A 57671-nucleotide genomic window follows, 5' to 3' on the forward strand; every position below is an offset into this window, starting at 1 on the left:
TCGGGCAGTCGTCACCCGGGAAGTCGTACTGAGACAGCAGCTCACGTACTTCCATTTCAACCAGTTCCAGCAGCTCTTCGTCATCAACCATGTCACATTTGTTCAGGAACACGATGATGTAAGGAACGCCAACCTGACGACCCAGCAGGATGTGCTCACGAGTCTGCGGCATCGGGCCGTCAGTCGCAGCAACAACCAGGATAGCGCCGTCCATCTGAGCAGCACCGGTGATCATGTTTTTAACATAGTCGGCGTGGCCCGGGCAGTCTACGTGAGCGTAGTGACGGGTCGGGGTATCGTATTCAACGTGAGAAGTGTTGATGGTGATACCACGTGCTTTTTCTTCCGGTGCGTTATCGATCTGGTCGAATGCGCGAGCGGAACCACCGTAGGTTTTGGCCAGAACGGTAGTGATTGCAGCAGTCAGGGTTGTTTTACCATGGTCAACGTGACCGATAGTACCGACGTTGACGTGCGGTTTTGTACGTTCAAATTTTTCTTTAGACACGGCTATATTCCTTACTATTGCGCTCCTCCCGCAGAAGGAGCGCTGGACTTTGTGTTAACCCTGAGGCTTATTTACCACGGGCTTCGATTACGGCCTGAGCGACGTTGTTCGGCGCATCATCGTACTTCAGGAACTCCATAGAGTATGAAGCACGACCTTTGGTCAGAGAACGCAGCTGAGTTGCATATCCAAACATTTCAGACAGCGGAACTTCAGCGTGAATGATAACGCCAGTCGCGTTAGATTCCTGACCACGCAGCACACCACGGCGGCGGCTCAAGTCACCGATAACGTCACCAGTGTTCTCTTCAGGCGATTCAACTTCAACCTTCATGATAGGCTCAAGCAGAACAGGTTTTGCTTTCTTAAAGCCATCTTTAAAGGCCAGAGATGCCGCCAGTTTAAACGCCAGCTCGGAGGAGTCAACGTCGTGGTAAGAACCGAAGTGCAGACGCACACCGATATCCACTACCGGGTAACCAGCCAGAGGACCAGACTTCAGCTGTTCCTGAATACCTTTGTCAACGGCAGGGATGTATTCACCAGGAATTACACCACCTTTGATATCGTTGACGAACTCGTAACCTTTCGGGTTAGAGCCTGGTTCCAGCGGGTACAGGTCGATGACAACGTGACCATACTGACCACGACCACCGGACTGTTTGGCGTGTTTACCTTCGATATCTTTAACGGTTTGACGAATCGCTTCACGGTAAGCAACCTGTGGTTTACCCACATTCGCTTCAACGTTGAATTCACGTTTCATACGGTCAACGATGATATCAAGGTGCAACTCACCCATACCAGCAATGATAGTCTGGTTAGATTCTTCATCAGTCCATACGCGGAAAGACGGGTCTTCTTTCGCCAGACGGCCCAGAGCCAGACTCATTTTTTCCTGGTCAGCTTTGGTTTTCGGTTCTACAGCGATAGAAATAACCGGTTCTGGGAACTCCATACGTTCCAGGATAATTGCATTATCCAGGTCACACAGGGTGTCACCAGTAATTACGTCTTTCAGGCCGATTGCCGCAGCAATGTCACCTGCACGTACTTCTTTAATTTCTTCACGTTTGTTGGCGTGCATCTGAACGATACGGCCAAAACGTTCGCGCTGAGATTTAACTGAGTTCAGTACAGTATCACCGGAGTTAACCACACCAGAGTACACGCGGAAGAACGTCAGGTTACCAACAAATGGGTCGGTAGCAATTTTAAATGCCAGAGCAGAGAACGGTTCGTCATCACTTGCGTGACGTTCAGCCGGAGTATCTTTACCGTCGTCCAGCATACCGTTAATAGCCGGTACATCAGTCGGGGAAGGCAGGTAATCAATTACCGCATCCAGCATTGCCTGAACACCTTTGTTCTTAAATGCAGAACCACAGGTAACCAGGATAATTTCGTTGCTCAGAACACGCTGACGAAGAGCACCTTTAATCTCTTCTTCAGTCAGATCTTCACCACCCAGGTATTTTTCCATCAGCTCTTCAGAAGCTTCAGCTGCGGATTCCAGCAGGTTCTGGTGCCATTCGTCAGCCAGGTCCTGCATATCTGCCGGGATATCTTCATAGGTGAAGGTTACGCCCTGGTCTGCGTCATTCCAGTTGATAGCTTTCATTTTCACCAGGTCAACAACACCAGTGAATGCTTCTTCAGCACCAATAGCCAGCTGCAACGGAACAGGGTTAGCACCCAGACGGGTTTTAATCTGATCAACAACTTTCAGATAGTTCGCACCCATACGGTCCATTTTGTTAACGAACGCAATACGCGGAACTTTATATTTGTTAGCCTGACGCCAAACGGTTTCAGACTGCGGCTGAACACCACCAACTGCGCAGTAAACCATTACCGCACCGTCGAGAACACGCATGGAACGTTCTACTTCGATGGTGAAGTCAACGTGCCCTGGGGTATCAATGATGTTGATACGATGCGGTTCATACTGCTTCGCCATACCAGACCAGAACGCGGTAGTAGCAGCGGAAGTGATGGTGATACCACGTTCCTGCTCCTGCGCCATCCAGTCCATAGTAGCGGCGCCGTCGTGAACTTCACCGATTTTGTGGTTTACACCGGTGTAGAACAGAATACGTTCGGTAGTGGTAGTTTTACCGGCGTCGATGTGTGCACTGATACCGATGTTACGGTAGCGTGCAATGGGTGTTGTACGAGCCATTTGATTCCTCTATATCCTGGGACGTTCAAGTTAAGTTACCCAGAGTGGGCGCAACAATTAAGTTATAGCGCCCACCTGGAACTAACACTAACGCGGGATTACCAGCGGTAGTGAGCGAACGCCTTGTTGGCTTCAGCCATGCGATGAACGTCTTCACGTTTTTTCACTGCAGTACCTTTGTTTTCTGCAGCATCAGACAGTTCGTTTGCAAGACGCAAAGCCATGGATTTATCACCGCGTTTACGAGCAGCTTCAACGATCCAACGCATTGCCAGAGCATTACGACGAACCGGGCGAACTTCAACTGGCACCTGATAAGTAGAACCACCAACGCGGCGAGACTTAACTTCGACAGTCGGGCGCACGTTTTCGAGAGCTACTTCGAAAGCTTCCAGTTCAGTTTTACCAGAGCGCTGAGCCAGGGTCTCCAGCGCGCTGTATACGATAGTTTCTGCAGTAGATTTTTTACCATCTACCATCAGGATATTTACAAATTTAGCCAGCAGTTCTGATCCGAACTTCGGATCCGGCAGAATTTTACGCTGACCAATGACGCGACGACGTGGCATGGAAATACTCCGTTGTTAATTCAGGATTGTCCAAAACTCTACGAGTTTAGTTTGACATTAAAATAAAACGTTTGGCCTTACTTAACGGAGATCCATTAAGCCTTAGGACGTTTAACGCCGTATTTGGAACGCGCTTGCTTACGGTCTTTAACGCCGGAGCAGTCGAGCGCACCGCGAACGGTGTGGTAACGAACACCCGGTAGGTCTTTAACACGACCACCACGAATCAGGATCACAGAGTGTTCCTGCAGGTTATGACCTTCACCACCAATGTAGGAAGTCACTTCGAAACCGTTAGTCAGACGAACACGGCATACTTTACGCAGTGCGGAGTTCGGTTTTTTCGGAGTGGTGGTATATACGCGAGTACATACACCACGTTTTTGCGGGCAAGCTTCCAGTGCAGGCACGTTGCTTTTAACAACTTTGCGTGCACGTGGTTTGCGTACCAGCTGGTTAACTGTTGCCATTAAATAGCTCCTGGTTTTAACTTTTGCTTCGTAAACACGTAATAAAACGGCCTCATACAATATGAGGACGCAGAATTTTAGGGCCCGGCAGAAAGGGTGTCAAGAATTATACAGTCACTATGTTATTACCAGGCCATCTGATTCTTATGTTTCACTGCCAGTGTGACAAAATCATTATAGCTAACCCTGCCAATACTGGTTGATATTTGACCAGAAATTCCGCGAGCCTGCACATCATCTTCCAGCACATAAAGTGAGGCAGAGCAAGCTCGTAGCTCAGAGAAAGCTGCGCTGCCTTCTATGGCTGCGTAGACTCCATCCTGCAACAACAGAAGAGCATCGCCCTCCCGAAGGTTGCGTTTTAGCAGTGAAAGGTCAATTTGGCTTGGTGAATGAAAGAGTGTATGCAGCATAATGTCTCAGAAAGTCAGCACAACATCGTACTGTTCAAGGTAGGTGCGTAATACATCAGCAGGCTCAATTGCAACAGGAAGTATAAACTCCGTACTCTGTAGTGTAAGCCCATGGGCCTTTAACGAATCACTGCACACCCAACAAGATGTAATGTCATAGAGCGGTAACACCCTAAATGTTGAAATGTAGTCACGCGAATGAATGGCCTCTGGTTGTTGCCCTACCAGCAATTGCAGAACACCATCTCCGATAAAGAACACGCCCGGGTCATCGCTGACTGCGGAAGTTGCCAAAAGAGCATCAAGCCCTTCTCGTCCGGCCGAAGAACCATGAGGTGGCTGAGTAAACACAAAAGCAATACGCTTCATCAGAATTGCACCACGCGGTCACAGGTTAATGCCGCTTCAGCTAACGCCCCCAGGCCACTCAACTGAAAACCGTCGAGCAAATTATGGCAACTCAGACCAAGACGAGCGGCCTCCGCCTCATCAACCACACCACGCCGTAATGCCGCGGCGACACAAATGTTCAGAGCTACGCCCTGTTGCACTGCCATTTTTTGCCAGGCCCGAACTAAATCAAATTCATCCGATGCAGGGGACACAAGTTGATTGCCATTCAGTACACCTTCCCGATAAAAAAAGACACTGTCCAGCTCATGACCGGAATCCAGTAGCGCATTAGCAAAACGCCAGGCTGTCGTTGCCTGCTGTGTTCCATAAGCAGGTCCAGTAACCATCAAAGCAAAACGCATTACCTGTCCTGAATCTGGAAATCGCCACTTTTAAACTGGCGGATGTATAAATAGACGGTATGTTTAGAAATATTCAGGCGTTCTGCCACCTGATTAATGGCATCTTTGATGTCAAAAATTCCTTTCTCATACAGATTAAGTACAATTTGCCGGTTCTTAGCATTGTTTGAGACAGAGCGATCCGCATTGACTTCTTCAATCGTAAACTCAAGGGTTTGCGTCACCAGGTCCTCAACAGAAGAAGCAAAATTGACCGACGACGATTCTTCTTGTGTCTCTGGCGGGACGAAAGTGCTCATTATCTGGGAAAATGGAACATCCAGATTCATGTTGATGCACAGCAACCCAATAACGCGATGTTCCCGATTACGAATCGCAATCGTGACCGATTTCATCAGCACGCCACTTTTTGCCCGAGTAAAGTAGCAACGCGAGACACTACTGTCTGCCCCCGTCATGTCGTGCAACATGCGTAATGCCAGATCAGTAATTGGCGAGCCGATTTTTCGCCCTGTATGCTCACCATTAGCAATGCGCACCGCCGAACACTTTAGGTCCTGAAGGGAGTGCAGAACTATTTCACAATGGGAACCGATGAGCATTGCCAACCCGTCAACAACAGCCTCATATGACTTAAGGATATCAAGATCTGTCTGCTCAAAAGGACGTTGATCCAGCAAATCGAGTTCACTGGTTTCGTTGGTTAGAAGCGAGTTGGACATGAAGAAATACCACCTTTTCCACGGAGTCTGTCGCGATGATGGTCATTATTATCGTAGGGCAGACTCATTCTTAATACATTGCGCAAGCCCATAAAGTAATACAGCGCAGCACGCCTGTGCCAGTTTTTATTATATCCTGGTTCCAATGAAAAACCGCCGCCGGGATGGCGACGGTTTTAATATTACTTGCTTGCAGCGGCCTTGGAATCGTCTGCTTTCGCATCTGCTGCCTTATCATCATTCTTTGGCGCAGGCTTAATATCCAGCAGTTCTACGTCAAATACCAGCGTAGAGTTTGCCGGGATCCCCGGAACGCCAGCTTTGCCGTATGCCAGGTCCGGCGGAATAACCAGTTTAATTTTACCGCCTTTCTTGATGTGCTTCAGGCCTTCGGTCCAACCCGGAATCACACCATCCAAACGGAAAGACAGCGGCTCACCACGGGTATAGGAGTTATCGAATTCTTTACCATCAATCAACGTACCTTTATAGTTGACCACAACGGTATCGCTATCTTTCGGCGCTTCACCAGTACCTGCTTTCTCAACCAGATACATCAGGCCAGACTTGGTGGTTTTCACCCCTTTTTCTTTTGCGAAAGCAGTACGGTATGCCGTACCTTTGTCTTCATTTTCTTTCGCATCTTTTTCCATTTTTGCCTGAGCGGCAGTTTTCACGCGGGTTTCAAACCCTTTCAGAGTTTCTTCGATTTCCTGATCAGACAGTTTGCTCTTATCTGCGAAAGCATCCTGTACCCCAGCAATCAGTTGCGCTTTATCCAGCTTGATACCCAGTTTTTCCTGCTCTTTAAGGGAGTTATCCATGTAGCGGCCCAGGGATGCGCCCAGCGCATATGCTGCTTGCTGATCGTCATTTTTGAATTTTGCAGCACTCTTGTCTGCTTTCGCCGCAGCTCCTTGTTCCGCAGCAGTCGTTGCAGCAGATACCAGAGGTGCATTCAGTGCCATCGCCATGGTGGTTGCCAGCAGCGTGGCTTTAAACAGTGATTTCATCCATTATCTCCGGGCAGGGCGTCACACCCCAAGGTTAAGAAATTAAACTAGCAGAGCGACGTACTATAACGTTGGGAAAGAAAGCAGCACAATCTCTAACACGGTTATTGCGCCAAATTCTGACTTATTTTTGTGTAAATTCATGTCATGTCTGGCACAGGCGGCATTTGCGCCATAATTCAAGTACAATCCCCCGCATGTTGCCCCATACGGGCTCAAATTCCGGAAAAAGCATATGCATAACACAGAAACAGAAAAGCGCCTGGAGGAGTTAGAAAGCCGGCTGGCATTTCAGGAATTCACTATCGATGCTCTTAACCAGGCGGTTTCCAGCCATGAACTGGAACTTGCCAGGTTGCGTGAACAAATTCGTTTACTGGTAGAAAAACTGAAGGCAAGCCAGCCATCAATGCTGGCATCACAGGCAGAAGAAACACCGCCGCCACACTATTAGCAGAAGTCTCCGAAACCAATATTAAAAAAGGGCGCCATTGCGCCCTTTTTTGCTGTTTAGCGGATTAGTGGCAACCACACCCGCCGTTACCACAACCACCTTTGCCGTGTTCGTGGTCATGGCCATGACCACCGCAGCAACCTTCGTGATCATGGTCATGATGGTGATCATGTGCGCCATGAACGTGACCATGAGCAAGTTCTTCCGCTGTAGCTTCACGTACAGCAACAACTTCCACATTGAATTTCAGGTTCTGGCCAGCCAGCATATGGTTACCGTCAACCACCACGTGGTCATCTTCCACGCCAGTGATTTCAACCGGTACCGGGCCCTGATCGGTTTCAGCCAGGAAACGCATCCCAACTTCAAGCTCATCAACACCCATGAAAACATCTTTAGGTACACGTTGTACCAGGTTTTCATCATACTGACCGTAAGCGTCGTTTGCGCCAACGCTGACATCAAAGCGATCACCCACTTCATGGCCGTCCAGCGCATTTTCCAGGCCAGAGATCAGCGACCCATGACCATGCAGATAGTCAAGCGGCGCGCTTACCGGAGACTCATCAACTAACACACCGTCTTCTGTACGTACCTGATAGGCCAGGCTGACCACCAGGTCTTTTGCTACTTTCATGATATCTCCTGAACGTGGGGAAAAAACTGGCGCGAATTGTAGCTGAAATTCACGCCGGTGTACCCAATAGCTTAAAGAAAGCTGACGCGTATCGCTAGTCCGGATGAAAAATCCCTATGACTTGCTCATGATTGCGTAATTGCTCGCGTACCTGTTTATCTGCTTCACGCATCTGGTGACCACATTTCACACAGGCAACAATATCAACATTATTTTCACGCCACATTGCCAATGAATCCTGTGCCTGGCACTGCGGGCAAATCGCACCCGCGATAAAACGTTTACGTACCACCATCACTCACCTTGTTATTCAAATTCGTCCCAACCATCCAGCTGATGACGTTCTCGTTGTAATTCACGCTGAAAAATTTCTTCCAGTTCCCTACGCGCTTCTTTCACGCGCGAGATTTGCGCAGTATCGGTATGCACTGGCATCAGCTCTCGTAACATACGCATATCCAGGCGACGAAAATGTAATTGCGCTCGCAAAGCCTGGTGGGGATGCATTCCCAGGGAGACCAACGCTTTTCTCCCCAACTCCAGCGCACTGGAAAATGTTTCACGAGAAAATTGCGTGACTCCAGCCTGTAACAGTTCATGGGCCTCAACCCGGCCCCTGGCCCTCGCCAGGATTGCTAAATGTGGGAAATGTTTCTGGCACAGGTGTACGATTTTCATCGTGTCTTCGGGCTCATTACAGGTAATAACTATAGACTGTGCGTTTTCAGCCCCCGCCGCCCGTAACAAGTCAGCATCCGTCGCGTCGCCGTAATACACTTTATAATCATATTTCCGCATGATATTAACAGCGCTGATATCACGTTCCAGAACAGTGATACGCATCTTATTGGCCATCAATAAGCGGCCAATCACCTGCCCAAACCGCCCAAAACCAACAATAATGACCTGGGGATGGTCATCTTCAACCCAGGGGCGTTCATCATTGTCAGTAACGGGTTGGTTAAAACGGTGTACCAACACACTATCAATAACCCGCATGAGCAAAGGTGTTGTCATCATGGAAAGCGTTACAGTCACCAGCAACAAAGCCAACTGATTACCGGCAAAAAGATGCTGTGCCGATGCCGCGGAAAACAACACAAAAGCGAACTCGCCTCCCTGGCTTAAAACCCCTGCAAACTGAGCCCTCTCGGAAGAACGCAATCCTCTCCAGTGAGCCAGCACATACAGCACCGCCATTTTTATACTGACCAGCAGTGCAACACTGACTAATATCCATAACCAGTGGGTATAAAGCACGCCAAGGTTAAGTACCATGCCTACTGAAATGAAAAACAGCCCTAAAAGCAATCCCTTGAAGGGCTCAATAGCGCTTTCGAGTTCATGACGGTATTCACTTTCCGCCAGCAATATTCCGGCAATAAAGGTGCCCAGCGCCATAGAAGCCCCGAGTAAATCCATAAACAACGCAGCACCAAGAACAAGTAACAACGCCGCAGCAGTAAACACTTCGCGAACACCTGATGCCGCAATAATGCGAAAAACGGGGCGGAGTAAATAACGTCCTCCCACCAGCATGCCAGCAAACGCCACCACTTTAATGCCGAACTTGAACCAGTCAGGCGCCTGCCCTTCACCGCCTGCCAGTAAAGGAACCAGCGCCAGAGCCGGAATAACAGCCATATCCTGGAAGAGCAACACCGAAAAACCCAGTTGCCCCCCTTCGCTGCGTTTCATGCCTTTTTCGCGCATCAACTGCAATGCCATTGCTGTTGATGACATAGCGAGCCCTATGCCGCCAATAATCGCGGCAGGCAAAGAAAAGTGGCTCACCATTAACAAACCGCCAAGGATGACTGCGCTAATCACTACCTGCAAAGTTCCGACACCAAAAATGGAGCGCCGTAACCGCCAGAGTTGTGCCGGGTTTAATTCTAGCCCGACTAAAAACATCAGGAAAACCACACCCAGTTCGGAGAAGTGCAATATCTCATCGACATCGCTAATCATCCCCAGCCCCCAAGGGCCAATAGTAATTCCGGCTAATAAATACCCCAGTACAGCACCAATACCTAACCGAGCTGCCAGTAGCACAGCAACAACTGCAGCCAGAAGGAACACAACACCAGCAACAAGGAGATCGGGTTGATGCATCAAATTCCTCCCTGGTGAAATGGCGATGACAGCCACTCAACATACGCCCGAGCATGGCTGGCCAGCTCGTCAGCAGGTAAGCGGCGTGCCCAATAAATGATAAAAGGGTTTAACCAGTGCATTCGGCATAATGCAGCTGTCAGTTCAAAGGGGCGTAATATCTCACTCAAAGGGTAACGGTTCAGTCCATCGTACTGGAACGCCCCTTCAGGCTCACCGGTGGTAATCACACTGCGCCAGTATTTCCCCACCAAAGCATTTCCTCCTTGCCCACTGGCAAACCCCCGGCTTAACACACGGTCCAGCCACTCTTTGAGTAGGGCTGGGCAGCTATAAGTGTACAAAGGATGCTGGAAGACAATGATGTCATGCTCCCGTAAAAGGGCCTGTTCATGCTGGATATCAATAAAAAAATCAGGATAGTGAGCATAAAGATCATGAACAGTAACATTGGGCAGTTGAAAAACACCCTCCAGCAGGACCCGATTAGCCACTGAACTGTTAAATTCAGGGTGGGCATACAACAGCAAAACCTTGGGTGGCTGCGACATCATTACCCTCCGGGGATCGTTTTGAATGCTGTTTTGGGCTAACATGCAGCGCGGTTGGCCAAATACCGGCCCAGGTTACCTGATTATAATGACAAATTAACATAGTCTAAACATACGGCGCGCTATGATTGTTTTCTCTTCACTACAAATTCGTCGCGGCACCCGCGTGCTGCTCGACAATGCTACCGCTACTATCAACCCCGGGCAGAAAGTCGGGCTTGTTGGAAAAAATGGTTGCGGGAAATCCACGCTGTTATCACTGTTGAAAAGTGAAATAAGTGCCGATGCAGGTAGCGTGACCTGGCCTGGTAACTGGGCGATGGCCTGGGTTAATCAGGAAACACCAGCACTCCTGGAACCGGCTATTGAGTATGTGATTGATGGCGACCGTGAGTACCGCCAGCTTGAGGAGGCGTTAAAACACGCCAATGAAGCTGATGATGGGCATGCCATTGCCACTGTACACGGGAAACTGGATGCCATTGATGCCTGGACAATCCGTGCTCGCGCAGCAAGCTTATTGCATGGTCTGGGCTTTACCAATGAACAACTCGAACTGCCAGTCAGCGATTTTTCTGGCGGCTGGCGTATGCGCCTGAACCTGGCTCAGGCACTGATTTGCCGCTCAGATTTACTGCTGCTTGATGAACCTACCAACCACCTGGACCTGGAAGCAGTTGTCTGGCTGGAGCGTTGGCTAAAAAGCTATACCGGCACACTAATTCTTATTTCCCATGACCGGGATTTTCTCGACCCGGTTGTTGATAAAATCCTGCATATTGAACAGCAAGCACTATTTGAATATACCGGTAACTATTCCTCATTTGAGGTGCAGCGCGCCACCCGTCTGGCTCAGCAACAAGCACAATATGAAAGCCAGCAACTGCGCGTAGCACATCTGCAAAGCTACATTGAGCGTTTTCGCGCTAAAGCTACCAAAGCAAAACAGGCCCAAAGCCGAATCAAAATGCTGGAGCGCATGGAATTAATTGCGCCCGCGCATGTTGATAACCCGTTCCATTTTGAGTTCCGTGAACCGGAAAGCCTGCCAACACCATTGCTCAAAATGGAGCATGTGAGCGCAGGTTATGGCGACAAAACAATTCTGCGGTCGATCAAACTCAACCTGGTTCCGGGCTCCCGGATTGGTTTACTGGGCCGTAATGGCGCAGGGAAATCAACACTCATTAAACTGCTTGCTGGCGACCTGGAACCGCAACAAGGTGAAATTGGCCTGGCGAAGGGCATCAAACTCGGTTATTTCGCCCAGCACCAACTTGAATACTTGCGTGCAGACGAATCTCCACTGCAACACCTGGCGCGCATGGCTCCCGGAGTGCTTGAACAACCACTGCGTGATTACCTGGGCGGTTTTGGTTTTCAGGGCGATAAGGTTAATGAGCCAACATTACGTTTTTCTGGCGGAGAAAAAGCGCGGTTAGTGCTCGCGTTGATTGTCTGGCAGCGCCCTAACCTGTTACTGCTTGATGAACCCACCAACCACCTGGATTTGGACATGCGCCAGGCGCTGACTGAGGCCTTGATTGACTTTGAAGGCGCACTGGTTGTTGTCTCCCATGACCGCCACTTATTGCGCACTACCACTGATGACTTGTATCTGGTACACGATGGTAGCGTTGAGCCATTTGATGGGGACCTGGATGATTACCAGCAATGGTCTCTGGATCAACACAAGCAGGAAAGGCAAGAAAACAACCTGAAAGAAACGGTTAAAGATAACCAGAACAGTGCCCAGGCGCGTAAAGATCAGAAACGGCGTGAAGCAGAACTCCGTGCTCAAACCCAACCTTTACGTAAGACACTCGAACGGCTGGAAAAAGAGATGGAAAAACTCAACAGCAAACTGAGTGACCTGGAAACCCGGCTTTCAGATACCGCTATCTATGATATTAGCCGTAAAGCGGACCTCACTGACTGCCTGCAACAACAGGCACAAGCGAAAGCCGCACTGGAAGAGAGTGAAATGGCCTGGCTGGATACGCAGGAACAACTCGAAAATATGTTGTCTGGTAGCCAGGAGTAACCAAAAAAATGTGCACATGAGGGTAACCTCATGTGCACTGTACTCAGGAACGCGCGGGTGATGGCCTTGTATTCACCACTGCCTTATCGCTGAGACGCAAGGCGCTGACGCAGCACTTCAAGGTGTTCAACATTATACTGTTTGCCATCCAGAAAGCGGGTTTTCAGTTCTCCTTCACTTTCCTGCTCTGGGGTTTGCTCATCGAAAAGGCATAACTCACCCTGTTCATTACGCACCACTTTCAACAACCCTCTTGCTGAGCGTTTCAGGCCACTATCGGTTTTCGGCTCTTTAAAGATCATACGGCCCGTTCCATTTACCGCCCCCCAGGTTGCTTTCATTGCAAAGCCGAATGTATCACGCGTGTTGTACTGATAGGTGTAAGACCCAACACCAAAAACGACACAGGAGCTGGCAAAACCTTTTGCCTCAAGGCGGCGTAAAATTTCATTGGCACGCTCTAGGGTGATTGAATCCCCATAAATCAGGCCGACATGGGAATCGAGCACTTTGTAACCTTTGCTGTTCACAGTACCGCCAAAGATCTCCCACAAAACTTCGACCGAGCCCTTTTCCTGAGGAGAACGCGTAGCGCTTTGGTCGTCATCAGCACCAGTACCACATAAAATCTCTACCGGGTCACCACTATCCGGGCGGAAAACCACTCGGCCTTCGCGTGCCATAATGGCAGCTTTAAGTTCACGGGTATAACTTGTCAGTACCTGCCAGTAATCCCAGGTATCCGAGACGATAGATACAAACCCGTGTGGATACAAATCGCAAATCAGGCGACGAAATGTGGCTATTTCATGCTCTTTTTCACCCATGCACATCACACTGTGTTCTGTTGCCGGAATACTGCCTGCAATAAAGTAATCAGCGTCATTGCCAGTATAGTACTGGCGGGCATACACAACCGCCGGAATGCTGTCAGTCCCTTTAAAACTCAATAAGTGCCCGCAGCCTGCCTGAGCAACATCCTGCATTCCCGCCATACCCCGGAAAGAAAAGTCATGGCACTGAAAATCCAGGTGAGCGAAATCATCGCAAGTTTGTTCTGCCCAGGCCGTACATATCTTGTGATAGTGGTGTGCAATAGTCGCGTTTGTTGATGCTTTCCATAATTCAGCAGAGAGCACAGTTTCCAGGTAATTCACTAACCAGAAAAACTCATCACGGGTATTAGTGATAGTCAGCACAGGCACTTTCATCGGAATTTTATCGCCTTCATCCAGCCCTTTAATATGTAAAGGCAAGTAGCCCAGCTGGTGCAATGCCCGAATATGTTCAACATCAACGGCATCTTTACCCAGGTAGCTGTCCATCAGCATTTTATACTCGCCAACCACCTGCTCTTCGGGTTGTGCGAAAAACTGGCTATTAAACATGTCTATCAGGAACCACTTAATGAACCCTTGCAGACCAAAGAAGACCAGTTTGTTATCTGCCATTGGTGAACGGAAAAATCTGTCGCTACGCGGTGTAAAATTCGAGTAAACACGTGTTGTACCTTCAGGGTACTGCTCACGGTGTGAAACTTTATAACCATCAATTGCCAGAATAGGGTTCATCATCATGTCCGTATCTCCTTAAGCCACAAATAACGTGTCAACATCCACAACAGAAAGGCGTGAATCGCCCTGAGTCTGAGCAGAAAATGAAGTGGTGGTATAAATATGTTTAATGCCCTGGCTAAGCAGGTTTTCCACCCCTTTAGAAAAAATGCCGTGTGTCACATACAAACTCACTGAGCGCGCACCAGCCGCTAATAACACCTGGGCTGACCCAATAAAGGTTCCCCCGGCATCACATAAATCATCGGCAATCAGGAGGTCTTTCCCAGCGACATCACCGCTTGCCAGTGCAAACCCGGTTAACCTGCCCGTAGCCACATCCCTGTTTTTGGTCATAATGGCAAATTCCTGCGCCCCTGCAGCGGTGGCCACAGCATGGATCTTTTTCAACGATCCAGCATCAGGGGCCACCAGCATTAATTCACCAGATTTTAATTGGGTACGTAATGGCTCATGGGCCAATAATGCCGCTTCCTGCGGAATAATGACCATATTGCGCACAGCAGCAGCAGCGGCTTCACTGTGCGGGTCAATAACGAAAACTTTATCGAAGTTAAGGCTGTTCAGTGCATCAGCAAAAATACGTAATGCAAAGCTATCCCCTGGCTGCATATAACGGTCCTGCCGGGCACACGCCAGCCAGGCCAGTTGTAAGTGGCTGAAACGAATATCACACTGATGGCGAATAGCATCCACAGACTGAGCCAACAGCATCCAGTCATCCATAGTGGCAAGCCCTGTAGCCCGAACGATCATTTTGTCAGCAAAACCTGGCAATTCAGTACGTGTTTTTGCCCAAACAGCACCATCAGGAAAACGCCCGGTTTCTACCATGATTGCTTGATTATCAAGCCAAATATTCAGTGTCATACCCATAACAGCCTCCAATTAATGTCCTTAAGACACTTATAATATTGTCCCAAAGACACTTTATTGCAAGATAAATATTGTCCCAAGGACACTATTTATAGATAACACACTGATTAAAATGAAGAAAAAAAATTTCGCGCCCTTTACTGCCACCATGTAAAATGTGACCTTGAGACAGTTACTGGAGTGAGTGAAGATGGAAAGCGAAGAACAATACCTGGACAACTATGATGCCAGCCGTTTCCCCTCGCCTATCGTGACAGTAGACAGCGTATTATTTACCCTGCATAACAAGCAATTGTGCGTATTGCTGGTAAAGCGCAACCAGCACCCTTTTCGCGGGCAATGGGGGTTACCTGGTGGTTTTATTGACTTACACAAGGATGATTCCACACAAGCAACTGCAACACGTAAGCTTGTAGAAAAAACAGGGATTACCCCATCCTGGCTTGAACAACTGGAAACTTTTTCCGGGCCAAATAGAGACCCACGAGGTTGGAGTATCACCACAACCTGGTTTGCACTTATAGCCTGGGAAGACTGCCAACCGCATATTGAAACGGTAAGTGATGTCCAATGGGTTCCAGTTGTTAGTCTGGAGAGTGAAATATTGGCATTTGACCATAAAACGATTATCGCGGCAGCCTTGCAACGCTTGCGGCAGAAGGCAATGTACTCCCTTTTACCGGTTTATTGTTTGCCAGACACATTTACCCAAAGCCAGCTACAAGAAGCCACCGAAGCCATTCTCGGGCAACCTGTACAACGCAAAAGCCTGATTCGTCGCTTTGAAGCCTCAGGGATGTTTGAAGACACTGGGATAAGTGTTGCCACTGGCGCAAGAAAAGCCCGGTTATGGCGGCGGAAGCCCCATATTCCGGTTCACTTATTTTCGCGTAATCTGCTGGCCGATGGATAACAGAAATGGTGAATTTTGCATCAATGCCGTGAAATACATAAACGTGATGCATGACTCACGGTATAGTAGCCAGTAATTAGCGCGATAATGAATTGATACCTGTTTTACAACTATGACCCAAATTACCCCCGTTGATGCCAGTGAAGAAAATAACAGCCAGAGGGATTTTCACCCTATGCCTGGGCTTTCTAATCCGCATTTACAAACTATGCTGCCCCGGCTTATTCGCCGCCGCCTGCATTTCAAACCATTTTGGCAACGGCTGGAGCTTCCGGACGATGATTTCATCGACCTCGCATGGAGTGAAGACCCACAACAGGCAATACATAAACCCCGTCTGGTCGTATTTCATGGCCTTGAGGGTAGCCTGTACAGCCCTTACGCGCACGGCATGATAGAAGCGGCAAAAGCACAAGGCTGGCTGGGTGTCGTAATGCATTTCCGTGGTTGTAGTGGGACACCAAATCGCCAGAAACGGATTTATCACTCCGGAGACACGGGTGATGCCAGCTACTTTCTTAACTGGTTGAACCTGCGTTATGGCTCTGCTCCAACTGCAGCTGTTGGTTATTCACTGGGCGGAAATATGCTTGCCTGCTTGTTGGCAGAGCAAGGCCGCCAGTGCTCACTGAATGCCGCGGTCATTGTCTCGGCGCCATTTATGCTGGAACAGTGCTGCTACCATATGGAGCGGGGGTTTTCTCGCATCTATCAACGCTATTTGTTGAACTTACTGAAAGCCAATGCCAGCCGGAAACTGGCCGTATATCCAGGGTCACTACCTATCGATTTACCCCGGTTACGTAAAGTGAAACGAATCAGAGAATTTGATGATTTAATTACTTCCCGCATTCACGGTTTTGACGATGCTCTGGATTACTATCGCCAGTGCAGCGCGATGCCTCATCTGCAGAATATAGCGGTAAATACACTGATTATTCACGCAAAGGATGATCCCTTTATGGATCACCATGTCATACCAGACAGCACACAGCTTCCGTCAAACATTGAATACCAACTCACGGACCATGGCGGCCACGTAGGGTTTATCAGTGGTAGCATTACTCACCCGGAAATGTGGCTCGAAAAGCGCATCCCCAGTTGGTTAACCCGGTATTTAAGTAATTAAAATGATCATTCCCTGGCAACAAATAGACCCAGAAACGTTGGATAACCTGATTGAATCTTTTGTACTACGTGAAGGCACGGATTATGGAGAGCAAGAACGTTCACTTGCTCAAAAAGTTGCCGATGTGAAGCGGCAACTGAAACAGGGTGATGCCGTACTGGTTTGGTCTGAATTGCATGAGACAGTGAATATCATGCCCCGCACCCAATTTAAGGGCTGATTCACAGGCACCACATACAGTATTGGCATCCACCACTATACTGCTTTAACCTGCAGTACTGTGCGTTTTACATTGCCTCTTATTGATGGAGTGGTTGTTTATGTCAGCCAAGCACCCTGTTATTGCGGTTACTGGTTCCAGCGGAGCCGGAACCACGACAACCAGCATTGCCTTTCGTAAAATTTTTAATCAACTTAATTTGCGAGCAGCCGAAGTTGAAGGCGACAGCTTTCATCGCTATACACGGCCAGAAATGGATATGGCGATACGTAAATCCCGCGACCTGGGTCGCCATATCAGCTATTTTGGGCCGGACGCTAATGATTTTGGCTTACTGGAACGAACCTTCAGGCAATACGGCGAGCAAGGCAATGGTCAGTCCCGTAAATACTTGCACACTTATGATGAAGCCGTTCCCTGGAACCAGGTACCTGGCACATTTACACCATGGCAACCGCTGCCTGAACCCACAGATGTATTATTTTATGAAGGGCTGCACGGGGGTGTCGTAACTAATGACCACGATGTTGCTCAACATGTTGATCTTCTGGTTGGCGTGGTGCCTATCGTCAACCTCGAATGGATCCAGAAACTGGTAAGGGATACCAGTGAACGTGGTCATTCCCGGGAAGCTGTGATGGATTCGGTGGTGCGCTCGATGGAAGATTACATCAATTACATCACCCCTCAGTTTTCACGGACCCATCTTAACTTCCAGCGTGTACCAACAGTAGACACATCCAACCCTTTTGCTGCCAAAGCGATTCCTTCACTTGATGAAAGTTTCGTTGTCATTCATTTTCGCGGGCTGGAAAACATCGATTTCCCTTGGCTTCTGGCCATGCTGCAAGGGTCATTTATCTCACATATCAATACACTCGTTGTCCCTGGCGGGAAGATGGGCCTTGCGATGGAGTTGATCATGATGCCGCTGGTGAAACGCCTGGCTGAAGGGAAAAAAATCGTAGAAGCCTGATCCTGAACAAAATAGGCGGGGCGCAGCAAGATGCACCCCCCCCGCCTGTAAACTTAGCCTTCAACCACTTCCCACGAATGCGTGATAGTAGCAGCTTTGCCAAGCATTAAAGCCACAGAGCAATATTTCTCTGCAGACAAATCAACGGCCCGGGCAACAGCGTTATCTTTCAGATCTTTCCCTGTCACGATGAAATGCAAGTTAATAGTGGTAAACAAACGTGGTGCTTCTTCCCGGCGCTCAGAAGTCAGTTTGACCTCACAATCGGTCACATTATGTCGGCCTTTTTGCAATATAGAGACAACATCAATTGCACTACATCCCCCCGCAGCCATAAGGACCATTTCCATCGGACTTGGCGCTTTATCACCGGAGTTACCATCCATCAAAACCTGATGACCTGAAGCGGACTCCCCCAAAAATGTTAAACCTTCAACCCATTTAACTCGCGCCTGCATTCTCATTACTCCAAACATAAGTAGTATTGCAACAGATTACGCGGCATTAACAAAACAGGCAACGGAAGGCGACACAGGTCATGCTGAAACGAGACAATAGAAGACACTTCAGGAAACCTGTGCTAAAACAAACAAGATGTAACAGACTGACAGTGACGTCATACCTGTTACAGAGGAAAAAGCGATTACAGACCAAACGACTTATGGCTCGCTTCAGGTATGAGGCGATTAACGTTGTAACGCCAGCAGGGCCCTACCCTGTCTTTGAGCAAGTTTATAATAGAGGATAACCGCGCATGGTGCTTGGCAAACCCCAAACAGACCCGACTCTCGAATGGTTCTTGTCACATTGCCACATTCATAAGTATCCATCCAAGAGCACCCTGATCCATCAGGGCGAGAAAGCAGAAACGCTGTATTACATCGTAAAAGGCTCTGTGGCCGTGCTTATCAAGGATGAAGAAGGCAAGGAGATGATCCTTTCTTATCTTAATCAAGGCGATTTTATTGGCGAACTGGGGCTGTTTGAAGAAGGCCAGGAGCGTAGCGCCTGGGTTCGTGCAAAAACAGCCTGTGAAGTAGCCGAAATTTCATACAAAAAATTTCGCCAGTTGATCCAGGTAAACCCGGACATTCTGATGCGCCTTTCATCCCAGATGGCACGTCGTTTACAGGTCACTTCTGAAAAAGTAGGGAACCTGGCATTCCTTGATGTAACCGGCCGAATTGCACAGACTTTGCTTAACCTGGCGAAACAACCTGATGCAATGACCCACCCGGATGGCATGCAAATCAAAATTACCCGTCAGGAAATTGGCCAAATTGTTGGCTGTTCCCGTGAAACTGTGGGCCGCATTTTAAAAATGCTGGAAGATCAAAACCTGATTTCTGCTCACGGTAAAACCATTGTGGTATACGGTACTCGTTAATTTTACTGTATTTCATCACACATTGAGGCACGCTCCAGAGCGTGCCTTTTTGTTTTGCTCAACCCAATATCCCTTCGGCTTTACCGAACAAATTCTGAAAATTGTTCACGAATGACACAAAACTGTCACAAATTCGCCTTATTCTTCCCGGGTACTGAAAACACAGCGATTAAAAAATTATTTTTGATCTAACCTTTTCCGGGAGAAATTATGGCAATGCTTAGCTCTTCAGCCCGTCTTGTAATCGCCGCTCTGACTCTGTCCACCACAACTGCATTTGCAGCCACTAACCTGACAGGTGCCGGTGGTACATTCCCAGCGCCGGTTTATGCAAAATGGGCTGCAGAATACCAGCAGAAAACAGGTTCTCAGGTAAACTACCAGGGAATTGGTTCTTCAGGTGGTATCAAACAAATCATTGCAAAAACCGTTGATTTCGGTGCATCCGATGCCCCAATGAGCGATGCCGATCTGGAAAAAAATGGTTTGTTCCAATTCCCCACAGTTATCGGTGGTGTTGTCCTGGCAGTTAATATCCCAGGTATTAAATCTGGTGAACTGACTCTGGATGGCAAAACACTGGGTGATATTTACCTGGGTAAAATCAAAAAATGGAATGACCCGGCTATCACTAAGCTGAACCCAAATGCCAAATTGCCGGATACCAACATCAATGTGGTGCGCCGTGCAGATGGTTCAGGTACTTCTTTCGTCTTCACCAGCTACCTGTCCAAAGTGAGCCCAGACTGGGCAAGCCAGGTTGGTAAAGGCACCACCGTTAAATGGCCGACTGGCCTCGGCGGCAAAGGAAACGATGGCGTAGCTGCATTCGTACAGCGTCTGCCCGGTTCTATTGGTTATGTTGAATATGCCTATGCCAAACAGAACAATCTGACCTGGACTAAACTGTTTGATGCGGACGGCAAAGCCATTTCGCCAACTCAACAAAGCTTCAGTAACAGCGCGAAAGAAGCGGACTGGAGTAAAACCTTTGCTCAGGACCTGACTTATCAGAAAGGCGCAGATGCATGGCCAATCTCTTCTACTACTTTTATCCTGGTCTACAAAAAGCAGGAAAATGCAGAGAAAGGTGCTGAAGTGCTGAAGTTCTTTGACTGGGCTTACAAAAATGGCAACGCTATCGCTGGTAACCTGGATTACGCTCCACTGCCTGCAAGCGTTACTGAACAGATTCGTGCTGCATGGAAAACCAATGTAAAAGACAGTTCAGGTAAAGCCCTGTACTAATCTTGATGAATGGAACACTCTGCTTCAAAAGTAAAAAGCCGGGATTGCCCGGCTTTTTATTGCTGTCATTGAACCCCGGCACCATCAGTTAAGTGCATACAGAGATTGCATGAGTGCAGTTACAGCCCTTTAACCACCGCTTTTATTGCATCGACAAAACGAGCCATACCATCTTCAATATCTTTATAATCAATAACCAAAGACGGAGCCAGACGGACTACATCCGGCCCGGCATTGAGGATCATCAAACCATTCGCTGCGGCCGCATTCAGTACATCACGCGCCCGCCCTTTGTATGCGGCACTCAATTCGGCACCAATCAGTAACCCCATTCCCCGGATATCACTGAAAACAGCATATTGCTCATTTATCTGGTTCAGGTGTTTAACAAACAACTCACGTTTCGCCATAACGCCATCCAGCACTTCTGGCGTATTGATGATATCAAAAGCTGCACCTGCAACGGCACAGGCCAACGGATTACCACCATAAGTTGAGCCATGGGAACCAACATGGAATGCCGATGCAATATCTTCTGTGGTTAGCATCGCACTGATAGGGAAACCACCACCAATCGCTTTGGCGCTTGTCAGGATATCGGGAGTAACATTGTAGTGCATATACGCAAACAGCTTACCCGCACGGCCCATACCACACTGAACTTCATCAAACACTAACAACGCCTTATATTCGTCACACAGCGCACGCAGCCCTTTCAAAAACTCTGGTGTGGCTGCCATCACGCCACCTTCACCCTGAATAGGCTCAACCACTACAGCACATGTGTGGTCATCCATAACGGCTTTAACAGCGTGTAAATCATTAAAAGGGACATGAACGATATCTGCAGGTTTCGGCCCAAAACCATCTGAATATTTAGGCTGGCCCCCTACAGAAACTGTAAATAAAGAACGGCCATGAAAAGCATTATGGAATGCAATGATTTTCGTTTTATAAGGGCTGTGACGTGTAGAAGCATAAAAACGAGCCAGTTTGAATGCGGTTTCATTAGCTTCAGTACCGGAGTTCATAAACAAAACTCGCTCAGCAAATGTTGAAGCTATCAACTTTTGCCCCAATTTCAGTGCCGGTTCGTTAGTAAACACATTGCTGGTATGCCACAGAGTTTCACCCTGTGTTTTCAGCGCTTCAACCAGAGCCGGATGGCAGTGCCCTAACGCTGTAACCGCAATACCACCAGCAAAATCAACATACTCATTACCTTGTTGGTCCCACACTCGGCTCCCTTTACCTTTCACCGGGATAAAGTTAGCGGGTGCAAAAATCGGAACGATAACGTCATCGAATGTTGAGCGGGTTACTGCGGATTGTTCAGTTGCCATTTCATATCCACCTATGTTTAGCAGAAATGCTTAGTGAAATTATAATCACAAAATATGCATAAAAAATCACTTAATGGCAATGAAAAATCAACGTTTCAGGAAATTATTCAGAAGTGCATGGCCTTGTTCGCTAAGAATACTTTCCGGATGAAACTGCACGCCTTCAATATCCAGCAGCCTATGGCGGACCCCCATAATCTCTTGCTGCTCGGTCCAGGCTGTCACTTCAAATACCGCAGGCAGACTCTCACGTTCGAGCAATAAGGAATGGTAGCGGGTAACAGTAAGTGGGTTATTGAGCCCATGGAAAACACCTTGATCATTATGGAGGATCGCGGATGTTTTCCCGTGCATCACCTTCGCAGCGCGAACCACTTTGCCACCGAATACCTGGCCAATTGCCTGATGGCCCAGGCAAACTCCCAGAATAGGGCACCGGCCCGCATAATGCCGAATAGCGGCCAAAGAAATACCCGCTTCATCTGGCGTGCAAGGCCCCGGAGAAATAACCAGCCTTTCCGGAGCAAGATGGTCTATTTCATCAAGGGTTATTTCATCGTTACGCCTGACCAGTACCTGGGCACCCAGTTCACAAAAATACTGGTACAAATTCCAGGTAAAAGAATCATAGTTATCAATCAGCAATAACATAGCAACTCCCGTTCTACAAACGGGCATATTCTAACGGGTTTGCAACTGTGACCGGGGAAAATAACACGATGACGCAGAAAAAAATTGAAGAGGCGAAGCAGGTCATTTCCCCCGCTTCGCACCAAAAAGTTATGGCAGCACTTTAGCTGAGAGGATTACAACAGGCTTAGAAGGAACATTTTGGTAAGGGCCAACATTATGGGTGGGTACCTGAGCGATTTTATCCGCGACATCCATGCCTTTCACCACCTTGCCAAACACAGCATACCCGTAATCACGCTGGCCATGGTTTAAAAATGCATTATCCGCCACATTGATAAAAAACTGGCTGGTTGCGCTGTCTTTATCTGCTGTTCTCGCCATAGCGATAGAACCACGCGTATTACGTAATCCATTGTCTGCTTCGTTCTTGATAGGCGGATTAGTGGGTTTTTGTGTCATATCTACATTAAACCCACCGCCCTGAATCATAAATCCAGGAATAACACGATGGAAAATAGTGTTGTTGTAGAAGCCATTGTTGACATAATCCACAAAATTTTTCACCGTCACCGGCGCTTTTTCGCTATCCAGCACTAGCTCGATATTCCCGGCCGATGTTGTCAGCAGCACATGAGGATCCCCTTTCGCAGCGAGCGCGGAAGAGGAAATCGAAGTCAGGGCAAAAACAGCCGTCACAGCCGCCAGAGTCGATTTCAGCATGAATGGTTTCCTTTACAAGCAATAAAAAATGCAATGGAACGATTCTAAAGAGCCACTTGCCGACAAGCCAGCCATTTACTCTTTTTTACGTAACAGAATACATACCCCAGAGCTAGCCTAAAACAGGGTCTTGCTTGTAAAGTTTGTTCCATCAATAAAAATCAATACATTGATTTTATTTAATAATAAATACAACTGGCTTGCTGGTGACTGCACATTGCGTACACAATAAAAACATCATGCTTTGCCACTCTGAATAAATGAAAACCAGGATTAATCGACAGGCCCGGCTGGCTTACCAACCTGAGAAAAATCAACCAGTTCACCACCGTTATCCACTTGCACCCAAGTTTGAGCAGGTTGTGTTGTGGTAATGATACGGCCGTGGCGAATAGACCAGCGAACCGGCACCTGACGTCGCAGTGCGTCAAAACCGCTTTGAGCAGGAAGTATTATCATGTTCGCAGGGTTGCCTTCAACGATACCGTAATCATCAATACCCATTGTTCGGGCACTGTTCTCCGTAATCAGGCGAATACCTTCATCAATTTGCGGGTACCCCATCAACTGGCAAACATGCAGCCCCATATGCAACACCTGCAACATGTTGCCTGTCCCCAATGGGTACCATGGATCAAACACATCATCATGCCCGAAACAAACATTAATGCCCGCTTCAAGCATCTCTTTCACTCGCGTTATCCCACGGCGACGCGGGTAACTATCGAAACGGCCCTGCAAATGAATATTTACCAGCGGATTTGCCACGAAATTAATTTCGGATAACTTCAGCAATCGGAACAAACGGGAAGTATAAGCGCCATTGTAGCTGTGCATCGCCGTCGTATGGCTTGCAGTAACGCGATCTTTCATCCCCATCTTGAGTGCCAGAGCAGCCACTGTTTCCACAAAACGAGATTGTTCATCATCGATTTCGTCGCAATGAATATCCAGTTTCCTGTCATACTTCTCTGCCAGCGCAAAGGCGATATGTAACGACTCCACGCCGTACTCACGGGTGAATTCAAAATGAGGAATAGCACCAACCACATCAGCCCCCATTACCAGCGCCTCTTCAAGCAAAGATGCACCGTTGGGATAAGAAAGAATACCTTCTTGCGGGAATGCTACTAACTGCAAATCAATCCAGGGCGCAACTTCTTGCTTCACTTCCAACATGGCTTTCAGCGCTACCAGGCCAGGGTCCGAGACATCCACATGGCTGCGAACATACTGGATCCCATTTGCCATCTGCCATTTCAATGTCTTCCACGCACGAGCTTTTACATCCTCGTGGGTCAAGCTCGCTTTGCGCTCGGCCCAGCGCTCAATACCTTCAAATAAGGTTCCAGAAATATTCCAGGAAGGCTCACCTGCAGTTTGCGTTGTATCGAGGTGAATATGTGGCTCCACAAAAGGAGGCAGAGCAAGCCCACCATGGGCGTTCAGCACATCGTAGCTTTCATGCGCACGGGTTTCTACCATGGGGGTGATAGCCCCAAACCGTCCGTTTTCAATAGTGATTTGCCACAAACCGTCTCGCCCGGGTAGTCGAACATCCTGAATGAACCAAAACGTGGCTGGTGCCATATACCCTCCGGATGAATGCATATTGAAAAACAGATAGTAGATATGAAGTTATCATGCCTGGCGATTACAGGCACAACACATATTCGCTATGCCGCACAACCATGGATCCTTATAACTTCATGCGAAACAGGATTATTACTGAAAAGGCCAGCAACAAGTTGCCAAACACCTGGCAAGGCAACCTGCATGCAAGATAACAGGAAGAGCAAGGATCTGTACGCTTTTGTACAGCTATGAGATAGTCTTCGCCTGACTGTCAAAAATGCTTATCGCACTGCCCCGCACAAGCGGAAAGAACGAGGAACTGCTGTGGATTATTTGCCTATTTTTTGTGAGCTGAGAAACCGCTCTTGCCTGCTGGTTGGCGGAGGCGATGTTGCTGAGCGGAAAGCCAGGCTACTGATGGATGCAGGTGCCAATGTCATCGTCAATGCTCGGGAATTTACCCCACAGTTCACCGTCTGGGCAGAGCACCAGCAGTTAACTCTGGTTAAAGGCGATTTTTCCCCCGCCTTAATGGACGACTGTTGGTTAGTCATTGCCGCAACAGATGATGACCAAACAAACCAGCAAGTCAGCCATGAAGCTGAACTGCGTAAGCGTTTTTGTAATGTTGTTGATGCCCCTAAGCGTGCCTCTTTTATTATGCCGTCTATTATTGACCGCTCCCCCATCATGGTGGCCGTCTCTTCCGGCGGTACAGCGCCTGTACTTGCCAGATTACTGCGTGAAAAACTTGAGGCCGTATTACCTCAGCACCTGGGTAAAGTTGCTCACTTTGCCGGTCAGTTGCGCCAGCGAGTCAAAGATACCTTTGCAACAATGGCTGAGCGGCGCCGTTTTTGGGAAAAATTGTTTGCCAATGACCGCCTGGCACAGTCTTTAGCAAATAATGACCATACGGCTATTCATTCACAAACCGAAACGCTGTTCTCCACCCCATTGGATAATCAAGGTGAAGTTGTTCTGGTGGGTGCAGGTCCTGGTGATGCAGGGCTTCTCACACTCAAAGGATTACAACAAATTCAGCAAGCCGATATTGTCGTGTACGACAGGCTGGTTTCTGATGATGTGATGAAACTGGTGCGCCGTGACGCAGACCGAGTGTTTGTAGGCAAACGCGCAGGCTACCACTGCGTTCCACAGGAAGAAATTAACCAAATATTGCTGAGGGAAGCACAGAGTGGCAAACGTGTAGTCAGATTAAAAGGTGGCGACCCGTTTATTTTTGGGCGAGGTGGCGAGGAGCTGGAAACATTATGTGAAGCAGGTATTCCTTTTTCAGTTGTTCCGGGAATTACAGCAGCCTCTGGTTGTTCTGCCTACTCAGGTATTCCACTGACTCACCGTAATTATGCGCAAAGTGTCCGCCTGGTTACCGGGCACCTTAAATCCAGTGGAGAAGAACTGGACTGGGTAAGCCTTGCTGCAGAGAAACAAACACTGGTCTTTTACATGGGTCTGAATCAGGCTCCAGCTATTGAACAAAACTTGCGTGCCTGCGGTATGCCTGCCGAAACCCCATGCGCTCTGGTAGAGAACGGGACAGCAACAACGCAGAAAGTTGTACAAGGCACATTGGATCAACTGGCTGAGCTGGCACAACAGGTACAGAGCCCAAGCCTGATTATTGTTGGGCGTGTCGTTGGGTTACGGGAAAAATTGAACTGGTTCAGCAACCATTAAACAAAGGCCTCGCTATGGGAGCCAGAGGCTGATGACAAACCCCATGGCCACGCAAAGCGAGAGGATGTTACCCAATAAAAACCATTCATTGGTTTTCTGCTGCTAATTAAAAAGCAGGGGAACCACGCTTTTCCTGCTTTTCATCAATTAAAAGCCCCCAAAATGGGGGCTTCAGGCTGATAGCAAACCGCTTAACACCATCGTGATGTAATCAGCCTGCTTTTAACACCAAACCAGCAGAATCAAGGCTTAGCAACGAAACCAATCGCTTCGTATACTTTCTTCAGAGTCTCAGCGGCCTGAGCCTGCGCTTTCTTCGCCCCATCTCTCATAATTTGCTGCAAGAAAGCTTCATCATTGCGATAACGGTGGAAACGCTCCTGAAGCTCGCTCAACATACCTGAAACGGCATCGGCAACTTCACCTTTGAGGTGCCCATACATTTTGCCTTCAAAGTGTTGTTCCAGCTCAGGAATACTTTGGCCGGTGACAGCAGACAAAATATCCAGCAAGTTAGATACACCAGCTTTGTTGGCAACGTCATAACGAACAACAGGCGGCTCGTCAGAGTCAGTTACCGCACGTTTGATCTTCTTAACTACTGATTTAGGATCTTCCAGCAATCCGATCACATTGTTGCGGTTATCATCGGACTTGGACATTTTTTTGCCCGGCTCAAGCAGTGACATAACACGAGCGCCAGATTTAGGAATAAAAGGTTCCGGTACTTTAAACACATCACCATAAATCGCATTAAAGCGCTGCGCGATATCGCGGCTCAATTCGAGATGCTGTTTCTGATCTTCACCAACCGGGACCTGGTTGGTTTGGTAAAGCAAAATATCAGCTGCCATCAGTACCGGATAATCAAACAGACCAGCATTGATGTTTTCAGCATAACGAGCAGATTTATCTTTAAACTGCGTCATACGGCTCAGTTCGCCAAAGTAGGTATAGCAGTTCAATGCCCAACCCAACTGTGCATGTTCCGGCACATGCGACTGAACAAAAATGGTGCTTTTTTCCGGATCAATTCCACAAGCAAGGTACAGAGCCAGGGTATCGAGTGTCGCTTTGCGCAGTTTCTCAGGATCCTGACGAGCCGTAATGGCGTGCAGATCCACAATACAATAGATACAGTGGTAATCATCCTGCATGTTCACCCACTGACGCAGTGCACCCATATAATTACCAATAGTCAATTCACCTGATGGCTGCGCACCACTAAAAACGATGGGCTTACTCATTTTTTCATTCCTGATTGTCATTGTGCGGGAGCCCAATAATGGGCAGGAGATCACTGAAACGATCACAAACAAAGTCCGGCTGACTTAACGTGATCGATTCACCATAGTTGTAACCATATGTCATGCCAGCGACGCTGACATTAGCGGCTTTTGCTGCCTGAATATCATTGCGTGAATCCCCCACAAAAAATAATTCATGAGGGTACAAACCCAGTTTACCCAGAACCAGGTAAAGTGGTGCTGGGTGCGGTTTTTTAGCGGCGACATCATCGCCACCAATCACCAGACTAAAATAATCAGCAATACCCAGCGTTTCCAGAATAGGCCGGACAAATGGCGTAGGTTTATTCGTCACTATCGCCATTTTAATTCCGTTCGCATGCAAGGTTTTCAACGTATCAGCAACAGCCGGGAATAAATAACTTCCTTCCTCTGCATACTGCGCATAATACGAATCAAACAGGCGCCGCAGCATACCTTTCTGCCCATGCTGAGGTACTTTATCTTTCAAAGCCCAGGTAAGCGCACGTTCAACCAGAATATCCGCGCCGTTACCAATCCAGGTTGTCACGCGGTCTTCACCTGCTGCGGGTAACTCAAGCGCATACAATGCGCTATCAATAGCGTCAGTCAGGCCAGGTGCGCTGTCTATCAACGTACCATCAAGGTCAAATGCGATACCTTTAATACCTTCAAGCTTACCCATGGCTAACTTTTCCCAGTTCTTCACGCATTAAGTCAATAACTTGCTTGTAGTCTGGTTGCCCAAATATTGCAGAGCCAGCAACAAACATATCTGCGCCTGCTGCCGCTATCTCACCAATATTATCGACTTTAACGCCACCATCCACTTCCAGGCGAATATCATAACCAGAAGCATCAATACGCTGGCGCACCTCACGCAACTTATCCAGCGTCTGTGGAATAAAGGACTGGCCGCCGAACCCCGGATTCACAGACATCAACAAGATGACATCCAGTTTATCCATTACATAGTCAAGGTAACTGAGCGGTGTGGCTGGATTAAACACCATCCCGGATTTACAACCCTGTTCTTTGATAAGTTGTAAGGTGCGATCGATGTGTTCTGAGGCTTCAGGGTGAAACGTAATAATGCTGGCCCCTGCCGCCGCGAAATCCGGGATTAACCGGTCAACAGGCTTCACCATCAAATGGACATCAATGGGAGCCGTAATTCCGTACTGACGCAGTGACTTCAACACCATCGGCCCAATAGTCAGGTTAGGCACATAGTGATTATCCATCACGTCAAAATGAACCACATCTGCGCCAGCAGACAAGGCTCTTGCGGTGTCTTCGCCAAGACGGGCAAAATCCGCCGACAAAATTGAAGGGGCAATGAGATACTGTGTCATCCGCGTCTCCATTTTTAAAATGCATTATGCGGCAGCGAAATGGCTCAGACGTTATAGAGTGCCAGAAGTTCGTCTACTTTCTTGCGCGTGCCGCCGTTACTGCTGATGCTGCGCCGGACTTTTACAGGCAACAACGTACTTGCCAGCCTGTACCATTCCCGCGTCAATGTTGTGTCATGATTAGAGATCAACACAGGAATGCGTTTTTGCCGCAACTTTTCAGCCAGACAAGCCAAATGCTGTTGTTGTTCCGCATTAAAACTGTTGGTGTGATATGCCGTGAAGTTTGCCGTTTCTGACAAAGGTGCATAAGGCGGATCACAATAGATTACCGCACCTTTTACTGCCTTAGCCATGCTGCAGTCATAAGACTCGCAGACAAACTGAGCCCGCTGGGCTTTTTCCGCAAACAGAAACAATTCCTCTTCGGGAAAATACGGTTTCCGGTAACGACCGAAGGGAACGTTAAATTCACCGCGCAGATTGTATCGACATAAACCATTGTACCCATGGCGGTTCAGATACAAAAAAAGTAATGCCCGCTGGAATGGGTCCGTACTGTTGTTAAACGTATCACGTAGCATGTAATAACGTTCTGCACAGTTATTTTCTGGAACAAAAAAAACTTTTGCCTCAGTGACATACTCCTCTGTACGTGTCTTAACGATGTTGTACAAACTAATCAGATCGCTGTTGATATCGGCGAGGAGATAGCGAGAATACTCTGTGTTCAGGAAGACAGACCCAGCCCCGACAAAGGGCTCAATCAGGTATTCGCCTTCGGGGAGATGACGTTTAATGTCATCGAGCAGGGGGTATTTGCCCCCTGCCCACTTCAAAAAAGCGCGATGTTTTTTCATGCTGTATGACTAAATTACCTTCTCCCGCTGTGGAGAAGCTCCGACAGCATCCTGCGCTTTATACACTATTTCAGATCAGCCTGAACCTGATGAATGGGTTTGGTCCAGGGATTTTTCGCCTGTACATCAGCCGGGAGCGATGATACTGCGCGTTTCGCATCATCACGATTAGCGTAAATACCACTCACCAGGACATACCAGGGTTGGCCATTACGCGTTGTTTTGTACACCACATAATCTTTAAGCTGTTCTTTTTTAGCCCAGTTTGACAAGTTTGTCTCGTTAGACGAACTGCTTAGTTGCAAAGTGTAATGGCTGCCCGGCGCTGACTTCAGGGCATTGATATTGCCAATAGAGCTACCAGAAGACACAACTGGCGCAGGTGTGGTTTTTGCCGTAGCAACCGGTTCCTGTGTAGCTGGTGCAGAGCGAACAGGCTCTGTTTTCTTCACGACCGGAGCAGGTTCACGGGTTTTCACCGGTGCAGGCTCTTCCGTTCTTACTGTTTTTGTTTTAGCCGGATGAGCAGGCGCAATCACCACCTCCCGGCGTGTTTTTGCCGGTTCGTTATGGCGAGAGGCGTGTTCCGGAGCGGTCGCAGTGGAAGATTTACCGTTCACAGGAGCAACAGTTGCAGGCTCTGTCGGCAGGGTTGAACTCTCAACAACATTATTAATTTGCCCTTGTTGTTGAGTCAGAGCGGTATTGAGGTCGCCCGGCACATTCACACGTTGTTCCGCATCATTGGCTGGTTGAGCGGGTTCAATAGCCTGAGAAGGTGTTGATGAAACTGGCGGGACTGAAATTTCTTGCGGCGCATTGTTGCCTTGAGCAACCTGACCATTATTGTCCGCTACAGGAGCAGGCGTATTATTTTCCTGTGAAGCAGAACCGGAAAGATCAATACTTTTCTCACCGCCAGAAGCGGCTGAAGTGGATGAATCACCAGGTGACTTAGGCGATTGCAATGCTGAACCAATCCCCAAAATCAGCACCAGCAGAACCAGTATCCCAACCCCCATCATAATATGCTGGCGTGAAACCGGGCCTTTAGAAGGAGCAGATTTAACTTTTTTACGCTTAGGCGGACGACGCGTGGATTGCTCCTCGCTTTCACCAACCTCTTCATACTCCTGCTCATCGTTACCACGGCGTGAACGCGATGGACGGCGCTCGTCTGCATCAATATCTACATCATCCATGTTGAAACTTGGCTCATTGTCGTAGTCTGCAGACTGGCGTGAGCGGCCAGGATGACGGTCGCTGGGATCTGGTTTCAGACCGTCTTCCGGTTTTAATTCATCCATTTAACACCCCATTCAAAGGCGAAGAGTGTTAATACCCCATTCGCCCGAAGTTAAAAGCCACCCAAGGTGGCTAATCTCATGTCTTTGTAATCACGCCTGAAGGCAATCTGTAATAGCACTGAGAACAAGGTCGTGCGAAACGCCTGCCCGAACTTCACTTTTACCAATAGCCAACGGAAGAACCAGGCGTAATTCTCCCGCCAGAACTTTCTTGTCCCGCATCATATGCGGCATATATGCAGCCGGCTCCATGCTTTCCGGGCCTGTTACTGGCAACCCTGCACGCTTCAGGAGTGTAATGATGCGTACTGTATCTGTTTCACTAAACTGCCCTAAACGCTGAGCTGTACGAGCAGCCATCACCATTCCCGCAGAAACTGCTTCACCATGCAACCAGTTTCCGTACCCCATTTCTGCTTCAATGGCGTGCCCGAAAGTATGACCAAGGTTAAGTAAAGCACGCTGACCGCTTTCACGCTCATCAGCAGCAACAACCTCGGCTTTCAGCTCACAGCAACGGCGAATACAGTAAGACATCGCCGCAGGCTCCAAAGCCACTAAAGCATCCAGGTTATTCTCCAGCCAGTTGAAGAAATCAGCATCCAGAATAATCCCGTATTTAATTACTTCAGCGAGACCGGACGATAACTCTCTGGGGGGTAAAGTTTTCAGGCAATCGATATCAATGACAACTGACGCTGGCTGATAAAACGCGCCAATCATATTTTTTCCAAGGGGATGGTTTACAGCCGTTTTACCACCAACTGATGAGTCGACCTGGGAAAGCAACGTTGTAGGTACCTGAATAAAACGGACACCACGCTGATAACTGGCAGCAGCAAAACCGGTTAAATCGCCAATTACACCGCCCCCCAGGGCCACTAAAGTGGTATCTCGCCCATGGGGTTTTTCAAGTAACGCCGTAAATACAGAGTCGAGTACTGACAGGCTTTTATACTGCTCGCCATCTGGCAGAATAACGACATCAACCTTCACCCCAGACTGTTCAAGCACACGCCGAACCCGTTCAAGGTAGAGTGGCGCCAGGGTTTCATTTGTCACAAGCATCACTTGCTCACCTGATTTCAGGGGCCAGAAGGAGTCGGGTTCATTAAATAACCCTGATGCGATGGTAATCGGGTAGCTACGCTCCCCTAATGTCACCGTTAACCTTTCCATGACGCTGTTACCTTTTGTCGTGTATTACCCCAGACGGGCTACGTTCACATCAAGCTGAAATTAGTTACTTTCCAGCATATTAATTATTTGGTTAGCAACAACCTTCGCACTTTGATCATCTGTACGAATAACAACATCGGCAATCTCTTCATACAGAGGATTGCGCTCATCCGCTAAAGCTTCGAGAACTTCCCGAGGGGGCATGTCCACCTGGAGTAACGGACGTTTTTTGTCACGTTGCGTACGCGCAAGTTGTTTTTCAATGGTGGTTTCCAAATACACCACGACACCGCGCGCAGAGAGGCGATTACGCGTTTCACGAGATTTCACAGACCCGCCGCCCGTAGCCAGGACAATACCCTGCTTTTCGGTCAGCTCATTGATAATTTTTTCTTCGCGCTCGCGAAAACCCTGTTCGCCTTCAACGTCAAAAACCCAACCGACATCGGCTCCAGTACGTTTCTCAATTTCTTGATCGGAATCGAAAAATTCCATATTGAGCTGTTGAGCCAATTGCCGCCCAATAGTGCTTTTGCCGGCACCCATAGGCCCAACCAGAAAGATATTGCGTTTCTCTGCCATTTTTTCGGTACTACTAAGACAATTCGTTAATGATAAACCCACCATGCAACGTCCGGGCACGGCAGGAAATGAACTGAAACCTCTTATGCTATAGTGCGAGAGTCAGACTAAAAATTATCTCAACACTCAAGGTGGTTTGGCAACCGAATAAATTATTACTTCGCGGATATCCCCAGAACAAGCCCTGAGCCTGAAGCGGCCCGGCCCCACCTAAAACCGGTACATCTTGTATGATAATTCCAGCCTCAGGTCAAACACCATGACAGGTTTAACTAAACTTATTTGTATACATCTTTTATTTGTCAGATTTCTGCCAGATGAGTCGTGATAAAAACAACCAACTCCCGACGCTCATCTTCTTTTATTTGATGGCGGAATAAACTACCAATCAATGGAATTGCCCCCAAAAAAGGAACCTGTGCTACACCATCACGTTGTTTATGCTGAAAAATACCGCCCAGCACTATGGTATCACCGTGACGGACATCAATCCTGGTTTCTATTTCCTGTTTATCAATAGCCATCACGTCACCTTCAGCACGCTGCAGAACCTGGCCGGGGGCATTCTGAGTGATACGTAAATTCAGGCGTACACGTTTATCCGGCAGAACAACAGGGGTGACCTCAAGCCCCAACACAGCCTCTTTAAACTCAATAGTGGCTGCTGAAGAATCGGTACCAGAGGTCTGATAAGGAATTTCACTTCCTTGTTTAATACTGGCTGGCTGCTGATGCGCTGTAATCAGGCGTGGTCGGGCAATAATGTCCAGTTGCTGGCGTTGTTCCAGGGCAGACAATTCCATAGCCAATAAATTACTGTCTACCCGGCCTATATTAAAACCCAGACTAGTGCTATTCCCCGTAACACCTAACTCCGCAGTACCGGAAACCTGCCGTGAATTCCCTTGCCACTTAACACCCAGCTCCTGCAAACTCTGCTGATTAATGGTGACAATATGTGCCGCCAGTTCAACCTGCCCTAAGGGCAAATCCAGTAACTCAACAAACGCCAGTATTCGGGCCAAAGCCAGCTGCGTATCATTTAACATCAGCCTGCTGGTACGTTTATCTACCACCATTGACCCGGTAGCCGACAGCCCGTTATCCGCCAACTCACGGATGGCGGCCGCAACCCCTTCAACATCAGCATGCCGTACAGAAACAACCGCCTGTTGTTGTGGCTGACGAGCCTGCTTTTGTGCTTTCTCTGCCAGCGCGGCCTGCCGCTGCTGATTCGCCCACTCAAGCGTATTGATACGCAAAATATTTCCCTGTACTTTCCCTTCCAGCTCCGCTATTTCAAGCACTACAGCCAGTGCCTGCTCCCACGGAACATCAACCAGGCGTAATGAAATCGTCCGGTCTCCTCCTTGTGCAATAACAACGTTAAGCTGCCTGCCCTCAGCAAGGGCTTGTAACACCTGTGCCACGGGTACTTGATCAACAACCAACGAAACAGGCCTGGCAAAACACCAGGCTGACCACATAAATGACAAGCCTACCCACCATGCTTTCATTCTTTCTCCCTCCCTGGAAGTAATAAAATATGTTCCTGAGCCGGGCACCCTTCTACCTGGCGCAATACGATTTGATGCTCAGAAACCGAGCCAATGAGCCAACCCTCTTCAAGTTCATCGCCAGCGACTACCCGCATCCACTTCCCACGCCCAGAATTGATAATTCCTTGTAATATGTGTCCCTGATGCACCACGCCCATAAAACGCCAGGTACCCGCTAAATCTGATGTACATTTTGTTGATAACGATACAAATGGATTTCGTAACTCACTGCTGACCAGAGCAGGCACCCATAACACCAACAGCATTATCTGACGCATCTATTATCTCCAACTCAAGCTTCACATTTACATGTTCATTTTCACCCGCTTGTAGATAAAACCCTGATAACCTAACAGGTTCACCTGCTAGTGCAGGAAACAAGTGCAAAACGCCTTCCCATGGCAAAGACAAACTCAACTCAGCTTTACCGTCATCCCCTTGCATTCCCCAGGCTAATAATTGCCCGCCTGCATCACGGGTAAATCTCTGGGCAGAAAAAGCAGTCGCAGGCTGGTTTATACACAAGTGCAGAGCCTCCAGAGCAGTGACTTTCTGCCTCAGCTGAACCCAATAAGCTTGTTGTTGCCGCCATTGGGTGCGCATAAGATGTAATTGAGCGCCAGAATCTGAGATTTTCTGTTTTACTGGCACAACCAAAACCAGCCAACCAAGCCCAGCACAAACGGCCATTAATACAATCCACAACACAGCCTTCCTGAAGCGGGTAAGTACCAGCCAGTGTTCAACTATCAACGTCATCCTTTTCACCCTGCAAAGTAAAACCAAAGTGAATCTCACCATTACGCTGAGTGATATGAGTAACTTTTAACTGGTGAAACCCTGGCCATGCCGCAAAGACTGTTTCACTGGCCAAAGCACCTTCTGCTGATAAACCAACCCCTTCAATCGACACGGTACTGTGTTGCATACCCAGCCCAATTAGCCAGATATCCTCCGGTAATTGGCCGCTCAGGTATGCAAGGCTCTGCTGCCAGTGTTGTAGTTGTTGCTTGCGCTTTTTCACAACCTCATGGCCGATTCGAGCTTTTTCTAACTGCATAAGCGCTGTTTCAAGTTCAGCTACGGCATGTTGCTGGTGGTGAGATAACATACTGAATGGAGTGACTATATCCGTTTGCATGCGGAGTCTGGCATGCAAAGGTAAAACAACGAGGGCGAGAGCAATACCTTCACAGCACAATGCAATAAGCGTGTATCGCCCCCACCGATATAGCAAAAATTTCCGCTGTTGTGCTCGCCAGGGCAAGAAGTTGACCGGGTCTTTCATGCTGGATAACTCCCCAACGCAAGGCCAAGAGCGATGACAAATGGGCCAATATCCTCAGGAAGAGGAGGTGCAACTAGCTGAAGTACACTATAGGGATCCAGTTTCTCTTGTGGTTGATCTTCGGGTTGCACCAATATCGCCGTTTGTGACCCACACACAAGGGCATTTGTCATCGGGCAACCTAAGCGTTCCAATAACCCTCCTATTCCCGCTACATCAGAACACCGCGCTCCCCATTGCTGTGGGCCATACCAAAGCCAGTCTTGCTGTCCTCTGTATATTACCCAGACGCTGTCTGCCTGCTGAATTCGATAAGGGGCCAACGCCAGCGCATCAGGAGTGATTGCTGCAAGCTGACACCGGCTTTGGGTGAAATACCTCTGCAAACGCGATACTTCTTCTGCCGGAGCTGTGGTTACACAGGCAAGCTGGCTTCCAGAATGGACACCATAATCCCAACACAATTGACTGACAGGCATATCCAATTGTTGGGCAGCCATTTGCCCTATATAACGATGCGTTTCTGCATCACTCAGTGCCATAGCAGGTAATGCCAGTTGCTGTTGAAGTGTGCGCCCGGTGGGTATTCCAACCCGCAAGCGGTAGCCACCAGGCAGTGTTTTCCGTAATGCCACTAATGCTGAGACAACATCAGATTCTGGCGGCAGTTGCGCATCATCTTGTGAATGATGGGGCAAAAGCCATTCCCACCAACCGCGCAATTGCCAACCATAACGCCGGTGTTGAACCGCCACTGCCAGGAGCCTGTCTTGCTGAATATCGACCCCCACCTGCCACCGCGCTGCTGGACGCATCTCATCTTCCTCCCTGACTTAAAAGTAAAAATGGCATATCAAACCGCTCTTGATGCCTTTATACTACCGCCCGGTTGTTTATAAACTGCCCAACAGAAACCAGATGAGAAAAGCTCAGTGAAGTTCGTAAAGTATTTATTGTTCTTTGTTATTGCTTGCATTTTATTGGGTGCTGGCTCGATTTATGGCTTATACAAATACATAGAGCCGCAGTTGCCTGATGTTGCGACCCTCAAAGATGTCAAACTCCAGACACCTATGCAGGTATACAGCGCCGATGGTGAACTCATTGCACAATTCGGTGAAAAACGGCGTATACCGTTGCGTCTGGACCAAATTCCACCGGAATTAGTGAAAGCGTTTATAGCGACAGAAGACAGTCGCTTCTATGAGCACCACGGCATTGATCCTGTGGGGATTTTTCGTGCAGCAAGCGTAGCGCTGTTCTCTGGGCATGCATCCCAAGGGGCCAGTACTATTACACAGCAGCTTGCCCGTAACTTCTTCCTGAGCCCGGAAAAAACGCTGGACCGAAAAATAAAAGAAGCGTTTTTGGCTATCCGTATTGAACAATTGCTGAGTAAAGATGAAATCCTTGAACTTTATCTCAACAAGATTTATCTCGGTTACCGTGCTTATGGGGTGGGTGCAGCGGCTCAGGTTTACTTTGGTAAAAATGTCAGCCAGCTAACATTAAGTGAAATGGCAGTCATTGCCGGGTTACCTAAAGCCCCTTCCACATTCAACCCGCTTTATTCCTTAGATCGCGCGACAGCCCGTCGCAATGTGGTTTTGAGCCGTATGCTGAGTGAGGGGTATATTACCCAGGCACAATATAACGATGCCGTCACACAGCCGATAGAAGCCAATTATCATGGCCCCAAAATTGCCTTTTCTGCGCCTTATTTGTCTGAAATGGTTCGTCAGGAAATGGTTCGTCGCTATGGCGATAATGCCTATACCGATGGTTACAAGGTCTATACCACTGTTACCCGTCGCTTACAGCAAGCTGCCCAGGATGCTTTGCGCACCAATGTCATTAATTACGACATGCGCCATGGCTACCGTGGCCCAGAAACAGTGTTGTGGCGTATTGGCGAAACGCCCTGGGATACCCAAAAAGAGATTACACTGCTGCGCACGCTACCTAACTATGGCCCGTTACATCCGGCTATAGTGAACAGCGCCACCCCAACAGAGGCAGTCGCGATGCTCGCAGATGGCAGCTCAGTGCGTTTAACCATGGATGGGGTTCGCTGGGCAAGACCCTGGCGTTCAGATACCCAACAAGGGGCCACGCCACGTAAAGTGACGGATGTTCTTCAAGCAGGCCAGCAAATCTGGGTGCGGCAACAGGGTGATGACTGGTGGCTGGCTCAGGTTCCCACAGTCAACTCCGCTCTTGTGTCACTCAACCCACACGATGGTGCAGTAATGGCCCTGGTTGGCGGGTTTGATTTCTACCAAAGTAAATTCAACCGTGCTACTCAGGCCCTACGGCAGGTAGGCTCGAACATTAAGCCGTTCCTGTACACTGCTGCTATGGATAAGGGTTTGACGCTGGCCAGTATTTTGAACGATGTGCCTATTTCTCGTTGGGACGCGGGTGCTGGTACCGACTGGAGTCCAAAAAACTCACCACCAACTTATGACGGTCCAATTCGTTTACGCCAGGGTTTAGGCCAGTCGAAAAACGTAGTGATGGTTCGCGCTATGCGTGCAATGGGTGTGGATTACGCCGCCGATTACCTGCAGCGCTTTGGTTTCCCTTCACAAAATATTGTACGCACCGAATCTCTGGCACTGGGTTCAGCTTCTTTCACGCCATTGCAGGTGGTTCGTGGCTATGCCGTGATGGCGAACGGTGGATTCCTGGTTGATCCTTACTTCATTAGTAAAATCGACGATGAACAGGGCAACACGATTTTTGAAGCCAGGCCGCAGGTTGCCTGTGCCGACTGTAATCTACCTGTTATTTATGGTGATACACCGAAATCGAACGTTCTGGAAAATCAGAACATGGAAGATGTCGCCACTTCTGCTCAGCAGCAAAATGCCACAGTGCCCATGCCTGAGCTTGAAAAAGTGAATGGGCAAGCATCAGCCGTGGAGTCTCAGGCTTATGCACCTCATGTCATCAGTACACCGCTGTCCTTCCTGATCAAAAGTGCGCTGAACTCTAACATTTTCGGTGAACCCGGTTGGATGGGAACAGGCTGGCGTGCAGCCCGTGACTTGAAACGTAATGATATTGGCGGGAAAACAGGGACAACCAATAGCTCGAAAGATGCCTGGTTCTCAGGTTATGGCCCCGGTGTTGTCACCTCGGTGTGGATTGGCTTTGATGATCATCGCCGTGACCTTGGCCGTACGACGCTATCTGGTGCGATTAAAGATCAGATCTCTGGTTACGAAGGCGGTGCTAAAAGTGCCCAACCGGCCTGGGATGATTACATGAAAGCTGCTTTAGATGGCGTAGCAGAACAACCTCTAACTCCGCCGCCAGGCGTTGTTACAGTACGTATTGATCGCGCGACAGGGCAGCTTGCCAGTGGTGGTAATAGCCGGGACGAATATTTTATTGATGGCACACAACCCACTCACCAGGCAATACATGAAGTGGGCACCACCGTCATTGATAATGGTGAAACTCACGAACTCTTCTGATACCACAGCCCCTTCCTGATGGAGGGGGCAATTACAAGCGGCCCTGCTGACTCAACCATTCACGCACCAGAAATAACGCACTGATATTGCGTGCTTCGCTGAAATCAGGATCCTTCAGTAAATCCATCATCGTAGCCAACGGCCATAGTTCTTGTACCAGAGGCTCCGGCTCATCACCTTCCAGTGATGATTCATATAAATTTTCCGCCACAATAATATTCATTTTGCTGGAAAAATAAGAGGGAGCCATTGTTACTTTTTTAAGAAAGCTCAATTGGTGTGATCCAAACCCCACCTCTTCCTGCAATTCCCGGTTTGCCGCATCAAAAGGCATTTCGCCAGGGTCAATTAATCCTTTGGGGAAACCCAGCTCGTAAGATTCAGTACCAACAGCATACTCACGTATCAGCACAAGTTTATCGCCGAGGATAGGCACTATCATCACAGCTTCCCGTTCAGATGGGCGCATGCGTTCATAGACACGATGAACCCCATTACTGAATTCCAAATCAACCGACTCAACATTAAATAAACGGGAGCGGGCAACGGTTTCAACATTCAGTATTTGCGGTTTTTGTAGTGGTTTGTTCATGAATCTACGCTTCATATATGGAATCCTGATGCTATTTTGCGACACGTGGCAATGTTTGGGCAATTGCCAATTGCCTGTTTTTCACAATTGTGCAACCAGAAAAACATAAATCTTGATGATTTGAATGATGTCAAGGCATTGCATTCTTTCCAGGAATTTGCTGATACTTCTCTTTATAAAGCTTTGCTAACATTTAGTTACCTTCGGCATGTCTACCCAAAAAGCTAAAGAAATATATTAATAATGCCGATTATCATTCACTTAACTAAAATCATCAGTGAAGGGTTGCCGTTTGCTGTACTTGATTCAGAAATTGAAGGTTTGATGGGGATAGCATGAGCACCTTGTTGATTTTTTTCACTGCAGTACTTGGCTGCCTGGCTATTGTCGGGTTGGTGTTCGGGTACAAGCAGCATCAGCACTCTCGCTACCCCTGGTTGCAAGCATTGGGTGGTGCGACAACACGCCAGCTCAGCGAAGAAGAACGCTCAGCTATTGAGCATTATCTTTCCTCACTGGCACGCAATCAGCAACTTCCAGGCCCCAGTGGTGCCAGTACCGGGCATGTAAACATGTCGCTCGGCCCCAAAAGCCGCACCGTATATTCTGTCGTGCGCTCAATTACTCGCTATGGGCTTACTGCTGATGACCCCAACAAATGGCGTTACTATCTCGATTCCGTTGAAGTTCACTTGCCGCCTTTTTGGGAACAGTACATCAGCGATGATAACAATGTAGATTTAGTTATTACCGACTCTCTGCCACTGGTGATTGGCCTCAATGGCCATACACTGAAAAACTACCGTCAGGAATCCCGTGGAGCGGTACATCAGTTCTCTGGTAGCACAGCATCAATTCGTGGCGAAGAGAGCGAACAAATTGAGTTATTAAATATCCGCGAAGAGACACGTGAAGAGTACACACTGTCGCACCAGGATAACTTACGGGAAGCATTGCTGATCAGTGCAGCATTTTTACTGTACTACCTGTGTTTGCTAATCCCATCAATGTTTATTCCCTGGCTCGCAGGATGCGCCACCCTCCTGCTATTGGGTGGTTTGTATGGTATTTGCATCCCACCTGCCAAGAGTAATTTGCGGGAAATTCACTGCCTGCGCGGCACCCCAAAACGCTGGGGGTTATTTGGTGAATCCGACCAGGAGCAAAATAATATTTCTCTCGGTGTCATTGACCTGATTTACCCTTCCCACTGGCAGCCTTTTATCAGCCAGGACCTGGGGCATAAAACAGATATTGATATCTACCTGGACCGCCATGTTGTGCGCCAGGGGCGGTTTTTATCTTTACATGATGAAGTTAAAAACTTTCCTCTGCAGCACTGGCTACGTAGCATGATAATTAGCGCCAGCGCTCTTGTGGTAGTGATTATGCTGGTTGTCTGGGTTCCCCTGGACATGCCAATAAAGCTCACGATTTCCTGGCTCAAAGGCGCACAAAGCGTGGAAGCGACAACATTGTCTCAACTGGAGAATGCCCATCTGCGTGTTGGCGATACGGTGCAACTCTCTGGGGACGGGATGTGTAGCGTCTCGGCCACCGATAACTGGTCAGCCCGCCATAACACGCCTTTCCGGCCATTTGATTGCTCACAGATTTTCTGGAACAACGCCACCCCGCTTCCAGCACCAGAATCTGATATCGTTACAAAAGCCAGTGCGCTGGTGCAGACAGTCAACCGCCAACTTCACCCACAAGATGGTGACGATACTAAGGTAAACCCGCAACTGGCCTCTGCTATTCAAAAATCAGGTATGGTATTGGTAGACGATTTTGCTGATATCGTGCAGAAAACCCAGGCATTATGTACCTCGGATGATGATTGTGTTCGTCTCAAAAATGCACTAGTAAATCTGGGGAACACTAAAGACTGGGAAACGCTGGTTAAGCGTGCAGACAGCGGGAAACTCGATGGAATTAATGTTCTGCTTCGCCCGGTCAGCGCAGAATCACTGTCAAACCTGGTGACAACATCCACCGCACCGTTCTTCATGCGCGAAACGTCCCGGGCAGCCTTGTCGCTTAACAGCCCATCACCAGGTGGCTTTTTGATTATCAGCGATGAAGGTTCTGAGTTGGTGGACCAGCCTTATCCGCCCGTTTCACTCTATGATTACCCGCCGCAAGAGCAGTGGGCTGTATTTCAACACCTGGCTGAAACCCTGACCCACACACCATTCCACGCAGAAGGCATTATTACCGGGTTGTCGACAGATGCGAATGGAACGGTGCACGTTATGCTTCACAGCGTGCCCGACAGTGCCAGTCTGTGGCGTTATATTTTCACGTCGTTATTACTGGCCGCTATGGTGATCAGTTCAGTCTACAACGGCAGCATGGCTGCAATTCGCTATTACCGCCACCGTCGTCGTCTGGCTCAAATACTGGCCTGGTACGAAAACTGCCTTAACCCGAAACTTATTCCCGGCCCGGACGTTCCCCATTTGTTCTGAGTATTCACGCCACAGGTTGTGATAATCTGTGGCCCATTGTGAATACTCGGGAGCCCCCATGCACGTCGACATAGACTGGCAACATATCGATACCGTCCTGTTGGATATGGACGGCACCTTACTCGACCTCGCATTTGACAACTATTTCTGGTTACACCTGGTGCCGGAAACGCTCAGCCAACAAAGGGGAATTCCTCTCGCAGACGCACACGCACTTATCCGTCAGAAGTACCATGCCGTACAACATACGCTAAACTGGTATTGTCTCGATTACTGGAGTAATGAACTCGGTCTCGATATTTGCGCCATGACCAGGGAAATGGGTCCACGAGCAACATTAAGGGATGATACCGGGCCATTTTTATCGGCTCTAAAAGAGGCTGGTAAGCGGCGTATCCTGCTAACCAATGCGCATCCGTATAATCTTGCTGTCAAACTGGAGCATACCGGTTTAGAACGTTGGCTTGATTTATTACTTTCCACCCATACATTTGGTTATCCCAAAGAAGACAAGCGTCTGTGGGAAGCAGTCCAGGAGCAAACCCGTTTTGACCCGGCGCGTACTCTGTTCATTGATGACAGCGAGCCTATCCTTGATGCCGCCAAACAATTCGGCATTCGCTATTGTCTTGGGGTCATTAATCCTGACTCAGGGCAACCTGATAAAATCTGGCACCGTCATCCGGCAACGAGTGACTACCGGGAGCTACTCCAGGCACTATCCTGAAAGGGGGTGAAATGAAAGAGAAAATCGCAGAAGGTGTGCGGCTGGACAAATGGCTGTGGGCTGCCCGTTTTTACAAAACTCGTGCTATTGCAAGGGAAATGGTGGAAGGCGGGAAAGTGCACTACAACAGCCAGCGGAGCAAACCGAGCAAAATTGTCGAGCTGGATGCCTGCCTGGTTATTCGTCAAGGGAATGATCAGCGTACGGTTATCATTAAAGGCATTACAGACAAGCGCGGCCCGGCAGTGCAGGCTGCCGGGTTGTATGAAGAAACACCAGAAAGCATTGAGAAGCGCGAGAATATCGCACTGGCTCGTAAAATGAATTCACTGACGATGCCACATCCTGAACGTCGCCCTGATAAAAAAGAGCGGCGTGATTTGATGAAATTTAAATACGGCGGCAATGAATAATCGCCGCACGCAAGAGAGAGAAAGTATGGTTCAACACGACCAATTGCACCGTTACCTGTTTGAAAACTTCGCTGTTCGTGGCGAACTGGTAACGGTCTCAGACACCTGGCAGCAAATGCTGGCAAATCACGACTACCCGCAACCAGTACAAAATTTGCTCGGCGAGATGCTTGTGGCCACATCATTGCTTACCGCCACACTGAAATTTGAAGGCGATATTACCGTTCAGTTGCAAGGTGATGGCCCGTTGTCCCTGGCTGTTATCAACGGTAATAACCAACAGCAACTGCGTGGTGTCGCCCGCTTTAGCGAAGATTTCCCGGCCAGCGCTACACTGAAAGAAATGGTAGGTAATGGTTACCTGGTGATTACTATCAGTCCGAAAGAAGGTGAGCGCTATCAGGGTGTGGTTGGTCTGGAAGGCGAAACCATCGCAGAGTGTCTGGAAGACTATTTTGTTCGTTCGGAACAATTGCCAACTCGGTTATTTATTCGCCTGGGTGAATCAGACGGCAAACCAGCCGCTGGTGGGATGTTCCTGCAAGTATTACCGGCTCAGGATACCCAGGCTGATGACTTCACTCACCTGGCAACACTGACCGAGACAATCAAGGCCGAAGAGCTGCTGTCACTGCCTGCACAGGAAGTATTGTGGCGTTTGTATCATGAAGAAGAAGTCACCCTGTATGAACCTCAGGATGTCAGCTTCTCTTGCAGTTGCTCCCGTGAGCGCTGTGCCGCGGCCCTCAAAACATTGCCACAGGAAGAAATCGATACCATTCTTGAAGAAGATAGTGAGATAGATATGCACTGTGACTATTGTGGTAACCACTACATCTTTAACGCTATGGATATCGCAGAAATACGCACCAATGCTGATCCTGCAGATCCCCATATTCACTAAGTAAATGCAGCCCTGGAAAATTCCAGGGCTGTTTCTTTTTTGCTGTCGCCCGCTTCTCTACTTTGTCGAAAAAACACCCCGCGACAACATTGATGTATGCGTTTACAATCCCAAAAAGGCTTTTTTTTCTACTTTTCAATAACATTTGTAAAACACTTATATTCATTAATAAAAAAATCCTGCGATAATGCTCCCCACAGCGATACCTGCTCTACATCTTATAATTTGCGAACAAATCTGTTGATACGTAAATCTATGAAGCTGGTCGCGGTCAACATTCGGCTAATAACCCTACAATTTATAGTAATAGATCCTGGCTAAGGAGAAGTGAAATGCGCGTTTTAACCCCGCAAGAACTGAAGGCTTATGGTATTCATGACGTCGTGGAAGTGGTGTATAACCCTGATTACGATACCTTGTATCGTGAAGAGCTCGACCCAACCCTGGAAGGATTCGAGCGTGGCGTACTGACAAATCTGGGTGCCGTCGCTGTTGATACCGGTGTTTTCACTGGCCGCTCGCCAAAAGATAAATATATCGTCCGTGACGATACAACCCGCGATACGTTATGGTGGTCTGATAACGGCAACGGTAAAAATGACAACCATCCACTCACCCCCGAAGTATGGCAAGACCTGAAAGGTCTCGTTACTGAAGAGCTTTCAGGAAAGCGCCTGTTTGTGGTTGATGCCTTTTGTGGTGCCAACCCGGACAGCCGGTTGTGCGTACGCTTTATTACTGAAGTGGCCTGGCAGGCACATTTCGTCAAGAACATGTTTATCCGCCCAGACGATGAAGAACTGGATGATTTTGAACCTGATTTCATCGTAATGAACGGCGCAAAATGCACTAACCCGAACTGGCAGGCACAAGGCCTGAACTCAGAAAACTTTATTGCATTCAACCTGACAGAACGCATGCAGTTAATTGGTGGCACCTGGTATGGCGGCGAAATGAAAAAAGGGATGTTTGCCATCATGAACTACCTGCTGCCACTGAAAAATATTGCCTCCATGCACTGTTCTGCCAATGTCGGTGAAAAAGGCGATGTCGCAGTCTTCTTCGGTTTATCCGGAACGGGTAAAACTACCTTGTCTACGGACCCGAAACGCCGCCTGATTGGTGATGATGAGCATGGCTGGGATAACGATGGCGTATTCAACTTCGAAGGGGGTTGCTACGCAAAAACGATCCGGTTGTCAGAAGCAGCCGAGCCGGACATTTACCGAGCCATTCGCCGGGATGCTCTGCTGGAAAATGTCACCGTCGCTGCAGATGGAACCATTGATTTCGATGATGGCAGCAAAACCGAAAACACCCGCGTGTCTTACCCGATTTATCATATTGATAATATTGTTAAACCGGTATCCAAAGCAGGCCATGCTACTAAAGTGATTTTCCTCACTGCAGATGCATTTGGTGTGTTGCCGCCGGTTTCACGTCTGACCGCCGAGCAAACGCAATACCACTTTCTCTCTGGTTTCACCGCAAAACTGGCCGGGACTGAATGCGGTGTGGATGAACCAACGCCCACATTCTCTGCCTGTTTTGGCGCAGCATTCCTGACTCTGCATCCCACACAATATGCAGAAGTGTTGGTGAAACGTATGCAGGCAGCTGGTGCACAAGCATATCTGGTGAATACGGGCTGGAATGGCTCAGGTAAACGGATTTCAATCAAAGATACCCGGGCAATTATTGATGCCATTCTTAGTGGAGAACTGGATAACGCTGAAACCACCACACTACCCGTCTTCAATCTCGCTGTACCCGTCGCATTAACGGGTGTGAATACCGCAATACTTGACCCACGCAACACCTGGGCCACTGCCGCGCAATGGAAAGACAAAGCGCAGCACCTTGCTACGCTGTTTACCGAGAACTTCGAAAAGTACACAGATACACAAGCAGGGGCAGCACTGGTCAGCGCCGGGCCACAAACCAAGTAACCAGCACTAAAATACTCAACAGCAAAAAGCCCGCGCATTGTGAAATGCACGGGCTTTTCTGTGTACAGCTAACGGGATGATAACGACTAGCCCAGGCTAACTCTCTTTTGTTTTCTCTGCCAGCAAACCAGGCATAACAGGCAACCAGGCCCGAATGCATAACCCACCATGCTCACTCGTGCCAATATCCAGAAGCCCGTTATGGTTATCAATGATACGTTGCACAATAGCCAAGCCCAGACCGGTGCCACTGGTGCTACGCGCACTATCGCCACGCACGAATGGCTGCAGTAAATGTTTCAGTTGTTCAGGCGGAATACCTGGCCCGTCATCTTCCACCTGGAACCATGCCTTACCCGGCTCAGTACCACTACTGACTTTTATCCATCCATTACCGTAGCGCGCCGCATTAACGACCATATTAGCCACCGCGCGTTTGATAGAAAGTGGGTGGATATTGACAGTAATTTCACCAGGCTGCAGATCTGTATCTATTTCACGCTCATAACCACTTTCGGCAGCAATTACTTCCCCAAGCACACTGTTAAGATCTGCCGTTTCAAGCGGCATTTCCTGGCCAGTACGCAGGTAATCAATAAACTGCTCAATAATGGCATTACATTCTTCGATATCTTTGTTAATAGATTCTGCGAGGTAACCATCCTGCTCGCTCATCATTTCCGTCGCCAGGCGAATACGTGTGAGTGGCGTGCGCAGATCGTGGCTAACACCGGCCATCAGCAATGTACGGTCATCCGCCAGTTGCTTCACGCCCGATGCCATGTGATTGAACGCTCGTGTCACCGAACGCACCTCTGAAGCACCGTATTCCCGCAACGGAGGAGGAATAATCCCTTTACCAACTTGCAAAGCAGCGTGCTCAAGGTCTACCAGAGGCCGGTTTTGAATACGAATAAACAGCCACGCCCCGCCAATAGCCAGTAACATAATCGCTAGTGTGTAACGGAACAACGGCGAGAAGTCGCCCTGGTGAATTTCAGTCAGTGGTACACGCACCCAAATATTGGGGGATAACCAGGTTTTCAGCCAAACGACCGGTGAGCTTTTATTGACTTCAACACGGACTTCCGTTGGCCCACCAAGTTGTTGAGCCATTTGCTGGCTCAAAAATTCGTAATGCTGCGCCCAACGCAGACCGGCCTCTTCCGCAGCTTCATCAGAATACAACGAAATTCCGAGTTCACGATAAATCTCGCGGCGAAACGCAGGCGGTACGACGAGTTGAGTACCGTCCTCCAGTTGCAGCTTATCAGTCATTAGCATACGAACTTCGTAAGCCAGAACTTTATTAAACTGCTGGAGGCTCGGCAAAATCGCGAAGTTCAGCACAACAAGGTACGTTGTCACCAGGCTGGCAAACAGCAAGGTGACAATCAGTAACAAGGTGCGTGCAAATGAACTTCTTGGCGAGAAGCGCAGTCGCCTCATGCTTTAGCGCCGTCCGGCACAAACACATAACCCAGGCCCCATACCGTCTGAATATAACGGGGATGTGCCGGGTCTTCTTCCACCATCCGACGCAGGCGGGAGATCTGAACATCAATAGAACGTTCCATCGCACTGTATTCACGGCCCCGTGCGAGGTTCATCAGTTTATCGCGGGATAATGGTTCACGCGGGTGGCTTACCAGAGCTTTCAACACAGCGAATTCACCGCTGGTTAAAGGCATAGGCTCATCATCACGGAACATTTCACGTGTACCCAGGTTCAGTTTAAATTTGCCAAAAGCAATAACAGCTTCTTCCTGAGACGGTGCGCCGGGTAGCTCATTTGCCTGGCGGCGCAATACTGCACGAATACGAGCCAACAACTCACGCGGGTTAAAGGGCTTGGGAATATAGTCATCAGCACCAATTTCCAGCCCAACAATACGGTCCACTTCTTCACCTTTCGCCGTTACCATAATGATAGGCATAGGGTTGCTCTGGCTACGCAGACGTCGGCAAATAGATAAACCATCTTCTCCCGGCAGCATTAAATCCAGAACCATTAAGTGAAAAGACTCACGTGTCAGCAGGCGGTCCATTTGTTCAGCGTTAGCAACGCTACGAACCTGGAAGCCTTGTTCGGTGAGATAACGTTCAAGCAGTGCACGCAACCGCATATCGTCATCAACAACCAGAATTTTATAATTCTCTTGCATACTGTTAACTCCCAAAGGCTCGATTGTACGTAGGCTATTCTAAAAAAGTGTGCGCTAACGACCAGATAAAACTGGTATATATTCTAGTCGAAATTGTTACAAAGCATATTTAACAGCGACTTATATGTACAATACATCACAAACGCACGCGTAAAGCGACAGGCAAGTTATTGTAAAATAGGCACGCTTCGCCATTTGGCAGAACTAACAGGTAAATAGCATGAAAACGCCTCTGGTTACCCGAGAGGGTTACGAAAAGCTGAAAAAAGAGCTGGATTATTTATGGCGCGAAGAACGCCCTGAAGTCACCAAGAAAGTTACCTGGGCGGCAAGCCTTGGCGACCGAAGTGAAAATGCTGACTACCAGTACAACAAAAAGCGCCTGCGCGAAATTGACCGGCGTGTTCGTTATCTCACTAAATGCCTTGAGAATTTACGTATCGTTGACCACTCGCCTCAACAGGATGGCAAAGTGTTTTTCGGTGCGTGGGTAGAAATAGAAAATGACGATGGAGACATCAGGCGTTTTCGCATTGTTGGCTATGACGAAATTTTTGGCCGCAATGACTACATTTCTATTGATGCTCCCATGGCCCGGGCGCTGCTCAAAAAAGAAGAAGGTGATACCGCCACTGTCATCACACCTTCAGGCATTGCGACCTGGTATGTAAACAGTATCAGCTATACGCAACCAGACTGGTCTGAAGAAACCTGAGCTTCAGCGGTGCTCACAATATTTAAAGAACAAACTGAAAAAACCAGTTGAAAGGCCGCCATAACTGGCATTTTATTTCCGGACTCCGTATAACTGTGCTTCACTTTTTATCGCGACAGACAGACAACAAAAGCCATGATGAACAATTCGCTTAACGGCATTATTGCCAGTGAACTCAAGGCACGGAATGAGCAGGTTGAAGCTGCCATCCGTTTGCTTGATGAAGGGAACACCGTGCCATTTATCGCACGTTATCGTAAAGAGGTCACAGGTGGGCTGGATGACACCCAATTGCGTCAACTTGAAGTCCGTCTGGGTTATCTGCGTGAACTGGAAGAACGGCGTCAGGCCATTCTTAAATCGATTAGCGAACAGGGCAAACTCAGTGATGAACTGGCCGGGGCCATTAATTCAACACTGAGCAAAACTGAACTCGAAGATCTATACCTGCCTTACAAACCGAAACGCCGTACACGTGGTCAAATCGCGATTGAAGCCGGTTTAGAACCCCTTGCCGATTTACTTTGGCAAGATGCCTCCCGCACACCAGAGCAAGAAGCAGAACAGTATATCGATGCAGACAAAGGCCTGGCAGACACCAAAGCGGTGTTAGATGGTGCTCGTTATATTCTGATGGAACGCTTCGCCGAAGATGCCGCTCTGCTGGCAAAAGTACGTGACTACTTGTGGCGTAACGCCCACCTGGCTTCAACCGTGGTACCAGGCAAAGAAGACGATGGTGCGAAGTTCCGTGACTATTTTGCCCACCACGAAGCCATCTCTGGTGTACCTTCACACCGCGCCCTTGCTATGTTCCGGGGGCGTAACGAAGGGGTCCTTCAGTTAGCGGTTAACCCGGATCCTCAGTTTGATGAGCCCCCCAAAGAAAGTTACTGCGAACAACTGATTATTGACCACCTGGGGTTACGGCTGAACAACGCACCAGCAGATAACTGGCGGCGTGCGGTCGTTTCCTGGACATGGCGTATCAAGGTGCTAATGCATCTGGAAACTGAGCTAATGTCCACCTTGCGTGAACGCGCAGAAGATGAAGCAATTAATGTGTTTGCCCGTAACCTGCATGACTTGCTGATGGCTGCACCTGCGGGTATGCGCGCCACAATGGGCCTGGATCCGGGTCTGCGGACTGGGGTGAAAGTTGCCGTCGTGGACGCAACCGGAAAACTGGTTGCCACCGATACTATTTACCCACATACCGGCCAGTCAGCTAAAGCGGCAATCGTGCTGGCTGCGCTGTGTGAGAAGCATCAAGTCGAATTGGTCGCTATCGGTAACGGCACGGCATCACGCGAAACAGAACGTTTCTGGCTGGACGTACTAAAACAGTACCCCCACCTTAAAGCACAGAAAGTCATTGTCAGTGAAGCAGGAGCTTCGGTCTATTCCGCTTCGGAACTGGCTGCCCAAGAATTCCCATCACTCGATGTTTCTTTGCGTGGCGCGGTCTCCATTGCTCGCCGCCTGCAAGACCCACTCGCAGAGCTGGTGAAGATCGACCCGAAATCCATAGGTGTAGGTCAATACCAGCACGATGTAAGCCAAAACCAACTGGCGAAAAAACTGGATGCCGTGGTTGAAGATTGTGTAAACGCCGTCGGTGTTGATTTGAATACCGCATCCGTGCCGTTATTAACCCGTGTAGCCGGTCTGACTCGTATGATGGCGCAAAACATTGTCGACTGGCGCGATCAGAATGGTCAGTTCCAGAACCGCCAACAACTGCTGAAAGTTAGCCGTCTGGGGCCGAAAGCCTTTGAACAATGCGCTGGCTTTTTGCGTATCAACCATGGGGATAACCCACTGGATGCCTCAACCGTCCACCCTGAAGCTTACCCTATTGTTGAGCGTATTCTTGCCGCAACCCAGAAAGCCTTACGGGAACTGATGGGTGATGATGGTGCGCTACGTAACCTGAAAGCAGTGGACTTCACTGATGAGCGTTTCGGTGTACCCACCGTCACTGACATTATCAAAGAGCTGGAAAAACCCGGTCGCGACCCACGTCCTGAATTTAAAACGGCTCAATTTGCTGACGGAGTGGAAACACTCAATGACCTCCAGCCAGGCATGATTCTGGAAGGTGCTGTCACCAACGTCACTAACTTTGGCGCATTTGTTGATATTGGTGTGCACCAGGATGGGCTGGTACACATCTCCTCATTGGCTGATAAATTCGTTGAAGACCCACACAAAGTTGTGAAAACCGGCGATATCGTCAAAGTGAAAGTGATGGAAGTTGACCTGGCTCGTAAGCGCATTGCGTTATCCATGCGTCTTGATGAGCAACCAGGGGAAAGCCAACCTCGCCGGGCGAAAAGTGGTGACACACGCCAGCGCCCGCAACAACAGCAGCAACAGCGCAAACGTGAATCTGCGTCTTCAGGTAACAGCGCGATGAGCGATGCTCTGGCTGCAGCATTTGGCAAAAAGCGTTAAACCAGTAGTCGAATTGCCAGCCTGGTGGCGCAGGCTGGCAAAAAAAATCATAAAAACTTCTGGTTATCGTTTCTAACTTGCTCAGTTTCACGTTGTAACAACGCTGCCGCAATAATACCGAAATAATCCTGTAAAATTCGTAGGTTCCGGAATATTCCCCGCATACAAAGGTTAATTATTAGCGAGCTAATTTTTAGCAAATAATTATTTTTTAATATAAATAAAAAACACTTCACTAAAATATTTAAAATACCACCTTTAATTTAACAAAAATAACCATTTTTAGTTATTTGAAATACCCTGCTACTCATGCTAAATACCCACTTTATGACGCAGATTAATCTTAGCACGAATAAAGGATGAAATAAGATTCATTTGCAATAAACCAAGTTGATTACGCAAACCATTCTCATTATCATTGTATTACTTGTTTTATTCTGCTCTATTTTTCTGGCGAGGCTCCTCTGAATCTCATTTCAGGCTGTTCTCTTGGTAAACGTTCATTTGTAAGTTCTGGCAGGCAGGCATTATGCAATTCTTACCATCCAGCTCATGGAAAATCATTGGTTTCTCAAGGGAAATCAGCCCGGCATACCGCCAAAAGTTACTTTCCTTAGGTATGTTGCCTGGTTCGTCATTCGATGTGGTTCGTGTGGCACCACTTGGCGATCCTATTCATATTGCAACCCGTCGCGTTAACCTGGTCGTACGTAAAAAAGACCTGGCGTTATTAAATGTCGAGGAAATACGCTGAGTTACTCAGTTGTTTTGTCATGGCAATGCAAGTAAGTGGGTCATAAAATGAAAACAATTACTGTTGGTTTAATTGGTAATCCCAACTCTGGGAAAACAACATTATTCAACCAATTAACAGGTGCTCGCCAGCGTGTAGGGAATTGGGCAGGCGTTACGGTTGAACGTAAAGAAGGGCTGTTTGCAACGCCAGAACACCAGGTCACACTTGTTGACCTGCCGGGCACTTACTCCCTGACCACTATTTCTGCACAAACCTCTCTCGACGAACAAATTGCTTGTCATTATATTCTGAGCGGCGACGCGGATTTGCTGATTAACGTGGTTGATGCCAGCAACCTTGAGCGCAATCTGTATTTAACATTACAACTGCTGGAACTTGGTATTCCCTGCGTTGTTGCGCTGAATATGCTGGATATTGCAGAGAAGCAGCACCTGCGTATTGATATTGATGCGCTTTCCGCAAGGCTTGGTTGCCCTGTCGTGCCACTGGTATCTACCCGTGGGCGGGGTATCGATGGCCTTAAACGCGCGTTGGATACTCACCAGAAAAACAGTGAGCGTGAATTTGTTCATTATCCACAACCTATTATCGACAGTGCACAGCAACTGGCTCAATCCATGTCTGACGCTCTGCCGGGTAACCATCGCCGGTGGTTGGGCATACAGATGCTGGAAGGCGATATCTATAGCCTTGCCTACGCCGGGGATGCAGCTGACAAACTCGATGCAGTAAAAGCCGGGCTGACTGAAAAGATTGATGACCCGGCATTGTATATTGCTGACGCACGTTACCAGACTATCGCCACTATTTGTGAATCAGTCAGTAACAGCATTACCGTTGAGCCAAATAAACTCACCACGCAAGTAGATAAAATTGTCCTGAACCGGTTTCTCGGTTTACCGATCTTTCTATTTGTGATGTATCTGATGTTCCTGCTGGCCATTAACATTGGTGGCGCGCTTCAACCTATTTTTGATGCCGGTTCTGTCGCCATATTTATTCACGGCTTGCAGTGGGTTGGCGCAACATTACATTTCCCAGACTGGCTCACTTTACTGCTTGCCCAAGGGATTGGTGGCGGGATAAACACCGTACTACCCTTGGTACCGCAAATCGGCATGATGTACCTGTTTCTCTCATTCCTTGAAGATTCAGGTTATATGGCTCGGGCGGCCTTTGTTATGGACCGTCTGATGCAATCCCTGGGTCTGCCTGGTAAATCTTTTGTCCCATTGATTGTCGGTTTTGGTTGTAACGTCCCTTCAGTGATGGGTTCTCGTACTCTTGATGCGCCTCGCGAACGCCTGACAACCATCATGATGGCACCCTTTATGTCCTGTGGTGCGCGCCTGGCTATTTTCGCCGTTTTCTCTGCTGCGTTTTTCGGGCAACAAGGGGCGTTGATTGTATTCTCTCTTTATCTGTTAGGTATTGTGATGGCAATACTTACTGGGTTGATGCTCAAGCACACAATTATGCGTGGTGAAGCCACTCCATTTATCATGGAGTTGCCGGTTTACCACGTTCCGCACCTGAAAAGCCTGCTAATTCAGACCTGGCAGCGCCTGAAGGGGTTTGTTATCCGGGCAGGGAAAGTGATTGTGCTGGTCAGTATCTTTATTGGTGCGCTGAATAGTTTCACGCTCACCGGTAAAGCAGCAGATAACATTAACGATTCGGCACTGGCATCCGTCAGCCGCGTTCTGACTCCGCTGTTGCAACCTATCGGTGTTCATCAGGACAACTGGCAGGCAACGGTCGGCCTGTTTACTGGCGCAATGGCAAAAGAGGTTGTCGTCGGGACACTCAATACCTTGTATACCGCCGAAGATATTCACAATGAAGCGTTTGACCCGTCATCCTTTAACTTGCTGGATGAACTGCGAGGTGCGTTTGATGATACCTGGAGTAGCCTGAAAGACACCTTCAGCCTTAGCGTACTGGCTAACCCCATTGAAGCCAGTAAAGGTGATGGCGAAATGGCAACCGGTGCGATGGGTGTGATGAGCAGCAAGTTTGGTAGTGAGGCTGCGGCTTACAGCTACTTAATCTTTGTATTGCTTTATATCCCCTGCATCTCTGTTATGGGTGCCGTAGCCCGTGAAGCTGGCCGTGGATGGATGACATTCTCTATTCTGTGGGGGCTGGATATTGCCTACTCGCTGTCTACGGTGTATTACCAGGCAGTCTCTTTCCACAACCACCCACAATACAGCCTGGTCTGCATTCTGGCTGTAGTGCTATTCAATGTGGTGTTGCTGGGCGCGTTGCGTCGGGCACGTAGCCGTGTGGAAGTGCACCTGGTTGCGAAACCACGCAGTGTTGCATCATGTTGCCAGTCAGCCAGCGCCAATGACTGCCACTGATACTCAACACATAACAGAAGGGGAAGTAAGCGATGGCAAGTCTGATTGAAATACGTGATTTACTGGCATTACGGGGCTCTATGGATGCCTCGCAACTCAGCCAGCAACTTGCCACACCACTTCCCCTGATGAACGCCATGCTGGCCCGCCTGGAGGCAATGGGTAAAGCGCAACGCCGTACGGAAGATGCCAGCCAGTGCCTGAGTGGCGGGTGTAAAAGCTGCCCTGAGGGCAAGGCCTGCCTGAGAGAAGTGTGGACTCTCAGCCAGCAAGTTTGAAGCCAGCCCCGGTGAACAGTACCCACTGGCTTGCCGGGTTTTTATGCCAGGTTACCAGCGTAACCCACTGGTCAGCGCCAGTAATTGTTCACAGAATAAATCAGGGTGAGAAATAAAGGGTGCATGAGCGGCCTTGGGGAAAACAACCGAAGCACTACGCTGCCAGCGGCTATCCAGAATCTGTGCTGCTTTGCGGGGCACCAGCCCATCAAGGTAACCATAGAGCCTCCAGAATGGTACATCCAGGTTGTCCAGCGCTTCTCGCAAATCCACTTGTTCCAAAATAGCCAGCCCACCATTGAGTACTTCTGGTGTTGGGAACGGTTGCGACAACACCACCTCTTTGAGCGCCTGCGCATCCTGCCGGGCACTTGCTGTACCTAACGTCTGCAATGCCAGGAAACGCTCAACGGTTCTGCGAAAGTCCTCGCTCAGTTGCTGCTGAAAACCTTGTAGCACTGAACCTTTGATACCAGGCCACCCTTCATGCTCATTCGCCTGAAAGCAGGGAGAAGACGCCACTGTTACCAGCGCATCAACCCGGGAAGGCTCAGCAAGTGCCACCTGGCTGGCGACCAGTCCACCAAGGCTCCACCCCATCCAAACTGCACGTTCAGGGGCCTGTTGCAAAACCACATTAGCCATTTCCTCAAGGGTCATTGCGCCATAATTCTGGCTACGCCCAAACCCCGGCAGATCTACCAGGTGTAAGGTAAAATGCGGGCTAAGCTGGGCTGTAATGCCTTGCCAGACCGCCGCATTCAGTCCCCATCCGTGCAACAGCACAAGATGTGTTTTTCCTTCACCGCTTGTTTGCCACCACAAATCCGTCATCGGTTATAGTTCTCTGATTTATCCAGCAAGGAGGCTGTATGCTATCAATCCCCGGTCATTGTTGGCTATGCAAAATGCCACTTACTCTGCCTCACTGGGGCTTTTGTTCTTGTTGTACCGCCAGCCTGCCCCAACCACCTGTCTGCTGCCCCTGCTGTGGTTTGCCGGCAGGGCAGGCAGACTGCCTGTGTGGCCGCTGCCTGCAAAAACCACCGCCCTGGCAAAGTATGATATTTGTCAGTGATTACTGCGCTCCCCTTGATAAACTCATACAGCGCTGGAAATTTCATAACACCCCGGCACTCAGCCAGGGATTGGCCCGGTTACTGTTTATGCGTTTACAGGCACAGAAATACACAACGAACTGGCAATTACCTGACACAATACTAAGTGTGCCTCTGTTTCAACGGCGGCACTGGTTGCGGGGGTTTAATCAAAGTGACCTGTTAGCCCGGCCGCTGGCGCACTGGTTAAAGTGTGCCTGGGAACCGGCAGGGTTGCGGCGAAGAATACCAACAGTAACTCAACACCGGCTTTCAGCGCAGTTACGCAGGCAAAATCTCAATAATGCGTTTACGCTTGAAATTCCGGTAAAGCAACGCCACATCGCTATAGTGGATGATGTCGTAACCACCGGCAGTACTGTCGGTGAAATTGCCCGCCAGCTCAAACAGGCTGGTGCTGCAAGCATTCAGATCTGGTGCCTGTGTCGAACCTTGTAGAGCCTCGATGATGGGCGTATAATAACCAACTAAAATAGTCAACTATTAGGCCTTTGTTATGATCCGTATTTCCGATGCTGCGCAAGCACACTTTGCCAAATTGCTGGCAAATCAGGAGGAAGGGACACAAATTCGTGTGTTCGTTATCAATCCCGGCACACCAAATGCTGAGTGCGGCGTTTCATACTGCCCGCCTGATGCGGTTGAGGCTACGGACACCGCCCTTCCGTTTGAGCAACTGACTGCCTATGTTGATGAACTGAGCGCACCTTACCTGGAAGACGCTGAAATTGATTTCGTGACTGACCAATTAGGTTCTCAGTTAACGCTGAAAGCACCCAATGCCAAAATGCGTAAAGTGGCCGATGATGCGCCATTAGTTGAACGTGTAGAGTATTTCCTGCAATCACAAGTTAACCCACAACTGGCAGGTCACGGTGGGCGTGTTTCCCTGATGGAAATTACCGATGAAGGTTTCGCCATTCTGCAGTTTGGTGGTGGCTGTAACGGTTGTTCCATGGTGGATTACACCCTGAAAGAAGGGATTGAAAAACAGCTTCTGGCTGAGTTTACCGAACTCAAAGGCGTGCGTGACCTCACTGAACACCAGCGCGGTGAACACTCCTACTATTAAAAACGGCAAGGTGTAATCCTCCGTCACTGACTTTTCCAAAGGCCCGCCAATTATCTATTAATGGCGGGCCTTTCTGTTT

Annotated in this window: 58 protein-coding genes; 22 read left to right on the plus strand and 36 right to left on the minus strand. The window is 48.7% G+C overall.

Annotated features, from left to right (window positions below; all coding sequences use genetic code 11):
- The 9 genes from LC084_RS17085 to fkpA all read right to left on the minus strand — a co-directional run.
- Nucleotides 1–508 (minus strand): GTP-binding protein (locus tag LC084_RS17085; protein ID WP_226572376.1); only part of this gene is annotated, 508 nt, incomplete at its 3' end.
- A gap of 67 nt (nucleotides 509–575) precedes the next feature.
- Entirely contained in the window at nucleotides 576–2690 is a 2115-nt protein-coding gene (gene fusA / locus LC084_RS17090; RefSeq protein WP_226572377.1) for an elongation factor G, read from the minus strand.
- A gap of 98 nt (nucleotides 2691–2788) precedes the next feature.
- Nucleotides 2789–3259: a 30S ribosomal protein S7 gene (gene rpsG / locus LC084_RS17095; protein WP_036111072.1), complete on the minus strand. Its 471-nt coding sequence runs from the start codon at nucleotides 3257–3259 to the stop codon at nucleotides 2789–2791.
- A 95-nt stretch (nucleotides 3260–3354) separates the two neighbouring features.
- Complete coding sequence (gene rpsL / locus LC084_RS17100; protein WP_025238215.1) at nucleotides 3355–3729, minus strand: 30S ribosomal protein S12; 375 nt, start codon at nucleotides 3727–3729, stop codon at nucleotides 3355–3357.
- Nucleotides 3730–3854: 125 nt separating this feature from the next.
- Nucleotides 3855–4142, minus strand: a complete 288-nt coding sequence (tusB, locus tag LC084_RS17105; protein WP_226572378.1) for a sulfurtransferase complex subunit TusB — start codon at nucleotides 4140–4142, stop codon at nucleotides 3855–3857.
- Nucleotides 4143–4148: 6 nt separating this feature from the next.
- Entirely contained in the window at nucleotides 4149–4511 is a 363-nt protein-coding gene (tusC, locus tag LC084_RS17110; protein ID WP_226572379.1) for a sulfurtransferase complex subunit TusC, read from the minus strand.
- On the minus strand, nucleotides 4511–4897 hold the full coding sequence (gene tusD / locus LC084_RS17115) for a sulfurtransferase complex subunit TusD (protein WP_226572380.1): 387 nt from the start codon (nucleotides 4895–4897) through the stop codon (nucleotides 4511–4513). Before tusD ends, tusC begins: the two co-directional genes overlap by 1 nt.
- On the minus strand, nucleotides 4897–5619 hold the full coding sequence (locus tag LC084_RS17120) for a helix-turn-helix transcriptional regulator (RefSeq protein ID WP_226572381.1): 723 nt from the start codon (nucleotides 5617–5619) through the stop codon (nucleotides 4897–4899). Before LC084_RS17120 ends, tusD begins: the two co-directional genes overlap by 1 nt.
- 182 nt (nucleotides 5620–5801) lie before the next feature.
- A complete protein-coding gene (fkpA, locus tag LC084_RS17125) occupies nucleotides 5802–6632 on the minus strand; it encodes an FKBP-type peptidyl-prolyl cis-trans isomerase (protein WP_226572382.1) in 831 nt (276 codons plus the stop codon).
- Nucleotides 6633–6867: 235 nt separating this feature from the next.
- Here fkpA and LC084_RS17130 point away from each other — a divergent pair, with 235 nt between their 5' ends.
- Nucleotides 6868–7086, plus strand: coding sequence for a SlyX family protein (locus tag LC084_RS17130; RefSeq protein WP_226572383.1), 219 nt, complete (start codon nucleotides 6868–6870; stop codon nucleotides 7084–7086).
- Between the two features lie 64 nt (nucleotides 7087–7150).
- Here the strand turns inward: LC084_RS17130 and slyD are convergent, their stop codons facing one another.
- The 4 genes from slyD to kefG form a co-directional block, all read right to left on the minus strand.
- Nucleotides 7151–7723, minus strand: coding sequence for a peptidylprolyl isomerase (gene slyD, locus LC084_RS17135; RefSeq protein WP_226572384.1), 573 nt, complete (start codon nucleotides 7721–7723; stop codon nucleotides 7151–7153).
- Between the two features lie 94 nt (nucleotides 7724–7817).
- A complete protein-coding gene (locus LC084_RS17140; protein ID WP_226572385.1) occupies nucleotides 7818–8018 on the minus strand; it encodes a YheV family putative zinc ribbon protein in 201 nt (66 codons plus the stop codon).
- A gap of 11 nt (nucleotides 8019–8029) precedes the next feature.
- Entirely contained in the window at nucleotides 8030–9838 is a 1809-nt protein-coding gene (gene kefB, locus LC084_RS17145; protein WP_226572386.1) for a glutathione-regulated potassium-efflux system protein KefB, read from the minus strand.
- Nucleotides 9838–10392 (minus strand): glutathione-regulated potassium-efflux system ancillary protein KefG, encoded by a 555-nt coding sequence (gene kefG, locus LC084_RS17150; RefSeq protein ID WP_226572387.1) that lies wholly within the window; start codon nucleotides 10390–10392, stop codon nucleotides 9838–9840. Before kefG ends, kefB begins: the two co-directional genes overlap by 1 nt.
- 121 nt (nucleotides 10393–10513) lie before the next feature.
- Here kefG and LC084_RS17155 point away from each other — a divergent pair, with 121 nt between their 5' ends.
- Nucleotides 10514–12433, plus strand: a complete 1920-nt coding sequence (locus LC084_RS17155) for an ABC transporter ATP-binding protein (protein WP_226572388.1) — start codon at nucleotides 10514–10516, stop codon at nucleotides 12431–12433.
- Nucleotides 12434–12516: 83 nt separating this feature from the next.
- Here the strand turns inward: LC084_RS17155 and LC084_RS17160 are convergent, their stop codons facing one another.
- Both LC084_RS17160 and prs read right to left on the minus strand, forming a co-directional pair.
- Entirely contained in the window at nucleotides 12517–14010 is a 1494-nt protein-coding gene (locus LC084_RS17160) for a nicotinate phosphoribosyltransferase (protein WP_226572389.1), read from the minus strand.
- A 12-nt stretch (nucleotides 14011–14022) separates the two neighbouring features.
- Nucleotides 14023–14883 (minus strand): ribose-phosphate diphosphokinase, encoded by an 861-nt coding sequence (gene prs, locus LC084_RS17165; protein WP_226572390.1) that lies wholly within the window; start codon nucleotides 14881–14883, stop codon nucleotides 14023–14025.
- A gap of 190 nt (nucleotides 14884–15073) precedes the next feature.
- On the opposite strand from prs, the gene LC084_RS17170 reads away from it, so the two are divergent.
- From LC084_RS17170 to LC084_RS17185, 4 genes are all read left to right on the plus strand, one after another.
- Nucleotides 15074–15796 carry an NUDIX hydrolase gene (locus LC084_RS17170; RefSeq protein WP_226572391.1) on the plus strand — a complete coding sequence of 241 codons (723 nt, stop codon included), beginning with the start codon at nucleotides 15074–15076 and terminating at the stop codon, nucleotides 15794–15796.
- Between the two features lie 112 nt (nucleotides 15797–15908).
- Nucleotides 15909–16925, plus strand: coding sequence for a hydrolase (locus LC084_RS17175; RefSeq protein ID WP_226572392.1), 1017 nt, complete (start codon nucleotides 15909–15911; stop codon nucleotides 16923–16925).
- A 1-nt stretch (nucleotide 16926) separates the two neighbouring features.
- Nucleotides 16927–17145, plus strand: coding sequence for a YheU family protein (locus LC084_RS17180; RefSeq protein WP_226572393.1), 219 nt, complete (start codon nucleotides 16927–16929; stop codon nucleotides 17143–17145).
- Between the two features lie 100 nt (nucleotides 17146–17245).
- Entirely contained in the window at nucleotides 17246–18121 is an 876-nt protein-coding gene (locus LC084_RS17185) for a phosphoribulokinase (protein WP_226572394.1), read from the plus strand.
- A 53-nt stretch (nucleotides 18122–18174) separates the two neighbouring features.
- On the opposite strand, the gene LC084_RS17190 is transcribed toward LC084_RS17185, so the two are convergent.
- Nucleotides 18175–18579, minus strand: a complete 405-nt coding sequence (locus LC084_RS17190) for an OsmC family protein (RefSeq protein ID WP_036111126.1) — start codon at nucleotides 18577–18579, stop codon at nucleotides 18175–18177.
- Nucleotides 18580–18875: 296 nt separating this feature from the next.
- Here LC084_RS17190 and crp point away from each other — a divergent pair, with 296 nt between their 5' ends.
- Nucleotides 18876–19508, plus strand: a complete 633-nt coding sequence (crp, locus tag LC084_RS17195) for a cAMP-activated global transcriptional regulator CRP (RefSeq protein ID WP_000242758.1) — start codon at nucleotides 18876–18878, stop codon at nucleotides 19506–19508.
- 210 nt (nucleotides 19509–19718) lie between these two features.
- Nucleotides 19719–20756: a phosphate ABC transporter substrate-binding protein PstS gene (gene pstS / locus LC084_RS17200; RefSeq protein ID WP_264193563.1), complete on the plus strand. Its 1038-nt coding sequence runs from the start codon at nucleotides 19719–19721 to the stop codon at nucleotides 20754–20756.
- A 119-nt stretch (nucleotides 20757–20875) separates the two neighbouring features.
- On the opposite strand, the gene argD is transcribed toward pstS, so the two are convergent.
- The 4 genes from argD to LC084_RS17220 form a co-directional block, all read right to left on the minus strand.
- Nucleotides 20876–22099: a bifunctional acetylornithine/succinyldiaminopimelate transaminase gene (gene argD, locus LC084_RS17205; RefSeq protein ID WP_226572395.1), complete on the minus strand. Its 1224-nt coding sequence runs from the start codon at nucleotides 22097–22099 to the stop codon at nucleotides 20876–20878.
- An 87-nt stretch (nucleotides 22100–22186) separates the two neighbouring features.
- Complete coding sequence (pabA, locus tag LC084_RS17210) at nucleotides 22187–22750, minus strand: aminodeoxychorismate synthase component 2 (protein WP_226572396.1); 564 nt, start codon at nucleotides 22748–22750, stop codon at nucleotides 22187–22189.
- A gap of 129 nt (nucleotides 22751–22879) precedes the next feature.
- Nucleotides 22880–23452, minus strand: coding sequence for a peptidylprolyl isomerase A (ppiA, locus tag LC084_RS17215; RefSeq protein ID WP_226572397.1), 573 nt, complete (start codon nucleotides 23450–23452; stop codon nucleotides 22880–22882).
- Nucleotides 23453–23725: 273 nt separating this feature from the next.
- A complete protein-coding gene (locus tag LC084_RS17220; RefSeq protein WP_226572398.1) occupies nucleotides 23726–25042 on the minus strand; it encodes a cytosine deaminase in 1317 nt (438 codons plus the stop codon).
- Between the two features lie 309 nt (nucleotides 25043–25351).
- On the opposite strand from LC084_RS17220, the gene cysG reads away from it, so the two are divergent.
- Nucleotides 25352–26728, plus strand: coding sequence for a siroheme synthase CysG (cysG, locus tag LC084_RS17225; protein WP_226572399.1), 1377 nt, complete (start codon nucleotides 25352–25354; stop codon nucleotides 26726–26728).
- Between the two features lie 242 nt (nucleotides 26729–26970).
- Here cysG and trpS read toward each other — a convergent pair whose 3' ends face one another.
- The 12 genes from trpS to LC084_RS17285 all read right to left on the minus strand — a co-directional run bounded on the left by trpS (nucleotide 26971) and on the right by LC084_RS17285 (nucleotide 36941).
- Nucleotides 26971–27975 (minus strand): tryptophan--tRNA ligase, encoded by a 1005-nt coding sequence (gene trpS / locus LC084_RS17230; protein ID WP_226572400.1) that lies wholly within the window; start codon nucleotides 27973–27975, stop codon nucleotides 26971–26973.
- A gap of 4 nt (nucleotides 27976–27979) precedes the next feature.
- Nucleotides 27980–28681 (minus strand): phosphoglycolate phosphatase, encoded by a 702-nt coding sequence (locus LC084_RS17235; RefSeq protein WP_226572401.1) that lies wholly within the window; start codon nucleotides 28679–28681, stop codon nucleotides 27980–27982.
- Nucleotides 28674–29351, minus strand: coding sequence for a ribulose-phosphate 3-epimerase (gene rpe / locus LC084_RS17240; RefSeq protein WP_226572402.1), 678 nt, complete (start codon nucleotides 29349–29351; stop codon nucleotides 28674–28676). Before rpe ends, LC084_RS17235 begins: the two co-directional genes overlap by 8 nt.
- A 44-nt stretch (nucleotides 29352–29395) precedes the next feature.
- A complete protein-coding gene (dam, locus tag LC084_RS17245; protein WP_226572403.1) occupies nucleotides 29396–30211 on the minus strand; it encodes an adenine-specific DNA-methyltransferase in 816 nt (271 codons plus the stop codon).
- Between the two features lie 65 nt (nucleotides 30212–30276).
- Entirely contained in the window at nucleotides 30277–31518 is a 1242-nt protein-coding gene (gene damX, locus LC084_RS17250) for a cell division protein DamX (RefSeq protein ID WP_226572404.1), read from the minus strand.
- 90 nt (nucleotides 31519–31608) lie between these two features.
- On the minus strand, nucleotides 31609–32697 hold the full coding sequence (gene aroB / locus LC084_RS17255) for a 3-dehydroquinate synthase (protein WP_226572405.1): 1089 nt from the start codon (nucleotides 32695–32697) through the stop codon (nucleotides 31609–31611).
- Between the two features lie 60 nt (nucleotides 32698–32757).
- Nucleotides 32758–33279, minus strand: a complete 522-nt coding sequence (gene aroK / locus LC084_RS17260) for a shikimate kinase AroK (RefSeq protein ID WP_036111171.1) — start codon at nucleotides 33277–33279, stop codon at nucleotides 32758–32760.
- 302 nt (nucleotides 33280–33581) lie between these two features.
- Nucleotides 33582–34796, minus strand: coding sequence for a secretin N-terminal domain-containing protein (locus LC084_RS17265; protein WP_226572406.1), 1215 nt, complete (start codon nucleotides 34794–34796; stop codon nucleotides 33582–33584).
- Nucleotides 34793–35116, minus strand: coding sequence for a HofP DNA utilization family protein (locus LC084_RS17270; RefSeq protein ID WP_226572407.1), 324 nt, complete (start codon nucleotides 35114–35116; stop codon nucleotides 34793–34795). Before LC084_RS17270 ends, LC084_RS17265 begins: the two co-directional genes overlap by 4 nt.
- Complete coding sequence (locus LC084_RS17275; protein WP_226572408.1) at nucleotides 35064–35597, minus strand: HofO family protein; 534 nt, start codon at nucleotides 35595–35597, stop codon at nucleotides 35064–35066. Before LC084_RS17275 ends, LC084_RS17270 begins: the two co-directional genes overlap by 53 nt.
- Nucleotides 35581–36126, minus strand: coding sequence for a PilN domain-containing protein (locus LC084_RS17280; RefSeq protein WP_226572409.1), 546 nt, complete (start codon nucleotides 36124–36126; stop codon nucleotides 35581–35583). Before LC084_RS17280 ends, LC084_RS17275 begins: the two co-directional genes overlap by 17 nt.
- The gene (locus LC084_RS17285) at nucleotides 36123–36941 is read right to left on the minus strand and encodes a hypothetical protein (protein WP_226572410.1); all 819 of its coding nucleotides are present in this window, start codon (nucleotides 36939–36941) and stop codon (nucleotides 36123–36125) included. The genes LC084_RS17280 and LC084_RS17285 overlap by 4 nt, the downstream gene beginning before the upstream one ends.
- Nucleotides 36942–37058: 117 nt before the next feature.
- Here LC084_RS17285 and mrcA point away from each other — a divergent pair, with 117 nt between their 5' ends.
- On the plus strand, nucleotides 37059–39608 hold the full coding sequence (gene mrcA, locus LC084_RS17290; protein ID WP_226572411.1) for a peptidoglycan glycosyltransferase/peptidoglycan DD-transpeptidase MrcA: 2550 nt from the start codon (nucleotides 37059–37061) through the stop codon (nucleotides 39606–39608).
- Nucleotides 39609–39639: 31 nt separating this feature from the next.
- On the opposite strand, the gene nudE is transcribed toward mrcA, so the two are convergent.
- Nucleotides 39640–40200 (minus strand): ADP compounds hydrolase NudE, encoded by a 561-nt coding sequence (nudE, locus tag LC084_RS17295; protein ID WP_226572684.1) that lies wholly within the window; start codon nucleotides 40198–40200, stop codon nucleotides 39640–39642.
- 335 nt (nucleotides 40201–40535) lie between these two features.
- Between nudE and LC084_RS17300 the strand changes: the two genes are divergently transcribed.
- From LC084_RS17300 to pckA, 5 genes are all read left to right on the plus strand, one after another.
- The gene (locus LC084_RS17300) at nucleotides 40536–42671 is read left to right on the plus strand and encodes an IgaA/UmoB family intracellular growth attenuator (RefSeq protein WP_226572412.1); all 2136 of its coding nucleotides are present in this window, start codon (nucleotides 40536–40538) and stop codon (nucleotides 42669–42671) included.
- A gap of 58 nt (nucleotides 42672–42729) precedes the next feature.
- Nucleotides 42730–43398, plus strand: a complete 669-nt coding sequence (gene yrfG / locus LC084_RS17305) for a GMP/IMP nucleotidase (RefSeq protein ID WP_226572413.1) — start codon at nucleotides 42730–42732, stop codon at nucleotides 43396–43398.
- 11 nt (nucleotides 43399–43409) lie between these two features.
- Complete coding sequence (gene hslR / locus LC084_RS17310) at nucleotides 43410–43811, plus strand: ribosome-associated heat shock protein Hsp15 (RefSeq protein WP_226572414.1); 402 nt, start codon at nucleotides 43410–43412, stop codon at nucleotides 43809–43811.
- A gap of 25 nt (nucleotides 43812–43836) precedes the next feature.
- Nucleotides 43837–44715, plus strand: a complete 879-nt coding sequence (gene hslO, locus LC084_RS17315; protein ID WP_226572686.1) for an Hsp33 family molecular chaperone HslO — start codon at nucleotides 43837–43839, stop codon at nucleotides 44713–44715.
- Between the two features lie 332 nt (nucleotides 44716–45047).
- Nucleotides 45048–46664, plus strand: coding sequence for a phosphoenolpyruvate carboxykinase (ATP) (gene pckA / locus LC084_RS17320; protein WP_226572415.1), 1617 nt, complete (start codon nucleotides 45048–45050; stop codon nucleotides 46662–46664).
- Nucleotides 46665–46760: 96 nt separating this feature from the next.
- Here the strand turns inward: pckA and envZ are convergent, their stop codons facing one another.
- On the minus strand, nucleotides 46761–48113 hold the full coding sequence (gene envZ / locus LC084_RS17325) for a two-component system sensor histidine kinase EnvZ (protein WP_226572416.1): 1353 nt from the start codon (nucleotides 48111–48113) through the stop codon (nucleotides 46761–46763).
- Nucleotides 48110–48829, minus strand: coding sequence for an osmolarity response regulator transcription factor OmpR (gene ompR, locus LC084_RS17330; protein ID WP_036111203.1), 720 nt, complete (start codon nucleotides 48827–48829; stop codon nucleotides 48110–48112). The genes envZ and ompR overlap by 4 nt, the downstream gene beginning before the upstream one ends.
- Nucleotides 48830–49049: 220 nt before the next feature.
- On the opposite strand from ompR, the gene greB reads away from it, so the two are divergent.
- The 5 genes from greB (at nucleotide 49050) to feoC (ending at nucleotide 55402) form a co-directional block, all read left to right on the plus strand.
- Nucleotides 49050–49544 carry a transcription elongation factor GreB gene (gene greB, locus LC084_RS17335; RefSeq protein WP_226572417.1) on the plus strand — a complete coding sequence of 165 codons (495 nt, stop codon included), beginning with the start codon at nucleotides 49050–49052 and terminating at the stop codon, nucleotides 49542–49544.
- 135 nt (nucleotides 49545–49679) lie between these two features.
- A complete protein-coding gene (locus LC084_RS17340; protein WP_226572418.1) occupies nucleotides 49680–52001 on the plus strand; it encodes a Tex family protein in 2322 nt (773 codons plus the stop codon).
- Between the two features lie 529 nt (nucleotides 52002–52530).
- Entirely contained in the window at nucleotides 52531–52755 is a 225-nt protein-coding gene (feoA, locus tag LC084_RS17345; RefSeq protein ID WP_226572419.1) for a ferrous iron transporter A, read from the plus strand.
- Nucleotides 52756–52802: 47 nt separating this feature from the next.
- Nucleotides 52803–55124, plus strand: a complete 2322-nt coding sequence (gene feoB, locus LC084_RS17350; RefSeq protein ID WP_226572420.1) for a Fe(2+) transporter permease subunit FeoB — start codon at nucleotides 52803–52805, stop codon at nucleotides 55122–55124.
- Nucleotides 55125–55156: 32 nt separating this feature from the next.
- On the plus strand, nucleotides 55157–55402 hold the full coding sequence (feoC, locus tag LC084_RS17355) for a [Fe-S]-dependent transcriptional repressor FeoC (RefSeq protein ID WP_226572421.1): 246 nt from the start codon (nucleotides 55157–55159) through the stop codon (nucleotides 55400–55402).
- A gap of 51 nt (nucleotides 55403–55453) precedes the next feature.
- On the opposite strand, the gene bioH is transcribed toward feoC, so the two are convergent.
- Complete coding sequence (gene bioH, locus LC084_RS17360) at nucleotides 55454–56236, minus strand: pimeloyl-ACP methyl ester esterase BioH (protein WP_226572422.1); 783 nt, start codon at nucleotides 56234–56236, stop codon at nucleotides 55454–55456.
- A gap of 38 nt (nucleotides 56237–56274) precedes the next feature.
- Here bioH and gntX point away from each other — a divergent pair, with 38 nt between their 5' ends.
- Both gntX and nfuA read left to right on the plus strand, forming a co-directional pair.
- Nucleotides 56275–56958 carry a DNA utilization protein GntX gene (gene gntX / locus LC084_RS17365; RefSeq protein WP_226572423.1) on the plus strand — a complete coding sequence of 228 codons (684 nt, stop codon included), beginning with the start codon at nucleotides 56275–56277 and terminating at the stop codon, nucleotides 56956–56958.
- A 58-nt stretch (nucleotides 56959–57016) separates the two neighbouring features.
- Nucleotides 57017–57592, plus strand: coding sequence for a Fe-S biogenesis protein NfuA (nfuA, locus tag LC084_RS17370; RefSeq protein WP_226572424.1), 576 nt, complete (start codon nucleotides 57017–57019; stop codon nucleotides 57590–57592).
- The last annotated feature ends 79 nt before the right edge of the window (nucleotides 57593–57671 follow it).

The organism is Mangrovibacter yixingensis, from assembly GCF_020523985.1.
Taxonomy (GTDB): Bacteria; Pseudomonadota; Gammaproteobacteria; order Enterobacterales; family Enterobacteriaceae; genus Mangrovibacter; species Mangrovibacter yixingensis.

What these genes read in the sequence shown, in the direction of transcription:
- tusB (WP_226572378.1), bottom strand. Translation starts at nt 4,142, where the DNA reads ATGCTGCATACACTCTTTCATTCACCAAGCCAAATTGACCTTTCACTG.
- ompR (WP_036111203.1), bottom strand. Translation starts at nt 48,829, where the DNA reads ATGCAAGAGAATTATAAAATTCTGGTTGTTGATGACGATATGCGGTTG.
- rpsG (WP_036111072.1), bottom strand. Translation starts at nt 3,259, where the DNA reads ATGCCACGTCGTCGCGTCATTGGTCAGCGTAAAATTCTGCCGGATCCG.
- pabA (WP_226572396.1), bottom strand. Translation starts at nt 22,750, where the DNA reads ATGTTATTGCTGATTGATAACTATGATTCTTTTACCTGGAATTTGTAC.
- aroB (WP_226572405.1), bottom strand. Translation starts at nt 32,697, where the DNA reads ATGGAAAGGTTAACGGTGACATTAGGGGAGCGTAGCTACCCGATTACC.
- LC084_RS17130 (WP_226572383.1), top strand. Translation starts at nt 6,868, where the DNA reads ATGCATAACACAGAAACAGAAAAGCGCCTGGAGGAGTTAGAAAGCCGG.
- feoC (WP_226572421.1), top strand. Translation starts at nt 55,157, where the DNA reads ATGGCAAGTCTGATTGAAATACGTGATTTACTGGCATTACGGGGCTCT.
- LC084_RS17170 (WP_226572391.1), top strand. Translation starts at nt 15,074, where the DNA reads ATGGAAAGCGAAGAACAATACCTGGACAACTATGATGCCAGCCGTTTC.
- pstS (WP_264193563.1), top strand. Translation starts at nt 19,719, where the DNA reads ATGGCAATGCTTAGCTCTTCAGCCCGTCTTGTAATCGCCGCTCTGACT.
- LC084_RS17175 (WP_226572392.1), top strand. Translation starts at nt 15,909, where the DNA reads ATGACCCAAATTACCCCCGTTGATGCCAGTGAAGAAAATAACAGCCAG.
- gntX (WP_226572423.1), top strand. Translation starts at nt 56,275, where the DNA reads ATGCTATCAATCCCCGGTCATTGTTGGCTATGCAAAATGCCACTTACT.
- hslR (WP_226572414.1), top strand. Translation starts at nt 43,410, where the DNA reads ATGAAAGAGAAAATCGCAGAAGGTGTGCGGCTGGACAAATGGCTGTGG.
- LC084_RS17280 (WP_226572409.1), bottom strand. Translation starts at nt 36,126, where the DNA reads ATGAAAGACCCGGTCAACTTCTTGCCCTGGCGAGCACAACAGCGGAAA.
- LC084_RS17155 (WP_226572388.1), top strand. Translation starts at nt 10,514, where the DNA reads ATGATTGTTTTCTCTTCACTACAAATTCGTCGCGGCACCCGCGTGCTG.
- rpe (WP_226572402.1), bottom strand. Translation starts at nt 29,351, where the DNA reads ATGACACAGTATCTCATTGCCCCTTCAATTTTGTCGGCGGATTTTGCC.
- prs (WP_226572390.1), bottom strand. Translation starts at nt 14,883, where the DNA reads ATGGGTATGACACTGAATATTTGGCTTGATAATCAAGCAATCATGGTA.
- LC084_RS17220 (WP_226572398.1), bottom strand. Translation starts at nt 25,042, where the DNA reads ATGGCACCAGCCACGTTTTGGTTCATTCAGGATGTTCGACTACCCGGG.
- feoB (WP_226572420.1), top strand. Translation starts at nt 52,803, where the DNA reads ATGAAAACAATTACTGTTGGTTTAATTGGTAATCCCAACTCTGGGAAA.
- aroK (WP_036111171.1), bottom strand. Translation starts at nt 33,279, where the DNA reads ATGGCAGAGAAACGCAATATCTTTCTGGTTGGGCCTATGGGTGCCGGC.
- tusD (WP_226572380.1), bottom strand. Translation starts at nt 4,897, where the DNA reads ATGCGTTTTGCTTTGATGGTTACTGGACCTGCTTATGGAACACAGCAG.
- argD (WP_226572395.1), bottom strand. Translation starts at nt 22,099, where the DNA reads ATGGCAACTGAACAATCCGCAGTAACCCGCTCAACATTCGATGACGTT.
- LC084_RS17285 (WP_226572410.1), bottom strand. Translation starts at nt 36,941, where the DNA reads ATGCGTCCAGCAGCGCGGTGGCAGGTGGGGGTCGATATTCAGCAAGAC.
- bioH (WP_226572422.1), bottom strand. Translation starts at nt 56,236, where the DNA reads ATGACGGATTTGTGGTGGCAAACAAGCGGTGAAGGAAAAACACATCTT.
- dam (WP_226572403.1), bottom strand. Translation starts at nt 30,211, where the DNA reads ATGAAAAAACATCGCGCTTTTTTGAAGTGGGCAGGGGGCAAATACCCC.
- greB (WP_226572417.1), top strand. Translation starts at nt 49,050, where the DNA reads ATGAAAACGCCTCTGGTTACCCGAGAGGGTTACGAAAAGCTGAAAAAA.
- ppiA (WP_226572397.1), bottom strand. Translation starts at nt 23,452, where the DNA reads ATGCTGAAATCGACTCTGGCGGCTGTGACGGCTGTTTTTGCCCTGACT.
- yrfG (WP_226572413.1), top strand. Translation starts at nt 42,730, where the DNA reads ATGCACGTCGACATAGACTGGCAACATATCGATACCGTCCTGTTGGAT.
- slyD (WP_226572384.1), bottom strand. Translation starts at nt 7,723, where the DNA reads ATGAAAGTAGCAAAAGACCTGGTGGTCAGCCTGGCCTATCAGGTACGT.
- fkpA (WP_226572382.1), bottom strand. Translation starts at nt 6,632, where the DNA reads ATGAAATCACTGTTTAAAGCCACGCTGCTGGCAACCACCATGGCGATG.
- LC084_RS17340 (WP_226572418.1), top strand. Translation starts at nt 49,680, where the DNA reads ATGATGAACAATTCGCTTAACGGCATTATTGCCAGTGAACTCAAGGCA.
- LC084_RS17275 (WP_226572408.1), bottom strand. Translation starts at nt 35,597, where the DNA reads ATGACGTTGATAGTTGAACACTGGCTGGTACTTACCCGCTTCAGGAAG.
- hslO (WP_226572686.1), top strand. Translation starts at nt 43,837, where the DNA reads ATGGTTCAACACGACCAATTGCACCGTTACCTGTTTGAAAACTTCGCT.
- nfuA (WP_226572424.1), top strand. Translation starts at nt 57,017, where the DNA reads ATGATCCGTATTTCCGATGCTGCGCAAGCACACTTTGCCAAATTGCTG.
- LC084_RS17300 (WP_226572412.1), top strand. Translation starts at nt 40,536, where the DNA reads ATGAGCACCTTGTTGATTTTTTTCACTGCAGTACTTGGCTGCCTGGCT.
- LC084_RS17185 (WP_226572394.1), top strand. Translation starts at nt 17,246, where the DNA reads ATGTCAGCCAAGCACCCTGTTATTGCGGTTACTGGTTCCAGCGGAGCC.
- LC084_RS17120 (WP_226572381.1), bottom strand. Translation starts at nt 5,619, where the DNA reads ATGTCCAACTCGCTTCTAACCAACGAAACCAGTGAACTCGATTTGCTG.
- fusA (WP_226572377.1), bottom strand. Translation starts at nt 2,690, where the DNA reads ATGGCTCGTACAACACCCATTGCACGCTACCGTAACATCGGTATCAGT.
- pckA (WP_226572415.1), top strand. Translation starts at nt 45,048, where the DNA reads ATGCGCGTTTTAACCCCGCAAGAACTGAAGGCTTATGGTATTCATGAC.
- LC084_RS17190 (WP_036111126.1), bottom strand. Translation starts at nt 18,579, where the DNA reads ATGCAGGCGCGAGTTAAATGGGTTGAAGGTTTAACATTTTTGGGGGAG.
- kefB (WP_226572386.1), bottom strand. Translation starts at nt 9,838, where the DNA reads ATGCATCAACCCGATCTCCTTGTTGCTGGTGTTGTGTTCCTTCTGGCT.
- LC084_RS17140 (WP_226572385.1), bottom strand. Translation starts at nt 8,018, where the DNA reads ATGGTGGTACGTAAACGTTTTATCGCGGGTGCGATTTGCCCGCAGTGC.
- LC084_RS17235 (WP_226572401.1), bottom strand. Translation starts at nt 28,681, where the DNA reads ATGGGTAAGCTTGAAGGTATTAAAGGTATCGCATTTGACCTTGATGGT.
- tusC (WP_226572379.1), bottom strand. Translation starts at nt 4,511, where the DNA reads ATGAAGCGTATTGCTTTTGTGTTTACTCAGCCACCTCATGGTTCTTCG.
- crp (WP_000242758.1), top strand. Translation starts at nt 18,876, where the DNA reads ATGGTGCTTGGCAAACCCCAAACAGACCCGACTCTCGAATGGTTCTTG.
- trpS (WP_226572400.1), bottom strand. Translation starts at nt 27,975, where the DNA reads ATGAGTAAGCCCATCGTTTTTAGTGGTGCGCAGCCATCAGGTGAATTG.
- rpsL (WP_025238215.1), bottom strand. Translation starts at nt 3,729, where the DNA reads ATGGCAACAGTTAACCAGCTGGTACGCAAACCACGTGCACGCAAAGTT.
- envZ (WP_226572416.1), bottom strand. Translation starts at nt 48,113, where the DNA reads ATGAGGCGACTGCGCTTCTCGCCAAGAAGTTCATTTGCACGCACCTTG.
- LC084_RS17180 (WP_226572393.1), top strand. Translation starts at nt 16,927, where the DNA reads ATGATCATTCCCTGGCAACAAATAGACCCAGAAACGTTGGATAACCTG.
- kefG (WP_226572387.1), bottom strand. Translation starts at nt 10,392, where the DNA reads ATGATGTCGCAGCCACCCAAGGTTTTGCTGTTGTATGCCCACCCTGAA.
- LC084_RS17270 (WP_226572407.1), bottom strand. Translation starts at nt 35,116, where the DNA reads ATGCGTCAGATAATGCTGTTGGTGTTATGGGTGCCTGCTCTGGTCAGC.
- damX (WP_226572404.1), bottom strand. Translation starts at nt 31,518, where the DNA reads ATGGATGAATTAAAACCGGAAGACGGTCTGAAACCAGATCCCAGCGAC.
- LC084_RS17160 (WP_226572389.1), bottom strand. Translation starts at nt 14,010, where the DNA reads ATGATGATGAACCCTATTCTGGCAATTGATGGTTATAAAGTTTCACAC.
- feoA (WP_226572419.1), top strand. Translation starts at nt 52,531, where the DNA reads ATGCAATTCTTACCATCCAGCTCATGGAAAATCATTGGTTTCTCAAGG.
- nudE (WP_226572684.1), bottom strand. Translation starts at nt 40,200, where the DNA reads ATGAACAAACCACTACAAAAACCGCAAATACTGAATGTTGAAACCGTT.
- LC084_RS17265 (WP_226572406.1), bottom strand. Translation starts at nt 34,796, where the DNA reads ATGAAAGCATGGTGGGTAGGCTTGTCATTTATGTGGTCAGCCTGGTGT.